Genomic DNA, 40967 nt, shown 5'->3' on the forward strand with positions numbered 1-40967 from the left:
GCTCGTCGGCGTGTCCCGGAATGTTGCGCACCACCTCGCGCAGCGGTGTGCGGCTCAGGATGGCGACGCCGTTGAAGGACTACTGGCCGAACGCGGCGGCGTGGTAGCCCGCTTCGCGAAGCGCATCGAAGGGAAACTTTTCGTCCACCAGTTTGAGCTCCTGCAACCCCAGGGCATCGACCGGGTTGGCGGCCAGCCAGTCCAGCACCTGGGGCAGGCGCACCGAGAGCGAGTTGATGTTCCAGGTGGCCAGTTGCATGGTTCAGATCTTCCGGGTGTAGGTGACGAAGGCAAACGGCAGGCCGTTGGCGGCGATGTGGGCCTCGCGCGCGGTTTCCTGCCACTCGGAGCCCAGTTCAGGCGCGAATGCATCGCCCTCGAAACGCTGGTCGATTTCTGTGACCTGCGCACGCTGCGCCAGCGGCAGGGCGGCCGCGTAGATCTGCGCGCCACCGATCACCCAGACAGCCGAGTCCGGCGGGCACAGCGCCACGGCCTGCAACACCGAGCCGGCACGCTGCGCGCCAGTGGCTTGCCAGGCGGTGTTGCGCGTGACCACGATGTTCTGCCGCCCCGGCAGCGGGCGAAATTTTGCTGGCAGGGAATCCCAGGTCTTTCGACCCATGATGACCGGGCAGCCCATCGTGAGGCGCTTGAAGTGCGCCATGTCTTCCGGCAGGTGCCAGGGCAGGGCGTTGTCCTTGCCGATCACGCCGTTGGCGGCGCGCGCGTAGATCAGATGAATGCGGGGTGAGGAGGCTGGCATGCGCCTATTGTGCCGCTGGCCCGGTGGGCAGGGCCGACGCGGGCGGGGCAGACGGCCGCGCGGGCCACAGCACGCTGGCGATGGCCAGCATCACGAACACGATGGCCAGCCAGTCCTGCCAGTGCGGGATCTCGCCGACGATCAAGGTCGCGCTGAGCGTGCCCACCAGCGGGATGGCCATGATGCTCATGGCGCTGGTGGCCGGCGGCAGGTGGCGCGCCAGGCCGAACCAGATCAGTTGGGCCACGCCGTAGTTGATGACCACGCCGTAGGCCAGGGCCAGCCACATCACAAGGCTGAAGCGCGCTGGGGCCGGCACCGGCTCGATTGCGATCGCCAGTACCCAGACCACCGCGCTGCCCAGCAGCAGCATCCACACCGTGACCACCATGGGCGAGAGCGTGAAGTGAGAGCGCTTGAAGGTCAGTGTGCCCAAGCCCCAGCAGGCCGCGGCGCCCAGCATCCAGGCAATGCCCGTGGGCCGGCCACTGAGGCTTTGCAATTCATGCCACAGCAGCAGGCCGATGGCGATGGCCGCGGCCACCACGGCCAGGCGCACGCGCGGCGTGACGCGCTCGCCGAAGAAGGCCGCGCCCAGCAGCACGGTGAAGATGGGCATGGTGAAGCCGATGATGGCCGCCCGGCCCGAGGCCAGTTCCTGCACCCCGAAGATCGACAGGGTGTGCCAGCCCAGCACATTCGGCAGCGCCAGCCAGGCGATGGTGAGCCACTCGCGCCCCTGCGGCCACATGCGCTCGCCGCGGCGCTGCACGTAGACGAAGAGCCAGGCCGCGCCCAGCAGCATGGTGCTGGCTCGGAAATACAGCGGTGTGAGCTCCTGCAGCGAGAGCTTCATCATGGGCCAGTTCACGCCCCACATCAGCGTGAGCGCGAGCAGCGCCCAGAGTTGGCGGCGGCTGATCACGCGCAATGCACCGGTGCGGCAAGCCTCATACGGCGACCGGGGCCTTGATGGCGGGATGGTGCTGGTAGTCGAGGATCTCGAAGTCGTCGAGCTCGTAGTCGAAGATCGACGCCGGCCGGCGCTTGATGCGCAGCGTCGGGAAGGGGTGCGGCGTGCGCGCCAGTTGTGTCTGCACCTGCTCGTGGTGGTTGCTGTAGATGTGGCAGTCGCCACCGGTCCAGATGAATTCGCCCACGGCCAGTTCGCACTGCTGGGCCAGCATGTGGGTCAGCAGCGCGTAGCTGGCGATGTTGAAGGGCACACCCAGAAAGATGTCGGCGCTGCGCTGGTAGAGCTGGCAGCTGAGTTTGCCTTCGGCCACATAGAACTGGAAGAAGGCGTGGCAGGGCATGAGCGCCATCTTCCCCAGGTCGGCCACGTTCCAGGCACTCACGATGATGCGGCGCGAGTCCGGGTTGGTCTTGAGTTGTTTGACCACCTCGGCGATCTGGTCGATGTGGCCACCATCGGGTGTGGGCCAGCTGCGCCATTGCACACCGTACACGGGACCCAGGTCGCCGTCCTCGCGCGCCCATTCGTCCCAGATGGTGCAGCCGCGCTCCTGCAGCCATTTCACGTTGCTGTCGCCGCGCAGGAACCACAGCAGCTCCACGATGATGGCCTTGGTGAACACCTTCTTGGTCGTCACCAGCGGAAAACCTTCGTTGAGGTCGAAGCGCATCTGATGGCCGAACACGCTGGTGGTGCCCGTGCCGGTGCGGTCGGTTTTCTGCACGCCCGTGGTGAACACGTGACGCATGAAGTCTTCGTACTGGGAGCGGATGGGGCGGTCGGTCATGGAAGGCGGGCGGAAACGATGGCAGGCAGGACGGGCGACGGCGGCGTGATGCGCTTGTCGAAAGGGTGGTGCTGCAGGGCAAAGACCTGCTGGATGCGCTTGATGTAGCCCTGGGTCTCGGGATAGGGAGGCACGCCCTTGAAACGTTCCACAGCCCCTTCACCGGCGTTGTAGGCCGCCAGCACCAGCGGCACGTTGCCCTGGAAGTAGGCCAGCAGCCACTGCAGGTAGGACAGGCCGCCGCGGATGTTCTGCTCGGGGTCGAAGGGCTTGCGCACGCGAAAGCGCGCGGCGGTTTCGGGAATGAGCTGCATCAGCCCCTGCGCGTTCCTGTCTGAAACGGCGTTCGCATTGAAGTTCGACTCGGCCTTGATCACCGCGTACGCCAGACCGGGTTCGATGCCGAACTGCGGCGCCAGCCTGTAGACGATCTTCATGATGCGCTGCTGTTCGGGCGTGTTCACCCAGTCGCGGTAGCGTGTGAGCAGCGCCAGGTCCTCGGTGGCCCGTTTTTCCTGTTCGGCGAGTGCCTCGGCGCGCTGTTGCTTGGCGCGTTCGGCGTTGCGCACGCAGTCGGGTGTGTCGGCCGGCGTGCCCAGGCGCTGGAACATGATCTCGGCATGCGCGTCACCCAGCAGCGCTGCGCGCGCGAACCAGTGGGCCGCGTAGCCGTCATGGCGCGGGGTGCCACGGCCATGGGCATACAGCCAGCCCAGCTTGTAGGCCGAATACACGTCACCGGCCAGCGCGGCGCGGCAGTACAGCGCTATGGCGGCATCGGTGTCGCGCGCCACGCCTTCTCCCAGCTCTAGTACCCGTGCCTGCTCGCGCCAAGCACGGGGCTCGTCAGCCTCTGCCGCGTGCACCGGCATCGTGGCGCAGAGCACCCAGGCGAGCAGCAAGGAAGCGAGGGGGTGGACTTTCATGGGCTGACGAGAACGCGGCCGGGGTTCATGATCTGCTGGGGGTCGAGCGCCTGTTTGACGGACCGCATCAGACCCAGCGCCACAGCGTCCTTGAAATGGGGCAAGTGGGCCGCCTTCAGGCTGCCCACGCCATGCTCGGCGCTGATCGATCCATCGTAGCGCGCCACCGCATCGAAAACCAGCGCGTTCACGCGCGCTTCCTGCTCGTTCAGGAATTTTTTGGCATCGGCGCCAGCGGGTGCCTGCACGTTGTAGTGGAGGTTGCCGTCGCCCAGATGGCCAAAATTCACCAGCCGCACACCAGGCATCTCACGCTGCAGCAAGGCGTCGGTATCGTTGCAGAAGGCCGGGATGCGCGAGACCGGGATGCTGATGTCGTGCTTGATGTTCAGGCCTTCCTCGGCCTGCGCCAGCGGAATGCTTTCGCGGATGTGCCACAGGCCGCGCGCTTGCGCGAGGCTCTCGGCCACCACGGCGTCGCTCACCAGGCCATCTTCCAGCGCGGTTTCGAGCAGGCGCTCGAAGCGGGCCCGCGCGTGTTCCTCGGATTCGCTGTCGCTGTTCTCCAGCAGCACGCAGTACGGGCTGTCCTGCCAGAGCGGCACGCGCAGCGCGGAGAAATGCCGGTCGACCAGCCCCAGCGCAAACTGCCCCATGACTTCGAACCCGGTCAGGCCGGCGCCCAGGTGCCGGTGCGCCAGGCCGAGCAGGGCCACGGCGGCTTCCAGCGTGGGCACGGCGGCCCAGGCGGTGAGCTGCGCGGCCGGCAAGGGGTAGAGCTTGAGCGTGGCCGCCGTGATCACGCCCAGCGTGCCCTCGCTGCCGATGAACAGATCGCGCAGGTCGTAGCCGGTGTTGTCCTTGCGCAGGCCGCTGAGGCCGTGCCACACCTCGCCTTGCGCCGTCACCACCTCCAGGCCCAGACAGAGCTCGCGCGCGTTGCCATAGCGCAGCACCTGCGTGCCGCCGGCGTTGGTGGCCAGGTTGCCACCGATGGTGCAACTGCCTTGCGCCGCCAGGCTCAGGGGAAACAGGAAGCCGGCCTTTTCGGCGGCTTCCTGCACGTTCTGCAGCACGCAGCCGGCCTCGACCGTGAGGGTGAGGTTGGCCGCGTCGATGGCGCGCACGGCGTTCATGCGCGTGAGGCTGAGCACGACCTGCGTGCCGGTTACGTCCGGCACCGACCCCACCACAAGCCCCGTGTTGCCGCCCTGCGGCACGATGGAAGTACCCGCTGCGGCGCAGGCTCGCACCACGGCGGCCACTTCGGCGGCGCTGCCGGGGCGCACCACGGCCAGCGCGCGGCCACGGGCGCGTTGGCGCCAGTCCTGTTCCCAGGCGCTGAGGTCGGCGGCCGGATCGTCGTGCGTGAGCACCTGGGCCGGCCCGACGGCCTCCCGCAAAGCGGCCAGCAGTAGCGTGCTCATGGGCGTGCGGTGCGGGCCACGTCCGCCGCCACGGCCTCCTTGCCGGCGGCGCGCAGGCGGATGCGCACGTGCAGCGCGCAGGCCACGAACAGCGCCACGCACAGCAGCACCTGCAGCATCGCAAGCCACATGGACGGGCCGGACTCGCTGGTCGCGCGCACCATGCCTTCGGTGAAATACAGCCACACCAGCAGGCTGACCCAGCGGTAGGTGTACATGCGGTTTTTCAGCAGCCCAGCCAGCGGCAGGGTCAGCGGCAGCACCTTGATGGCCCACCAGGAGCCGCCTTCGCGCAGCGGCGCGAGCCAGAGTTCCCAGGCCAGGCCGAGCACGATCAGTCCGAGCAGGCTGGCCACCGCGAGCCAGCGCGTGCCGCGCACCGCCTGGTCGGAGCCGGATGGACCAACGGCGTCGGCGGGAGAGGCGAAGGGGGAAGAGGAAGAGGGCATGGGGGCGTGTGAAAGGCAGGTGGCATGATACCGGGATGACCCTGAACGAGCGCCTGCGGGCCCTTGAAACCCTGGTGCGCGCGCTGTGGCACGACGCGCTCAAATTTCCGTGGCGCAACACCGCGATCACGTTGCGCGAGCGTTTTCGCGAAGACCGGCTGGGCATCACCGCCAGCAGCCTGACCTTCACCACCACCATCTCTCTGGTGCCGCTGTTCACCGTGGCGCTGGCCATCTTCAGCGCCTTTCCCATGTTCGACCGCCTGCAGCGCACCCTGCAGCGCTCGCTGGTCGAGAGTCTGGTGCCCGAGGACATCGCGCGCCAGGTGCTGACCTACCTCAACCAGTTCGCGGCCAAGGCCGGCCAGATGGGCTGGGCCGGCGCGCTGGTGTTGCTGTTTACCGCGCTGGCGCTGATCCTCACGATCGACCGCAAGCTCAACGACATCTGGCGTGTGCGCCAGTCGCGACCCTTCACCCAGCGCGTGCTGGTCTACTGGGCCGTGCTCACGCTTGGGCCGCTGCTGCTGGCGGGCAGCGTGGCGGTGACCTCGTACGCCCTGGGTGCCTCGGGCGGCTCGATGAACCGGCTGCCCGCGCCATTGCGCCTGCTGTTCGACTCGTTGCAGATCGTGCTGGTCACGGGCGGCCTGGCGGCCCTGTACCGCTACGTGCCCAACACGCGGGTGCGCTGGGGCCATGCGCTGCTGGGCGGCCTGTTCGTGGCGGTGGGCCTGGAACTGGCCAAGAACGCGCTGGGCTGGTACCTCAAGCAGGTGCCCACCTTCTCGCTGGTCTACGGCACCTTCGCCACCGTGCCCATCCTGCTGGTGTGGATCTACCTGGCCTGGGTGATCGTGCTGCTGGGCGCGGTGGTAACCGCTTACCTGCCCAGCTTGCTGTCGGGCGTCGCGCGGCGCGGTGACACACCGGGCTGGAGCTTCCAGCTGGCCCTGGAACTGCTCGCCGAGCTGCAGGCGGCGCAGCACACCGAGCACAGGGGCCGGAGCCTGGAGTCGCTGGCGAACACGCTGCGCGTGGACCCTTTGCAGCTGGAGGAACCGGTGGCCGCGCTGGTCGCGCTGGACTGGCTCGGGCGGCTCGACGAGGACGGCGAGCGCTATGTGCTGCTGATCGACCCGACCGTCACGCTCATGGCGCCGCTGCTGGAACGACTGTTGTTGGTGCAGCAGCCGCACACGGCTGAGTTCTGGTTCGGCAGCCACTGGGCGCGCATGACGGTGACCGAGGCGCTGCCCGCGCTCAATCCACGCTGAACGGCGCCGCCAGAAAGCCCCGGAAGCGGGCACGCCCGCCGCGCGTGGGCGCGGCCGTGAGCTGGTAGGCCGGAAAGCGCTGCAGGAAGCGGCCGATGGCGATGCGGCCTTCCAGCCGCGCCAGACTCAGGCCCGCGCACTGGTGGATGCCGAAGCCGAAGGCCAGGTGCTTGTTGCCCTCGCGCTCCAGGTTCAGCACCTCGGGGTCGGTGAACTGCGCCGGATCGCGGTTGGCCGCGCCGATGCACAGCGTCACCAGCGTGCCCGCCGGCAGTGCCACACCGCCCACCTGGGTGTCCTGCACCGCGCGCCGGTTGCCCAGCTGGTTGGACGACTCGAAGCGCAGGAACTCGTCGACCGCGCGGCCGAGCACGGCTTCTTCCGCTGCCGGGTCGCCTGCGCAGGCCTGCAGGGTGTGTTGCAGGCGCACGCGCGCTTCGGGGAACTCCTGCAGCGCGATCAGGCCGTTGCCGATCAGGTTGGTGGTGGTCTCGTGGCCGGCGTTGAGCAGAAAGATGCAGTTCTGTAGCAGCTCGACCTCGCTGAGCTGCTCGCCGTTCGCCTCGCCCTGGATCAGGCGCGTGAGCACGTCGCGCTCGGGGTCACCCGGGCGCTGCCGGCGCGCCACCACCAGCGTGCGCAGGTAGGCCAGCATCTCGGTGACGGCCTGGTTGCCCGCCGCCTGCTGCTGCGGCGTGATCGTGGGTTCCAGCGCGCCCAGGATGGCCAGCGACCACGCGCGCAGCGGCCCGCGGTCGCCGTGCGGCACGTCCAGCAGGTTGCCGATGATCTCCACCGGAATCGCCGAGGCGAAATCCTCGATCAGGTCGCCGCCGCCGCGCGCGGCCATCTCGTCGAGCAACTGGTCCACCAGCGCGATCAGGCCGGGCTCCATCTCCGCGATGGCGCGGCGCGTGAGCGCGCCCATGATGAGGCGGCGCACGCGGGTGTGCAGCGGCGGGTCGTTGAACACCAGGCTGGTTGTGTGGTGCTCGAAGAGCGGCGAGCCGGCGCCGTACTTGGGCGCGAACTCCACGTGCTTGTCTGAGCTGAACGCCTGGGCGTCGCGGTACACGGCCATCAGGTCGGCGCAGCGGGTGAGGAACACCGAGCCGTCGGGCATGCGGCGCACGGGTTCGGTTTCGCGCAGCGCCGCGTACACCGGGTACGGATTGGCCAGGAAATCGGCGGGCAGGGCGCGCAGGTCGAACGCCGCCGCGATGGCTTGCGCGCGGGCCGCCGTCATGGGCGGGGTGATCGGGATCGTCACGGTGTAGTCGCTCTCAGCGCGCGAGGAACTCGCGGATGGCGAACAGCGTGGCGTCCGGTGCCTCGGTCATCTGGTGGTGCCCCACCGGCAGCGCCACCGTGCTCACCGCCTTGCCGGCGGCGCGCGCGGCGGCGATCAGGCCCTGCGCCGCGCGCGGCTGCGTCATCTGGTCCTGCGCGCCGAGCACGAAGAACACCGGGCAGGTGATCCGCGCCATGGCCGCCTCGCCGCCGGCGTAGCTGTCGCAGGCCACGAAACCGCGGTGGAACACGTTGACCTTCGGGTTGCTGCGCAGCACGCGCCGGCCCAGTGCCAGACTCGCCCCATAGACCCAGGTGCCCGGGCCGAGCGCCGAGGGCGGTGCGGCCAGGGTGCTGCGCGAGAACACGTTGATCATCTTCAAACCCTTCTCGGGTTCGTTGAGCGAGGCTTCGATCAGCGCGGGCGAGACCTTCATCGGGTAGGCCGTGCCCACCAGCACCAGGTGGCTCACGCGGTCCTGCAGCCGCGCCGCCGCCTCCAGCGCGATCAGCGAGCCCCAGCTGTGGCCCACCAGCGCGGCCTTCTGGACACCCGCCGCGTCGAGCAGCGCGGCCACGAAGTCGGCCGCGGCTTCCACCGAGGCGGGCGCCTCGCCTTCGCTCTTGCAGTGGCCGGGCAGGTCCACCGCGAGCACGTTCCAGCCGTGGTGGGCGAGGTAGCGGCTCTGCAGGATCCAGACGCTGTGGTCGTTGAGCACGCCGTGGATGAACACCACGGTGGGTTTGGCGGCGTCGAATGGTTTGCCGCCGGTGTAGCAGTAGGTGGAGGCCCCGTTGACTTGCTGGTACATCTCAGGCCCCCGCTTTCTCAGCGGCTTTCAGCGCGCGTTTCAGGTCGTCGATCAGGTCGTCCGGATCTTCCAGCCCGATGGACAGGCGGATCGTGCCCGGGCCGATGCCGCCGGCGGCCAGCGCCTCGTCGCTCATGCGGAAGTGCGTGGTGCTGGCCGGGTGGATCACCAGCGAGCGGCAGTCGCCCACGTTGGCCAGGTGGCTGAAAATCTTCAGCGCCTCGATGAAGGCCTTGCCCTGCGCGCGGCTGCCCTGGATGTCGAAGCTGAACACCGAGCCCGCGCCCTTCGCCCCGAAGCGCAGCAGTTTTTCGGCCAGCGCGTGGCTCGGGTGGTTCTCCAGCAGCGGGTGGCCCACGCGCCCCACCAGCGGGTGGCTGGCGAGAAACTGCACCAACTTCTCGGTGTTGCCCATGTGGCGGTCCATGCGCAGCGAGAGTGTTTCGATGCCCTGCAGGATCAGCCAGGCGCTGTGCGGGCTCATGCAGGCGCCGAAGTCGCGCAGTCCTTCGCGCCGGGCACGCAGCAGGAAGGCGCCCACCGTGCTTTCCTCGCTGAACACCATGTTATGGAAGCCGTCGTAGGCCTCGGTGAGCTCGGGAAACCGGCCCGAGCGTTCCCAGTCAAAACTGCCGGCGTCGACCACCACGCCGCCGATGACGGTGCCGTGGCCGCTGAGGAACTTGGTGGCCGAGTGGTAGACCAGATCGGCACCGTGCTCGAAGGGCTTGATGAGGTAGGGCGTGGTGAGCGTGGAGTCCACCAGCAGGGGGACGCCCGCCTCGTGCGCGATCTGCGCCACGGTGGGCATGTCCAGCACGTCCAGACCCGGGTTGCCCACGGTTTCACCAAACAGCAGTTTCGTGTTCGGCCGCACGGCCGCGCGCCAGCCGTCGATGTCACCCGGTTTGACAAAGGTGGTCTCGATGCCGAAACGGCGCATGGTGTAGTGCAGCAGGTTCTGGCTGCCGCCGTAGAGCGCGGTGCTGGCGACGATGTGCGAGCCCGCGCCCATCAGCGTGGCCACGCTCAGGTGCAGCGCGGCCTGGCCGCTGGCGGTGGCAATCGCGCCGATGCCGCCCTCCAGCGCGGCCATGCGCTGCTCGAACACCGCGTTGGTCGGGTTGCTGATGCGGCTGTAGACGTGGCCGGCGCGCTCCAGGTTGAACAGCGCGGCGGCGTGGTCGCTGGACTCGAAAACGAACGACGTGGTGAGGTGGATCGGCACGGCGCGCGCGCCGGTGCTGGGGTCGGGGGCGGCGCCCGCGTGCAGCGCGAGCGTGTCGAAGCCGGGGTCGGAATAACCGGGCATGGGGGGTGTCTCCTGTGCGATGGATGCGGTAACGACCCGCCGCCGGGGCGTGGGTGTTTGCGTGATTGTGGGCTATATTGCACGAACGCCAGCCCCGCTGGAGACACACAGACACCGAGGAGAACGGCCATGAAAGTCAGCGACATCATGCGTGTCAAGGGCGGCACGCTCTACACCATCCAGCCGCAGGAATCGCTCGAACGCGCGATCGAAACCATGTCGCAGTTCGACATCGGCTCCCTGGCGGTGATGGAGCACGGCGACCTCGTCGGCATGCTCACCTTCCGCGAAGTCATCCACACCCTGGCGAAAAACGGCGGCACGCTGGGCGGCAAGACCGTGCGCACGGTGATGGACGACCACCCCATGACCTGCACGCCGGAAACCGAGCTGGAGCAGGTGCGCCCGATGATGCTGGAGCGGCACACGCGCTACATGCCGGTCATGGACAACAAGATGCTCATGGGTGTGATCAGCTTCTACGACGTGGCCAAGGCCGTGGTCGACAGCCAGAACTTCGAGAACAAGATGCTCAAGGCCTACATCCGAGACTGGCCCGAAGAGGAAACCGGCAAGAGCGAGCCGAACTTCCCCTGAACGCCCCCCCGGCCAAAAGAAAGCGCCCCGCATGCCGGGGCGTTTCTCATGAGCGCTGCAAGGGGTCACTCCGATTCGTGGATGACCTGCCGCAGGCGCGGGTAGATCTGCTCGTTCCAGCGCCGGCCGCTGAACACGCCGTAGTGGCCCACGCCGGTCTGCACGTGGTGGGTCTTGCGGTAGGGGCGCACGCTGCTGCACAGGTCCTGCGCAGCCACCGTCTGGCCCACCGAACAGATGTCATCGCGCTCGCCCTCGACCGTCATCAGCGCGGTGCGCCGGATGGCCGCCGGGTTCACCGTGCGGCCCTTCCAGGTGAGCACGCCGCGCGGCAGGTCGTAGGTCTGGAACACCTTCTCCACCGTCTCCAGGTAGAACTCGGCCGGCAGGTCGTTCACCGCGAGGTATTCCTCGTAAAAGGCCTGGATCACGCCGGCCTCCTCGGTGCGGCCGGCGGCCAGGTGGTCGTAGATGTTGCGGAAGGACTGCTTGTGGCGGTCCGGGTTCATGCTCATGAAGGCGGTGAGCTGCACGAACCCGGGGTAGACGCGGCGCATCATGCCGGCGTGCGGGAACGGCACGTGGCTGATCAGGTTCTTCTCGAACCAGTCGATGGGCTTGCTGGTGGCCAGCTTGTTGACCTCGGTGGGGTTGACACGGCAGTCCACCGGGCCGGCCATGAGCGTCAGGCTGCGCGGCTGGGCCGGGTTGTCATCCTCCGCCATCAGGGCCGTGGCGGCCAGCGCGGCCACGCAGGGCTGGCAGACGGCCACCATGTGCGCGCCCGGGCCGACGGCTTCCGTGAATCGGATCATGTAGCTGATGTAGTCGTCGAGCGAAAAGGCGCCGTGGCGCAGCGAAACGTCGCGCGCGTTGTGCCAGTCGGTGATGTAGACGTCGTGGTCCTGCAGCAGCGTGCGCGCGGTTTCACGCAGCAGCGTGGCGAAGTGACCCGAGAGCGGCGCCACCAGCAGCACTTTCGGTTGCGGCTCGGCGCCTTCCTTGCGAAAGCGCAGCAGCGCGCCGAAGGGCAGGGTGAGCACGGTTTCCTCGGTCACGGCGTATTCGCGCCCGCCAGCCGCCACCGAATGGATGCCGTAGGGCGGGCGCGTGTGGGTCAACCGCAGGCGCGAGATCACGTCGCACGCGGCAGCGACCTTGCGCACCAGGCTGCCTTCGGTCTCGCGCAGCCACAGCGCGGCGCTCAGGTGCTGGGCGGCCAGCCGCAGCGGCGAGATCAGGTCGGACTGGAGCTGGTAGGCCTGATACATCATGGTTTCTTTCCTGGGACAACGTGTCGCACTGCAGGCAAGTAACGGGCCAGCACCCTCGGTGCACCGAGCCGGTGCGCAGGTGGCGCACAGCGATGGCACAGCCCTTGCTGTGCCCCTGCCTTCCAAAGGAGCATGCCCACCATGGCCAAAGCGGTACTCACGATCAGCAGCAAGAACTACGGCGCGTGGGCCTTGCGCGGCTGGCTCATGGCCCGCCTGGCGAAGCTGGACTTCACCGAAAAGGTGATCCCCCCGGACGACCCGGCCATGAAGGCCGAGATCCTGTTGCTGTCGGCCTCGATGCGCGTGCCCGCGCTCGAGCACGACGGCGTGCACGTGTGGGACACGCTGGCCATTGGCGAATACCTCAATGAAATCAAGCCCAAGGCCGGGCTGCTGCCGGCTGACCGCGCGGCGCGCGCGCACTGCCGTTCCATCTGCGGCGAAATGCACTCCGGCTTCTCGGCGCTGCGTTCGTCGCTGCCCATGAACATCAAGGCCTCGTTCCCGGGCTTCAAGCTCTGGTCGCGCGCGCAGACCGACGTCGACCGCATCGAGGCGATCTGGCTCGAATGCCTGGAGCGCTACGGCGGCCCCTACCTGTTCGGTGAGAAGCCCTGCATCGCCGACGCCATGTTCGCGCCCGTGGTCACGCGCTTCATCACCTACGAGGTGCTGATCAGCGAGGCCTGCGTGGCGTATTGCGACACCATCATGGCCTTGCCGGCGATGAAGGAATGGGTTTCTGCTGCGGAGGCGGAGCCTGACGACATCGACGAGTTGGACGCGGAGTTCTGAGTCATTCATTCGGTGGTGGGTTGGCGGGCCGCGGGCCTGGGCCATGGGCCAGGGGGCTTTGGTGCGCTGCCCCTTGCTGCGCAAGGGGTTCGCTGCGGTGCTCGGGTGAGCGGCCCGCGGCAGAACTCGCTGCCTGGGCTGCGCCCACTCCGCTCAGACAGCTGCCGCAAGTCAGTCAACGAAGCGCGCTGCGCGCGCAGCCGCACACCCTGCGCGCCTCGCCAGCGCACAGGCGCCCCCCAGCCCATGGCCCAGGCCCTCGGCAGAGGCGCTGGTTGGCTACCCGGTGAGGTGCCGTTGGGTGTCGGCTACGATGTCGCAGATCGGCCACAACCGGTCCTTCGGGAAGTGCCGGAGAATCCTCTCTCCGAAACAGGTAATTTGGGCTTTCACTTAAAGAGGCGCGCTCAATCTTCAGCGTGACTTAGCCACAAGCAGACGTTCGTGAAGGAACCCGAGATGAAGGAGCTCACCCAGGGGGTGGTCGAGGGGGCGGGCCGACAAGCGCGGCTCGACCGACCGACCTTTGATCCTGAACTGCGCGCAGGCTTGGCGATCGTGGGCGGAATGTTCCCGCCGACTGTGACCAGCGACCTGATCGACTTCATGCGGGTGTCGTACGCAGGGCCGCCTCTCGAAACGCTGATCGGCGGGCGAAACATCCGCTGCGAGGAACGCGTCTTCGAGGGTTACGAGGGTCACCCTCTCAAGGCGTCTGTCTTCCGTCACCAGCGCGCCTCCGGGCAGCGTCCCGGTGTGCTTTTCGTGCATTCCGGGGGTCTGATGTTCGGCGATCGGTTCAGTGGGTTGGACCGGATGATCGATTTCGTCGAACAGCTCGGCGTCGTGCTCGTGTCGATCGAGTACCGCCTGGCGCCAGAGTATCGCGACCCTTATCCGCGGGAAGATGTGTACGCGGCGCTGGAATGGATGGCATTGCATGCGGAGTCGCTCGGCGTGCGCCTCGATCGCCTGCTGATCGCGGGCGCCAGCGCAGGGGGAGGTTTGGCGGCCGGTGCAGCCCTCGCGGCGCGCGATAGGGGCGGTCCCCGCCTGTGCGGTCAGCTGCTCGACTATCCCATGCTGGACGACCGCGGCATCACGAAGTCCACGCTTCAGTTCGATGGCATCGGCGTCTGGGATCGCGTGAGCAACGAGACTGGCTGGGGCGCGCTGCTTGGCGAAGCGCGCGGTGGTCCGGATGTGTCGCCGTATGCCGCTCCGGCTCGTGCAACTGAGCTTTGCGACCTGCCGCCCGCGTTTCTCGACGTCGGTAGCGCCGAGATATTTCGCGACGAAACCGTGGCCTATGCGGACGCCCTGTGGAATGCCGGCGGGCAGGCCGAGCTTCACGTGTGGCCGGGTGGGTTCCATGCGTTCGACATCTTCGCGCCGCATACCGCACTGTCACGTGGAATGATCGCCACGCGCAGTGCATGGATGTCGCGCGTGTTGGCCGATTGAGGAATGTATGCAGGAACTGCTGGCTCGACTGAAGGCCCTTGACCCCAACGCCAGCCTGGCGTTGAGGATCATCGCGTGCTTCGACGAATTGGTTCGAGGTGGCGTCAACATCCAGGGGCTGCTCGGGGCAGCAGCCTCGCTTTCGGGCTGTGTAGCGGGGTTCGCCGGGCATCAATCAGAGCGCACGCTCCGCGTCGCGCCGGACGGGCAGACCCTGAAGGGAAGCGCCTCAGCGCCGCGAGAAGGCTCCCTGGCAGCAAACGGCATGACAGTGTGGCTGGAGCGGGAGGGGCCAGCCCATGTAAACGATGCGATGATCCTCGAGCGCCTCGCACTTGCGCTGGCCATCCGCAGCGGGCACCAGGCGGACGATCCACTGCGTCGGCTCGGCGATCTGCTCGACGCCAACGTTGCCGTGGAGCATCGCCACGCGACGGCTGCCAAACTCGGATTGGCGCCGCACTTGAAGTACCGCGTTGCCACCTTGCCGCTCTTCGCGACATGGAAGCAACACCGCGACCTGCTGGAAGACGTTGTCCACACCCGCTACGGTCCGCTGCACGTGTGCGTACTGCGCGCCGAGGTGAAACACATCGAAGCCAGCCCCTGCGGGATCGGGGTGGCGGCGGAGATCGACGACCTCCACCGATCGCTGGCGACAGCACTCGTGAGCTTGCGCCTGTGCGCTGTGCCAGAAGTACCAGTCGTCGTCGCAGACGACTATGGCGGTCTGATCGATCTGCTCGCCCAGTGCTCTGTCGATCGACCGTTGCTCGATGTCGAGGAACTCGAAGGCGTCATGCAGCATCCGTGGGCCGTCCGAACTCTGGATGCGCTGCTTCGCTCCGCGTCTATCCGTGACGCATCTCGCATTGCCGGTGTCCACCACAACACAATGCAGGCGAGACTGGAGACCATTCGCGACTTGCTGTCGTTCGACCCACTCGACGGAATCGGCCGAACCCGCGTCGGCCTCGCCTTCCTCGCCTGGCGCGTTCGGCATTCGTCGGCGCTGGACATGCCACCGCCCACCAGTCGCTAGTCTCAACCGCCAAATGGCGGGATTCGGTCCCTCCAGGCGCGCCGGTCGGCGGTTACTGGCCACCCGGTGTGTTGCTATCTTCTCGTTGCCACACTTCGCCGCCGGAGACGCGTTGGGCGGGGTCATCGCACCGACCTCACGCCGACGTTCCGCGCTCCGGCACTTGGCCTGTGGCGGTGGTTCAACAACACGGAGACAAGAATGACCGAACTGACGAAAGCAATCGACGCCGTTCTCGATGGCGTGACGACAGGCACACCCCGCGTGCCCGGGGTATCGGCGGCGGTGACCGACCGCCGCGGCACGATCTACGAAGGCGCGCGCGGTGTCCGCAACACCGGAACCGGCGAGTCGTTTGAACCCGACACCGTGTGCGCGATATTTTCGACCACCAAGGCCATCGCAGGAACGGCTTGCTTGCAACTGGTGGAAGAGGGGCTTCTCGACCTCGACGCGCCTGCGAAGGAGTACGCGACCCAACTTGCCGACATCATGGTCATCGAGGGCTTCGGTAACGACGGGCAACCCAGGCTGCGCCCACCGAAGCGCGACATCACGACGCGTCACCTGCTCACACACACAGCCGGCTTCAGCTACGACTTCTTCAACGAGACGTACACCCGCCTCGCCAACGAACAGGGCCAGCCCTGGGTGGTCGACGCATCTTGGAAGTCGATCAAGACGCCACTTCTGTTTGATCCGGGCGAGCAGTGGTCCTATGGGAGCAACATCGATTGGGCCGGCATGGTGCTCGAGGGCATTACGGGCAAGCGGCTCGGCGAGGTCATGCAATCGAGGGTTCTCGGTCCGCTCGGGATGACTGACACCGCCTTCACGATGACCCCTTCCATGCAGTCCCGGCAAGCAACGATTCACGCGCGCGAGGATCGCGATGGTTCGCTCGTTCCGCTCAACGGGGTGACCTTGCCGCAGGATCCGGAGGTCCACATGGGCGGGCACGGCCTCTACGGGACCGCGTCGGACTATGTGAAGTTCATCCGCATGTGGCTCAACGACGGACGCAGCGACAGCGGAGAGCAGATCCTGCGACCGGAAACCGTCGAGATGGCATCCCGCAATCATTTGCCTAAGGGCATGCACGTGAAGATGCTGCCCGGGGTCGATGCGACCAAGACGGCTGCGTCCATCCTGCCCGTGTCGAGGCCACGGCTGTCCAATGACGCCGAGTTCTTCCCCGGCATGCCCAAGACCTGGGCACTCACGTTCATGATCAACGAGGAAGAAGCACCCACGGGTCGGCCGGCTGGTGCCCTCTCATGGGCGGGCCTCGCTAACCTGTACTACTGGATCGATCGCGCGAACGGCATCGGCGGGTATTGGGCGACCCAGATCTTCCCGTTCGCCGATTCGACCTCGGTAGCGGGCTTCCTTGAGATGGAAAAGGCAACCTATCAACACGCAAAGCCTCGCGCCCGATGAGAGGCACAAGGCCGCACCGCTTGAGGCAGCAACCGGGATCATCGCGGTCTCGTTGCTGATCGGCTGTGAAGTCGGGCCGTTCGACATCCGGCGCGCGGGTGAGTGTCGGCTTTCGACCGAACGGACCGTCCGGCGGGGTAGATTGCACGGGAGTTGATCGGAAGCCGTCCGCGAGTTGGGTCCATCCACCAGCGAAGGTCTTCTTCGGGCCCAAAGTACGCATTCCCAAAACCCTGCTCTGCCAATACCGTACTCGTCAGGCGATGGGCTGTGGGTGGGGTGGCGCCTGTGCCGTGCCGGCCATTCGAGCATCGCAGGGGACCCCGAAGGGGCACGGCATCGAAGCCACCCCACCCACAGCCCCTCGCCTGACAACCGCCACAAACGCGGGCGTGAAGAACCTCAAGACGTCCAAGGCGTCGGCTTGGGAATCTCGCAGACCGGCTCCACATCGATCGACTTGAAGTCTGCTGGAGACACGATCTCCAAGTACTCCATGTCGGGCGAGTAGTCGAACAGGTAGTGGCGGATGCCCGGGCGCTGGTGCACGCAGTCGCCGGCTTCCACCAGGGTTTCCTTGTCTTCGTACATGAAGCGCGCCCAGCCCTTGAGCATGATCACGATCTGGAAATCCGCCTCGTGGCGGTGCCAGCCCGTGCCTTCTTCCGGCGGCATGTTGGCCTTGACCAGGTGGGCGATCACCTTGCCGTGCGTGGCGGCGGCGATGCCCAGGTCGCGGTACAGGAAAAAATCGCGCAGGCCACCGCTGACGTAGTCGCCTTCGCCGCCCTTGACGTGCGAGAACAGGGTGGAGGTTCGGTCGAGCATGAGACGCTCCTTTCTGGGGATTCGCAGCCACCATCTGCTGCGCTGCAGCACAAAGCACGAAATGTTCCCGTCGTGCCGCGGCCTGCGCGGCGCCAGGCGAACGGGTTTTTCGCACCAGACTGGCCCGGCCGCGCACCAGAGTGCTTCAAAGCTTGCCCGGGGGCACTCGGGGATAATCGCGCTTCTATGAGCGGCAACACCTTCGGCACCCTGTTTTGCGTCACCAACTTCGGTGAATCCCACGGCCCGGCCATCGGCTGCGTGATCGACGGCTGCCCGCCGGGCATGGCGCTGAGTGAGGCCGACATCCAGGTCGACCTGGACCGCCGCCGCCCCGGCACGTCGAAGTTCGTGACCCAGCGCAACGAGCCCGACGCGGTGGAGATCCTCAGCGGCGTGTACGAAGGCAAGACCACCGGAACCCCCATCGCCCTGCTGATCCGCAACACCGACCAGCGCAGCAAGGACTACGGCAACATCCTGCAGACCTTCCGCCCCGGCCACGCCGACTACACCTACTGGCAGAAATACGGCATTCGCGATCCGCGCGGCGGCGGTCGCAGCTCGGCACGACTGACCGCGCCCACCGTGGCCGCCGGCGCGGTGGCGAAGAAGTGGCTCAAGGAACGCTACGGCACCACCTTCCGCGGCCACATGGCGCAGGTGGGCGAACTGGTGATTCCCTTCGAGAGCTGGGACCACGTGCCCAACAACCCCTTCTTCGCGCCCGTGGCCGACGTCTCCGCCATCGAGACCTACATGAACGAGCTGCGCAAGAGCGGCGATTCGTGTGGCGCGCGCCTGCGCGTCACCGCGCAGGGCATGCCGGTGGGCCTGGGCCAGCCGCTGTACGACCGGCTCGACGCCGACATCGCCTACGCCATGCTGGGGCTCAACGCCGTCAAGGGCGTGGAGATCGGCGCCGGTTTCGCCAGCGTGGCGCACAAGGGCAGCACGCACGGCGACAGCCTCACGCCCGAAGGCTTCCATGGCAACAACGCCGGTGGCGTGCTCGGCGGCATCAGCACCGGGCAGGACCTGGAGGTGCAGATCGCGATCAAGCCCACCAGCTCGATCCTGATCCCGCGCGAGACCATCGACACCACCGGCCAGCCCACCGAGGTCATCACCAAGGGCCGCCACGACCCCTGCGTGGGCATCCGCGCCACGCCGATTGCCGAGGCCCTGCTGGCCCTGGTGGTAATGGACCACGCGCTGCGCCACCGCGCGCAGTGCGGCGACGTGCAACTGCCCACGCCCGACATCGCGGCCCGGGCGCGCGGCTGAGCCTGCGCCCCGCGCCCCGCCTCTGGCCCGCGCCATGGCCGAGCGCCGCCCGCTCATTCCGTTTGCGCTGCTCTCCGCGAGCTACTTCGCGCACATCGGCTTCTTCAACCCCTACCTGCCGCTGTGGCTCAAGGAACTGGGCTTCGGGCTGATTGCCATTGCCGTGCTGACCTCGGTGCAGTCGGCCACGCGCCTGTTCGCACCCTACCTCTGGGGCTCGCTGAGCGACCGCACCGGCGAGCGCGTGCGCCTGCTGCGCTACGGTGCCACGGCCGCGCTGCTGCTCTCGCTGGGCCTGTGGTTCGACGCGGGCGGCGTGGCGCTGTTCGTGGTGCTGCTGCTCATGTTCAGCCACACCAGCGGCATGATGCCCATGAGCGAAGCCGCGCTGGCGCACCTGGTGAGCCGGGAGGGCGCATTCGACGCGAAACGCTACGGCCGCGTGCGCCTGTGGGGGTCGCTGGGTTTCCTGGCCACCGTGGTGGCCGCCGGGTTCTGGTTCGAGCGCTTCGGCATGGCGCACTTTCCGGCCTGGACGTTGGGCACGCTGGCGGCCGTGGCGCTCAGCGCCTGGCTGTTGCCCGACGTGCGCGAACCCGCGCACGCCAGCGAGCACCCTCAGCCGGTGGGCCCGGTGCTGCGCCAGCCGCCGGTGCGCTGGTTCTTTGCCGCCGTGTTCTTTCACGTGCTCGCGCACATCTTCATCTACATCTTTTTCTCGCTCTACCTGGACGCGCTGGGCTACAGCAAGACGGTGATCGGGTTGCTCTGGGCGCTGTCGGTGGTGATCGAGATCGGCTGGTTCTTCACCCAGGGCCGCTGGCTGCCGCTGCTGTCGCTGCCGGGCTGGCTGGTGCTCGCGGCCGCGCTGATGGCGCTGCGCATGGGCCTCACGGCGGGCCTGCCGCTGGTGCTGCCGGTGCTGCTGCTGGCGCAGGCGCTGCACGCCATCACCTTCGCCGCGCACCACACGGTGTGCATCGCGCTGCTGTCGCAGCATTTCCCGGGCCGCTTGCGCGGGCGTGGGCAGGCGCTCTACGCCGTGGTGGGCTACGGCCTGCCCGGGGTGGTGGGCGGGCTCACCGGCGGGCTGCTGAGTTCGGCGCTGGGGCTGGCCAGCGTGTTCTGGCTGTCGTCGGCCTGCGCCGTGGTGGCCTGCCTGTGCGCGCTCAGGGCAAGGGCGTGGCAGAAAGCCAGCGCCGCAGCGGGTTGAACCCCGTCACCAGCGCGGTGGCCAGCAGCACCAGCGCGCCGCCGGCGAAGATGCCGGGCGAGAGTTCCTCGCCCAGGAACAGGTGGCCCCAGGTCACGCCGAACACCGGGATCAGGAACGCAGGGCTCATGGCCGCGACCGGTGTGACGTGGCGGATGATGCGCAGGTGCGCCCAGTAGGCCAGGCCCGAGGTGACCACGCCCATCACCAGCACGGCGCCCAGCGCCTCCGGCGTGAACCGGGCCTGCGGCCAGGCCCAGAAGGCACCCGGCAGCACCAGCACCATGGCGGCCATGTGGATGCCGGCGGCGATCGCCAGTGGCTGCATGCGCGTGGTGGCACGCTTCATCAAGGGCGTGGCGCAGCCGTAGCAGGCCGCGGCCGTGACGCAGGCCAGCGCGGCGGCGAGGGTGGTGGCGTCGGGGCGCACCGGGCCGAGCTGGACGATCAGGGCCACGCCCGCAAAGCCGCAGAGACAGCCCAGCAGCTTGCGCGTGGTGAGTGTGTCTTCCTTGAACCAGGCCGAGGCCAGGGTGCCGAACAGCACAGCCGTGGTGTTGAGCAGTGCGCTGTAGCCGGCCGGCAGGCGCAGAGCGGCAAAGGCGTACAGCAGGAAGGGCGCGGCCACCGACAGGCCGCCGAGCACGAGCAGTTCGCGCCAGTGCGTCCAGGGCCAGTCCTGCCGCAGGCCGCGCATGATGAACGCCAGCGTGAGTCCGGCCAGCGCGACGCGGCAGCCCGCGAGCACCAGCGGCCCCATGACCGGGCTGGCCACGCGGATGAACATGAAGGACGCGCCCCACAGGGCCGACAGGCCCACGAGCTGGGCGAAATGGCGCGTCTGCACCGTGGGGGCTCAGCGGGCTGCGGCGGCGATCTTGCGGACCAGGCCTTCGATGGCCAGCGCGTAGCCCTCGGTGCCGAAGCCGATCACGATGCCGGCGGCGGCGGGCGACACATAGGAGTGGTGGCGGAAGGCCTCGCGCGCGTGCACGTTGGAGATGTGGATTTCGATCACCGGCAGGGGCTTGACGCCGCTGATGGCGTCGAAGATCGCAACCGAGGTGTGGGTGAAGGCGCCCGGGTTGAACACCACGCCGCCGACTTCCCCGGCTTTGTGGCGCCGGCCGGCGTCGTGGATCTTGTCGATCAGCGCGCCCTCGTGGTTGCTCTGGAAGGCTTCAAGTTCATAGCCCAGGCGCTTTGCATGGGCGTGGCACTGGTTTTCCACGTCGGCCAGCGTGGTGGAACCGTACAGACCAGGCTCGCGCGTGCCCAGCAGGTTGAGGTTGGGGCCGTTGAGCAGCAGCAGGGTGGGCATGGTTGTCTCGCGTGAGAAGGTGAACGGACTCGGGACGCAGCTTAAACCAGCGGCACGGTGAGCTGCTCCAGCACCGCGCGGGTGTCGGGCCGCACGCCACGCCACCACAGAAAGGCCTCGGCCGCCTGTTCCACCAGCATGCCCACGCCGTCGGCCACGCGGCTCACGCCCGCGGCCTGCGCCTGGCGCAGGAAGGGGGTGAGGCCCTTGCCGTAGACCATCTCATAGGCCAGCGCACCGGGGGCGAACAGGCCGTCGGGCAGGGGCAGGGCGTCCTGTGTGAGGCCGGTGGAGGTGGCATTGATGACCACGTCGAAGGCCTGGCCCACCAGCGTGTCGTAACCGCCGGTCTGCAGCGGGGTGTGGGCCGCGAAGTCGTGCCGCAGCGCGTGCGCCTTGTCGGGCGTGCGGTTCGCCACGGCCAGCAGCGCGGGCCGCTCGGCCGCGATGGGCAGCAGCGCGCCGCGCGTGGCGCCGCCCGCGCCCAGCAGCAGCACCCGCTTGCCCGCCAGCGGACAGGCCAGGTTGCGCTGCAGGTCGTTGACCAGGCCCACGCCGTCGAAGTTGTCGGCCTGGATGCGCTCGTTGCCGTCGAATTTCAGGCAGTTGGCCGCGCCCGCCAGGCGCGCGCGTTCGCTGGGTTCGGTGGCCATCTGGAAGGCCTGCAGCTTGAACGGCAGGCTCACATTGACGCCGCGCCCGCCTTCGGCACGGAAACGCTGCACGGTATCGACAAAGCCGTCGAGCGGCGCCTCGATGGCGGTGTAGCCGATGTCCTGGCCGGTGGCGCGGGCAAACAGGGAGTGGATCAGCGGCGATTTGCTGTGGCCAATGGGGTGGCCGAGGACGGCATAGCGGTCGGTCATGGGAAACACGGCGTGGGAAAGCCGCCATTGTCGCGCAAGCCCCTTGCTTCGCCACGGGCTTGGCGCGCGGCCTACCATGGCGGGCATGAACACCTCCGCCTCAACCTCCTTGAAGATCGATTTCGTCTCCGACGTGTCCTGCCCCTGGTGCGCTGTCGGCCTGGGCGCGCTGGAAGAGGCGCTGCAGACCCTGAAAGGCCAGGTGCAGGCCGATCTGCACTTCCAGCCCTTCGAGCTCAACCCCCAGATGGGGCCCGAGGGCCAGGACATTGGCGAACACCTGGCCGAGAAATACGGATCCACCCCCGAGCAGCAGGCGCAGATTCGCAACACGATCCGCGCGCGCGGCGCCGAGGTCGGCTTTGAATTCAACCCCGCAGGCCGTGGCCGCATCTGGAACACGTTCGACGCGCACCGCCTGCTGCGCTGGGCCGAGCTGGAGGGTGCACCCGGGCAGCAGCACGCGCTGAAAAGGGCTTTCCTCGCCGCGTGCCACACGCGTTCCGAGGCCATGGGCCACCACGATGTGCTGCTGGCCTGCGTGCGCGAGGTCGGTCTGGACGAGACGCGGGCCCAGGCCATCCTGGCCAGCGACGAGTTCACGAAGGATGTGCGCGAGCGCCAGCAGTTCTACCTGCAACACGGCATCCACTCGGTGCCGGCGGTGATCATCAACGACCGCCACCTGATCTCGGGCGGTCAGCCGGCCGCGGTGTTCGAGCAGGCGCTGCGGCAGATTGCGGCCGAGACGGCCTGAGGACGCGGCTGACCGGTCAGACCGGCCGCGCCAGCGCCTTCGCGATGTGGTGCCGGCGCACCGTGGTCTTGGGCACCTTGTCGGTCAGGTGGCTGAACCATGCCCGCACATCCTCGTCCAGCCCGATGCCGTGCATGTAGTTGTAGATCGCCTTGCGCAGGCCAATGCCGAGCGCATCGTGGTCCACGCCGGTGGGGTCGATGAAGCCGATGTCGTTCTTCGCGAAGGTGACCTCGGGCAGCGGGATCAGTTCGATGCCGTAGGCCGCCGGGTCCAGGCCCACGGGCGAATGCACGGTGCACGAGAAGCGGTGGAAGAAGCCGCTCTGGATGCAGCCGTTCTCGAACAGCTGGCGCACGTACTCCAGCGCGTCCACCGTGTCCTGCACGGTCTGCGTGGGAAAGCCGTACATGAGGTAGGCGTGCACCAGGATGCCGGCGTCGGAGAAGCCCTTGGTGACGCGCGCGACCTGCTCGACCGAGACGCCTTTTTTCATCAGCGTGAGCAGGCGGTCGCTGGCCACTTCGAGTCCGCCGCTGATGGCGATGCAGCCGCTGTCGGCGAGCCGCTGGCAGAGTTCGGGCGAGAACGTTTTTTCGAAGCGGATGTTGCCCCACCATGACACCGGCAGCTGGCGGCGCAGCAGTTCGTCGGCCAGCGCCTTGAGGGCTTTGGGCGGCGCGGCTTCGTCAACGAAGTGGAAGCCGGTCTGACCGGTCTCGGCCACGATGGCTTCCATGCGGTCGGCCAGCGTGGCTGCGGAGGCGGTCTCGTAGCGGCCGATGTAGTCCAGGCTCACGTCGCAGAAGCTGCACTTCTTCCAGTAACAGCCGTGCGCCACGGTGAGTTTGTTCCAGCGCCCGTCGCTCCAGAGGCGGTGCATGGGGTTGAGCATGTCGAGCAGGCTCAGGTAGCGCTCCAGCGGCAGGCCGTCCCAGGTGGGCGTGCCGACCTCCTCGAAGGGCACGTCGGGCTCGACGAAGTTGATGTAGCGCACGGCGTCGTTCTCGCGCAGGAAGGTGCGCACCAGGCGTTGCTTCGAGCGCTTGCGCTGCAGGTAGTCGATCAGCGCCAGCAGCGGGCGCTCGCCCGCGTCCAGCGTCACGTAGTCGACGAAGTCGAACAGGCGGGGTTCGGCCAGCTCGCGCAGCTCGGTGTTGACGAAGCCGCCGCCGAGCGCGATGGCAATGTGCGGGTTCTGCGCCTTGATGGTCTGGGCGATGCGCAGGGCCGCATAGAGCGCACCGGGGAAAGGCACCGAGAGCAGCACCAGGTCGGGCCGGTGCCGCACCAGCGTGGACAGCGTGAGCGTGTGCAGCAGCTCATCCACCAGGGTGGGCGGCGCGGCCAGCGCGTCGGCCATGGGGTCGAAGCTGGGCTGGCTGCTGGCGAGCGATTCGGCGTAGCGCACAAAACCGAAGCGATCGTCGACCGCGTCGCGCAGCACGTCGGCCAGGTCGTTCAGGTACAGGGTGGCGATGTGGCGCGCCTTGTCCTGCACACCCAGTGCGCCGAAGGCCCAGGCCAGCGGGTCAGCGCCTTCTTCGCTCAGCGCCGCGTCCACGTACACCTCCAGCGCGGCGAAGCGCGGACCTTCGGGCAGCAGCTCGCGCGCGGCGATGCGGTGCGCGAGCGTGGAATCGCGGCCCTGCAGAAAGGCGATGACGGGGCCGATGGTGCCGCGGTAGCGCTCGAACTGGTCGAGGAAGGCGTGCACGCTGGACGTGCGCCGCGCTTCGGGTTGCGCAAGGGCGCGGCCGCGCACGGCTTCGAGCCCTGCAGGGGTGAAGATCTGCAGCACCAGCGCCAGCGCCAGGTCGGCCTGCGCGGCATCGATGCCGCGCGAGCGCAGGAAGCCGGTGAGGTAGGCGGTGGAGGGGTAGGGCGTGTTGAGCTGTGTCATCGGCGGGATGAGGCTCAGCACGCGCAGGGCGGATGTGGTCATGGGGTGTTCGCGGGGGCCAGGAGCGATCTTACGGCGTGGCCGCTGCCCGGGCGTGACCGGCGCCTCCCCCGCGCCGGTGGACGCAGCGCGCGCTCGGGCCTAGCATGCGCGAGACGCAACAAGCGTCAAGGAGAACACCATGAACCACGGGATGCGACGCACGGCATGGGGGTGTCTGGCCATGTGCTGGCTGGTGGGTGGCGCGGCGTGGGCGCAGGGGCGGCTCGATGCCGAGATGCTCAAGCTGTATGGCGGTCGTTATGCCGTGGACTGCGCGAACGCCCGCTCGCCGCTGGTGCGGGTGGATGCGGCGCAGATCGTGGTCGAGCAGGGCAACCGCCGGCTGAGTGCGCAGTCCCTGCAGGCGGCGCATTCGTATTTCGGCCAGTCGCCGCCGCCGGGTTTCGTCGTCGCGTTGCTGGGCCAGGTGCAGCAGCGCCATGGCATTGTCTTTCTGGTGCAGGCCGACGGACAGGGTCAGTACATCGAGCTCGATGGCGACAAGACCGTCATGGCCAACCTGGGTGCGCTGGGCAAGGCGCGGTTCCACCGTTGCGACGCGGCCGCCAACCAGCGCGCCGCGGACCAGGTGCGCGAGGCGCAGCAGGCCCGCGCGGCGGCGAATGCACCCGTGGCCAGTGGCAGCGCGAAGCACCCGTCGGAGCTGATCCGCGACGCGCGCTTCAAGGCGGTGTACCGCCGCGCGCTGGGGCCGCTGGTCTCGCAGGCCTGGCTGGCGCAGATGAACGGCCCGGCGGTGGAACTGAAGACGGAGCAGGTGGCGGGCACCGCCTACCAGCTGGTGGCCTTCTGCAAGGCGCACGACTGCGGCGACAACAATGCGGTGCTGCTGTACGACGCACCGCAGGACCGGGTGTACGGCTTCGTGCACATGAAGGGGCGCAACACGGTGCTGGGCTCACCGCCCGGGCCGGTGATGGCCGAGCTCAACCGCCTCTGGCGCCGCGAATGGCGCCAGGGCAAGTGAGGACTGCCCGGCGCGTTCAGGCCGCCTCGTACGCGCTCAGCGGCACGCAGCTGCAGAACAGGTTGCGGTCGCCATACACGTTGTCCACGCGGCCCACGGGAGACCAGTACTTGGCGTGCCCCCGGGCCGCCGAGCTGGCCGCGCCGACGTCGCGCGCGTAGGGATGCGACCAGTCGGCCACCATGAGGCTGGCGGCGGTGTGGGGCGCGTTCTTCAGCGGGTTGTCGTCCTGCGGCCAGCTGCCGGCTTCCACCCGACGGATCTCTTCGCGGATCGCGATCATCGCGTCGATGAAGCGATCCAGTTCCTCCAGCGTTTCGCTCTCGGTGGGCTCGACCATCAGCGTGTTGGCCACCGGGAAGGACAGCGTGGGCGCGTGGAAGCCGTAGTCGATCAGCCGCTTGGCCACATCCTCGGCCATCACGCCGCTGCTGTCCTTGAAGTGGCGCAGGTCCAGGATGCACTCGTGCGCCACGTGGCCGTTGTCGCTCGCGTACAGCGTGGGGTAGTGCGGCGCCAGGCGCTTGCTGATGTAGTTGGCCGACAAGATGGCGGCCTCCGTGGCACGCTGCAGGCCTTCGGCGCCCATCATGCGGATGTACATCCACGAGATCGGCAGCACGGCCGCGTTGCCCAGTGGCGCGGCCGAGATGGCACCCACGCCATTGACCGGCAGGCCGCCGGCTGAGTGGCCGGGCAGGAAGGGCACGAGGTCCTCGACCACGCAGACCGGGCCCACACCCGGGCCACCACCGCCATGCGGGATGCAGAAGGTCTTGTGCAGGTTGAGGTGGCTCACGTCACCACCGAACTCGCCCGGCGCGGCCACGCCCACCAGCGCGTTCATGTTGGCACCGTCCACGTAGACACGGCCGCCGTGCTGATGCACCAGCGCGCACAGCTCCTTCACCTGCGTCTCGAACACGCCGTGCGTGCTGGGGTAGGTGATCATCACCGCCGCCAGGTTCGCGCTGTGCTGCTCGCACTTGGCCTTGAGGTCGGCCATGTCCACGTTGCCGTTCTCGTCGCACCGGGTGACCACCACCTGCATGCCCACCATCTGCGCGCTGGCCGGGTTGGTGCCGTGCGCGCTGCTGGGGATGAGGCAGACCTTGCGGTGACCCTCGCCGCGCGAACGGTGCCAGGCCTGGATCACCAGCAGCCCCGCGTATTCGCCCTGCGACCCGGCGTTGGGCTGCAGGCTGATGCCGGCGTAGCCGGTGGCCTCGCACAGCCAGCGGCGCAACTGCTCGTCCAGCAGCACGTAGCCCTGGCGCTGGTCGGCCGGTGCGAAGGGGTGGATGTGCGCGAACTCGGGCCAGGTGATGGGAATCATCTCGCTGGTCGCGTTGAGCTTCATGGTGCACGAGCCCAGCGGGATCATGCTGCGGTCCAGCGCGAGGTCCTTGTCCGACAGCGCGCGGATGTAGCGCAGCATGCCGGTTTCGCTGTGGTGGCTGTTGAATACCGGGTGGGTGAGGAAGTCGCTGCTGCGGCGCAGTTCGGCGGGGATCAGCGGCTCCACGCCTTTCTCGAACGCCTCGAAGCCGGGCAGCGCCTGGCCGTAGTGCGCGAACACCTGCCACAGCTGCACCACGTCCTCGCGCGTGGTGGTTTCGTCGAGCGAGATGATCAGGTACTCGCCCCAGGCCTTGCGCAGGTTGATGCCCATGCCCAGCGCGCGCGCCAGCAGCGCGTCGGTCTGGTCGCCGGTGTGCAGGGCGATGGTGTCGAACACGCCGCGCTCCCCGTGGTGGGTGCCACGGTGGCCCAGTTGTTCAAGCCCATGGGCCAGGATGGCGGTGTAGGCGGCCACGCGCTGCGCGATGCGGCGCAGGCCCTGCGGGCCGTGGTAGACGGCATACATGCTCGCCACCACCGCCGGCAGCACCTGCGCGGTGCAGATGTTGCTGGTGGCCTTTTCGCGGCGGATGTGCTGTTCGCGCGTCTGCAGTGCCAGCCGGTAGGCCGGATTGCCATGTGTGTCCACGCTCACGCCCACCAGCCGCCCGGGCAGGCTGCGCTTGAATTCGTCGCGGCAGGCCATGAAGGCGGCGTGCGGACCACCGTTGCCCATGGGCATGCCAAAGCGCTGCGTGTTGCCGACGACGATGTCGGCGCCCATCTCGGCTGGTGTCTTGAGCAGCGTGAGCGCGAGCAGGTCGGCCGCCAGGATGAAGGCCGCCTGCTTGCCGTGCACGGTGGCGGCGTCCTGCGTCCAGTCGTGCAGCCAGCCGCTGGAGGCGGGGTACTGCGCGAACGCGGCGAAGTAGTCGTCGGCCGCGAGCATCGTGGCCCATTCGTCGCCTGACATGGCAATGCGCAGCTCCAGCCCCAGCGGCTGCGCGCGCGTCTGCATCACCTCGATGATCTGCGGATGGGTGTCGCCCGAGACGACCATCGCGTTGCCGCGCGCCTTCACCGAACGGCGCGCCAGCGTCATGGCCTCGGCGGCGGCGGTCGCCTCGTCGAGCATGGACGCGTTGGCGATGGCCATGCCGGTGAGGTCGGTCACCATGGTCTGGAAGTTCACCAGGGCTTCCATGCGGCCTTGCGAGATCTCGGCCTGGTAAGGCGTGTACGCGGTGTACCAGGCGGGGTTTTCCAGCACGTTGCGCAGGATGACGCCCGGCGTGTGCGTGCCGTGGTAGCCCTGGCCGATGAAGTTCTTGAGCACGCGGTTGTGCTGCGCGATGGCCTTGAGCTCGGCCAGTGCGGCCGCCTCGGTGACGGGCGCGGGCAGGTCCATGCCCTGGCGGCGCGCGATGGCGCGCGGCACGATGCCGTCGATCAGCGCGCGGCGCGAAGCCTCGCCGACGACCGAGAGCATGTGGGCTTCGTCGGCCTCGCTCAGGCCGATGTGGCGCGCCACGAATTCGGAGGGGTTTTCGAGATCACCCAGGGGTTTGACGGCGGGCATGAGCATGGAGGGCCTCAGGAAGGGGGGTCACTGCCCGGCGGCAAAACTGTTGTAGGTGGTTTCGTCCAGCAGCGCGTCCACTTGCGCCGGATCGGACAGCTTCACTTTGAAGAACCAGCCGGCCTTGAGCGGGTCGCTGTTGGCCAGCGAGGGATCGGCGCGCAGGGCTTCATTCACTTCCGTGACCTCACCGCTGACAGGCATGTACACGTCGGCCGCGGCCTTCACCGACTCGACCACGCCGGCCACGTCCTTCTGTGCGAAGGTCTTTCCGACCTCGGGCAGGTCGACAAACACCACGTCGCCCAGCGCGTCCTGCGCGTGCACGGTGATGCCGACGGTGGCGATGCCGCCGTCAACGGTGATCCATTCGTGGTCTTCGGTGTACTTGGTGGTCATGGGAAGGCTCCTGAACAAAGAAAGAGAAAGAGATTCAGCCGCGGAAATAGCGGTTGGGCACAAAGGGCATGGCACGCACCTCCATGGGCACGGGCTTGCCGCGCACGATGGCGACCACGAGCGTGCCGACGGCCGCGTGGGCGGGGTGCACATAGCCCATGGCCACCGGCTTGTCGGCGCTGGGACCGAGCAGGCCGCTGGTGACTTCACCGATGGTCGTGCCATCCAGGCTTTGCAGCTCCGTGTGCTCGCGCACCGGAATGCGTTCCAGCGCCACCAGGCCGACGCGCTTGCGCGGCAGCGGCTCGGTGCCGTCGAGCTGCGCCAGCACGCGCGACGCGCCGGGAAAGCCACCCGCGCGCGCGCCGCCCGTGCGGCGCACCTTCTGCATGGCCCAGTTGAGCGCGGCTTCCACAGGGGTGGTGGTGGTGTCGATGTCGTTGCCGTAGAGGCACAGGCCGGCTTCGAGGCGCAACGAATTGCGCGCGCCCAGTCCCACGGGCTTCACCTCGGGTTCGGCCAGCAGGGCGCGCGCGAAAGCCTCGGCGCGCTCGCCCGGTACCGAGATCTCGAAGCCGTCTTCGCCGGTGTAGCCGCTGCGCGTGATGTACAGGTCGGCGCCTTGCCAGGTGAAGGCACCACCGGTCATGAACACCAGCTTTTCGACCCCCGGCACCAGGCGCTGCAGCGCGATCACGGCCTGCGGCCCCTGTAGCGCGAGCAGGCCACGGTCGGGCAGGGGGATGACCTGGCATCGCGTGCCAATGCGCGCCTGCATGTGCGCGATGTCGCCGACCTTGCAGGCGCCGTTGACGATGACGAAGAGGTCGTCACCCCGGTTGACGAACATCAGATCGTCGATGATGCCGCCGTCGTCGTTGAGCAGCAGCCCGTAGCGCTGCTTGCCCACGGCCAGGTCGATCACGTCCACCGGCATGAGCGACTCGAAGGCGGCGGCGGCGTCGGGGCCGACCAGGCGCAGCTGGCCCATGTGCGACACGTCGAACAAGCCGGCGGCGCTGCGCGTGTGGTGGTGTTCGGCCATCAGGCCGGCGGGGTACTGCACGGGCATGGAATAGCCGGCAAAGGGCACCATGCGGGCGCCGAGTTCGACGTGCAGGGCGTGCAGCGGGGTCTGAAGAAGAGGTGCGTCGGACACGGAGAGCTCGCAGGAAAGGGCAGGCCCGGTGGGGCGGAACACGGTTCATCCGTGCGCTGCCCCGCTGTCCGCTCTACCTGAGAGATTCACGCGGGCGATGCCGCATTTGCTCCTTCGGTGGGCCGCTTCAGGGAGCGGCCTCTCTCCAGGGGGGTACACCGGCCTCGCGGCCCGTGTTTGCCAGTCCTTTTGCCTGAGCGTTCAGGACACCCGGTGTGCGGTGCCGCCTGCGCCTTCGGCGAGCCGTTTCGCTGCGCGAGTCGGCTTCTCTCCTGACCGGCCGAGTGTATCGCACGGTGCGGGCTCGGCTTGCGCATCAGGGTGTTTCCAGCGCCGATTCCGGCAACAGGCGGGCCAGCCGTTCGCTGATGCCATCGGCGCGCTCACTGCCGGCCAGGCGTTCCACGTCGGCCATCATGGCGCGGCTGACCACCAGCATGCCCTGCAGGTCGCGCGCCTCGCGCAAGGCGTCGCGGTAGTGCTGCGCCAGCAGTTTGTCGCGTGGCGCGAACATGCGTTCGCTCAGGTCGAACAGGAACATGCGCGCGCTGGCCATTGATCGTGGGCCTGCAAAGGCATCGGCCGACACCGCAGGCGCCTGCCGCGCAGGCGAGGGCGATGCCGCGGGCGGCGTGGGGGATTCGTCCACCAGGTAACCACGCGCCAGCAAGCTGGCCACCAGTTCGCGTCCCTGGCCCCCGAACAGGGCGAAGAGTTGGGCATCGTCCTTGCGGCCATCGGCCATGAGCAGCAGGGCGCGTTCGCGCTGCGCCAGCTGGCGCTGCCCGGGCTGCAGCTCCGCCCGGGCTTTCTCGGTCTTGTTCAGCATGGGTTTACGACGTCGTTCACGGAGTCTGCACTGTGGCCAGCGCGTGTGACGACCCGGTGAACAACGGGCATGAAAAAGCCGCCCGAAGGCGGCCTGGACGCGGGTGCGTGACTTCGCTCACATGCCCGCGTAGTTCGGCCCGCCACCACCTTCGGGCGTGACCCAGACGATGTTCTGTGTCGGGTCCTTGATGTCGCAGGTCTTGCAGTGCACGCAGTTCTGCGCATTGATCTGCAGGCGGTCAGAACCGTCCTCGTTCTTCACGAACTCGTACACGCCGGCCGGACAATAGCGGGCCTCCGGGCCAGCGTACTTGGCCAGGTTGATCTTCACCGGCACGCTGGCGTCCTTCAACGTGAGGTGGGCCGGCTGGTGTTCCTCGTGGTTGGTGTTGCTCACGAACACGCTGCCCAGCTTGTCGAAGGTGAGCTTGCCATCCGGCTTGGGGTAGACGATCTTCTCGCACTCGGCAGCGGGCTTGAGGTAGAGGTGGTCGGCCTTTTCGCAGTGCAGCGACCACGGTGGTGCCTTGAACCCCAGGCGCGGCAGCAGCCAGTGTTCGATGCCGACCATGAGGCCACCGACGATGTTGCCGTACTTGAACCACGACTTGAAGTTGCGCGACGATTCCAGTTCCTCGCGCAGCCAGCTCTTGTCGAATGCGGTCGGGTAGGCCTTGAGTTCGTCGTGCTGGCGGCCCGCCTGCACCGCCTCGAAAGCAGCCTCGGCGCAGAGCATGCCGCTCTTGATCGCTGCGTGGCTGCCCTTGATGCGCGCGCCGTTGAGGTAGCCGGCGTCGCAGCCGACCAGCGCGCCACCGGGGAAGACCGTCTGCGGCAGGCTCATGATGCCGCCGGTGGTGATGGCGCGTGCGCCGTAGCTGATGCGCTTGCCGCCTTCCAGGAAAGCCCTGATGCGCGGGTGCGTCTTCCAGCGCTGCATCTCCTCGAACGGGCTGAGCCAGGGGTTGCTGTAGTTCAGGCCGGTGACCAGGCCCAGCGTGACCTTGTTGTCCTCCAGGTGGTACATGAAGCCGCCACCGTAGGTGTCGTCCTTCATCGGCCAGCCGGCGGTGTGGATCACCAGGCCGGGCTTGTGCTTTGCCGGGTCGATCTCCCAGAGTTCCTTCACGCCGATGGCGTAGGCCTGAGGGTCCTTGCCTTCGTCGAGGTGGAACTTCGCGATCAGGCGCTTGCCCAGGTGGCCGCGCGAGCCTTCGGCAAAGACCGTGTACTTCGCGTGCAGTTCCATGCCGAGCTGAAAGCTGTCCGACGGCTCGCCGTCCTTGCCCACGCCCAGGTTGCCGGTGGCCACGCCCTTGACCGAGCCGTCGTCGTTGTACAGCACCTCGGCGGCCGAGAAGCCGGGGAAGATCTCCACGCCCAGCGCCTCGGCCTGCTGGCCCAGCCACTTGACCACGTTGCCCAGACCGACGACATAGTTGCCCTCGTTGTGGAAGTTGTTCGGGATCAGGAATTTCGGCGTGTCCAGCGCACCGGTTTCGGTGAGCCACAGCAGCTTGTCGTCGGTCACCGGCTGGTTCAGCGGCGCGCCGTCTTCTTTCCACTTCGGCAGCAGTTCGTTGAGGGCCTTCGGGTCCATCACCGCGCCGCTGAGGATGTGCGCGCCGGGTTCCGAACCCTTTTCCAGCACGCACACGCCGATCTCGACGCCCTTGTCCGCCGCCAGTTGCTTGAGTCGGATGGCGGTGGCCAGGCCGGACGGACCGCCACCGACCACGACCACGTCGTACTCCATGGCTTCGCGGGGTCCGTAGGTGCTGAGGATGTCTTCGGGGGTCATGTGCTGGGTCTCGCTCTCTGTCGGGCGGGGTGCCCGGGGATTTTCGTGACGGCAGTGCACGTGGGCCTGCCGGTGTCGTGGTCGTGACCGATTTTAGTGGTCCATGGCGCACAATCTGTCGCATAGGCCTGCGGCGCCCAAACGGCCCGCGACACCCATCACTTCAGAGGAGGCTCTCTCATGGCATACAGCCTGGACCTGTCGGGTCGCGTGGCCCTCATCACCGGGGCATCCGGTGGCCTGGGCGAACAGTTCGCCAAGACGCTCGCGGGCGCGGGCGCGGCCGTGGTGCTGGCCAGCCGGCGCACCGACCGGCTGATGGCGCTGCGCGCGCACATCGAGGCCGCTGGCGGCGACGCGCACGTGGTCGCCATGGATGTGACCGACTGTGCCTCGATCAAGGCAGCGGTGGCGCATGCGGAGACCGAGGTCGGCGCGATCGACATCCTGGTCAACAACTCGGGCGTGAGCACCACGCAGCGACTGCAGGACGTGACCGAGGAAGACTACGACTACATCTTCGACACCAACACCAAGGGCGCCTTCTTCGTGGCGCAGGAGGTGGGCCGGCGCATGCTGGCGCGCGCCAAGGGCGCCGCACCGGGCACCTATGTGGGCGGGCGCATCGTCAACATCGCCTCCATGGCCGGGCTCAAGGTGCTGCCCCAGATCGGCGTGTACTGCATGAGCAAGGCCGCCGTGGTGCAGATGACCAAGGCCATGGCGGTGGAGTGGGGGCGCTTCGGCATCAACGTCAACGCGATCTGCCCGGGCTACATCGACACCGAGATCAACCACCACCACTGGCAGACCGAGCAGGGGCAGAAACTCATCCACATGCTGCCGCGCAAGCGCGTGGGCGTGCCCACCGATCTGGACGCGGTGCTGGTGATGCTGTGTTCGAGCGAGAGCCACTTCATCAACGGTGCCGTCATCGCGGCCGACGACGGATTCGGAGCGTAGATGACTGCAGTGGTGCTGGGTCGCCCTTCGGGCTGGCCGCCGGGAATGGTCCCCGGCATTCTGGCGGGCCTGGGGGCTGGCGCGTTCTGGGGCACGACCTTCGTCGCACCCCTGATCGCGCCGGGTTTCGGTTCGGTCGATCTCACGGTGGGGCGTTACCTGGCCTGCGGTCTGCTGTCCGTGCTGTTGCTGGCATGGGCCGCGCTGCGAGACGAGGCGCGCCGCCCCACGCTGGCGCAGATGGGGGCTGCGCTGTGGCTCAGCCTGCTGGGCTACACCGGCTACTACCTGCTGCTGGTGCTGGCCATCCAGGCGGCCGGCGCCGAGCTGCCGGTGCTCATCATCGGCACCATTCCGTTGTGGATCATGTTGCTTGGAAAGCCGCACGGCCTGCGCTGGCTTGCGCTGGTGCCGGGACTGCTGCTCACCGCCAGCGGCATGGCGTTGATGATGCGCGTCACGGCCCACGGTGCCGACGCCGGTGCCGGGTCGAACCTGTGGCTGGGCGTGCTCTACGCCACGCTGGCCATGGCTTCGTGGACCGCGTTCGGCCTGCTCAACGCGCGCTGGCTGGCCCGGCACCCGGAGGTGAATTCCACCGTGTGGGCCAACTGGCTGGGCGTGGCCGCCGGCGTGGGCGCCCTGGCGATCTGGGCCGTGGCCGGCAGCGACCTGTCCACGCTGGTGCAGCGCCCCGGTTTCGGTGGCTTCGTGCTGGTCTGCGTGGTCACCGGCATTGGCGCGGCCTGGATCGCCTCGGTGCTCTGGAACATGGCCAGCCGCCGGCTGAGCGCCAGCCTGGCCGGCCAGCTCATCGTGAGCGAGACCGTGTTCGGCCTTGTCTACGCCTTCGCCTGGAACGCACAGTGGCCCGCCGCCCTGCAGTGGGGCGCCTGTGTGCTGTTCGTCCTGGGCATTCTCGCGTCGATCAAGGCGCACCGCTGATCCCCTTCGCCAACGCATGAAACTCGAACTGCCCGATCAGAAAAAACAGGTCTACCGCATGAGCATTCCCATCCGCTGGGGTGACATGGATGCGATGGGCCATGTGAACAACACGACGTACTTCCGTTATCTGGAAACCATCCGCATCGACTGGATGCATTCCATCGGCGGAGCGCCCGACCCGCAGGGTGAAGGGCCGGTGATCGTCAACGCCTTCTGCAACTTCTACCAACAGCTTGAATACCCGGGCGATGTGATCGCCACCATGTACGTCAGCGACATCGGCCGCAGCAGCTTCGAGAGCTGGTGCACGCTGAGCCGCGTTGACGACCCGGAGACGGTGTATGCCGCCGGTGGCGCCACCACGGTGTGGGTGGACTTTCCCCTGAAGAAGTCGAAGCCCATTCCGGACTGGTTGCGCGCGCACCTGCTCTGAGTGCCCTGTGTGCGCCATCGCACACACAAATGCTTTCACATGAGCGCCGCTGGCATGCCTAGCATGACCGCATGCGCTGCTCTCCCGTCGCCTGCCTGGCCTGCATCGGTGTGTCCTTCGGCTTGTTGTCCGCGTGCGGCGGCGGTGGTGATTCCGATGGCACGCCACTGCCGAACGACCCCGATTTCGTTCCCACCACCGGCCCGGTCAACGTGACCGAACTGGCCACGGGGCTGCCGTATCCATGGAGCCTGGCCTTTCTGCCCGACGGGCGCATGCTGGTGACCGGGCGCCTGGGCAGCTTGCGCCTGCATGCGGCGGGTGGTGCGTTCCAGGGCAACATCAGCGGTCTCCCGACGGTCGATTCGGGCGGGCAGGGTGGCTTGCTCGATGTCGCGGTCGACCCGTCCTTTGCCACGAACCGCCGCATCTACTTCAGTTTTTCGGAGCGAGACCCCGGCAACGCCTCGCTCAACGGCACGGCCGTGGCGCGCGCCGAACTCGATACCGGTGCGCTCGCGCTGGTGAACGTGCAGGTGATCTACCAGCAGTTGCCCAAGGTGGCGAGCAGCGGCCACTTTGGTTCGCGCCTGGTGTTCGACCGCGACGGTCACCTGTTCGTGACGCTGGGCGACCGCCAGAGCAACGACCAGCGCGTGTTCGCGCAAGACCTCAACCGCGGCAACGGCAAGGTGGTGCGCATCACCACCTCGGGCGCCCCCGCACCGGGTAACCCGATCTTCTCCAGCGCACAGCCCGGCATCTGGAGTTATGGCCACCGCAACCCGCAGGGTGCCGCGCTGCACCCGCTGACCGGCGAACTCTGGACCCACGAGCATGGCCCGCAAGGTGGTGACGAGGTCAACCTCACGCGGGCGGGCCGCAACTACGGTTGGCCGGTCATCAGCCATGGCCAGGAGTACGGCACCACGACGCAGGTGGGTGAAGGCATGGCCAAGGCCGGCATGGAGCAACCCGTGGCCTATTGGGAAACCATCGACGGCACGGTGTGGACCGGAGGACAGAAGTCTTCCATTGCGCCCAGCGGCATGGCTTTTTTCACGGGACCTCAACCCTCGCACTGGTATGGCAGCCTGTTCGTGGGCGCGCTGGCCGGGCAGGCGCTGTGGCGGCTGCAGCTCGACGGCACGCGCGTGGTGGGGCGCGAGCGCCTGCTCGCCGCGCGCAACGAACGCATCCGCGACGTGCGACAGGGCCCCGAAGGGCGCCTGTACCTGCTCACCGATGGCGCCAGCGGCAAGCTGTTGCGCATCGGTGGCTGAGCGGGCCGCTACTTACTGCTTGTTCTCCCTGGCGCTGGCCTTGTACTCGATGTCGTCGGCGTACAGCCGGCCGTCCTTGCGGTCGATGTCGACCTCCACGTAGTGGCCCTGGCGCAGATCCTCGAAGCGCTTGTAGTCGTTCTCGTAGTCGGTTTTGTCGGTCACGTAGACGGTTTCGCTGTTGACGACAAAGGCCTTGGCAGAGAGGTCGATCGACTGGATGCGCCCCTTGAGGTCGTCGGCCTGCGCAGCGCCCACACCGAGTGCGAGTGACGCGGCCAGAAGGAAGTTGCGCGTGACGGAGGGGTGGATGTGCTTCGACATGGAGACTCCTGTTGTTGTGATGTCTCCATTGGATCGTCGAACGGCGCGCACAGCTGTCATCCATTGTTGCCGTGCGGTATCGCTCCGTAAAGGCGCGCCTGTCCTACAGACGCGCCGGCGCAGGCCGTTCAGGCTGCAGGCTTTGCCCGCGGTACGCGGCCCATCAGGTAGAACTCCGGATTGGGCTGCATGTTGCTGAAACTGGCCATGCGGTTGGACAGTCCGAAGAAAGCGGTGATGGCCGCGATGTCCCAGATGTCCTCGTCCGAGAAACCGTGCGCGTGCAGCGGCGGGAAGTCGTCGTCGTTGATTTCGTGCGAGCGCTGGCAGACCTTCATCGCGAAATCGAGCATGGCCTTCTGGCGCGGCGTGATGTCGGCCTTGCGGTGGTTCACCGCGACCTGGTCGGCCACCAGCGGCTTCTTCTCGTGGATGCGCAGGATCGCGCCATGCGCCACCACGCAGTAGAGGCACTGGTTGGCCGCGCTGGTGGTGGTGACGATCATCTCCCGATCGCCCTTGGTCAGCGAGCCTTCCTCCTTGAGCATCAGCGCGTCGTGGTAGGCGAAGAACGCGCGCCACTCGGCGGGCCGGCGCGCCAGCGCGAGGAACACGTTGGGCACGAAGCCGGCCTTCTCCTGCACTTCGAGCACCTTGGCCTTGATGTCCTCGGGCAGGTCGTTGATGTCGGGGGCGGGGTAGCGGCTCATGGGGTCTCCTTCGGGGGAATGTCTCGGGCGGGTCCATGGAATGTAGCGGCTATGCTGACAGCCTTTGCAAGGAGCCGTCGCATGAACCCCCCGCCCGCCGACAAGGATTTCGACAAAGGCCTCGCCACCCGCAAACGGGTGATGGGCGAGGATTTCGTGGCGCAGGCCTTCGGCAGCGCCACGCCGTTCACCGAACCCATGCAGCAGTACATCACGCGCAATGCATGGGGCGACGTGTGGCAGCGCCCCGGGCTCGACCTCAAGACGCGCAGCCTCATCACCGTGGCCATGCTCACCGCGCTGGGCAAGCAGCACGAGCTCAAGGGCCACGTGCGTGGTGCGCTCAACAACGGGGCCACCCCAGAAGAAATCCAGGAGGTGCTGTTGCACGCCAGCATCTACTGCGGCGTGCCGAGCGCCGTGGAGGCCTTCCGAACCGCCGCCACGGTGGTGGACGCGCCCGGCGGTTGATCAGCCCGCCAGCAGGCGGTGCACCAGGTCCGGCGTGCTGTGGGCCTGGTACTTGCGCATGAGCCTCGCGCGGTAGATCTCCACTGTGCGGTGGCTGATGGCCAGCGCCTTGCCGATCTGCTTGCTGGTCAGGCCGTCCATGAGGAAGGCCGCCACCTCTCGCTCGCGCGGCGTGAGCTCGGCCTTCACCGTGCGGCGCGAGCTCAGGTCTTCGAAGCTCCAGATGCCGGCTGCGTGGGGGGCTTCGCGGCTGAGCGCGCGGCCGGTCACGTGGCACCAGAAGGTCTCGCCCCGCGACGGCCCACCGACGCGCTTCATGATGCGGTCGTCGGCGTAGGTGCCGCCCCGGCCCAGCAGCGGCGCCATGCGCGCGCCAATGCGCTCGTACTCGTCCGCGCTCGGGTACAGGATCTGGAAGCTCTGACCCACCAGTTGCTCGCGCGTGGCGCCGAACATGTCACACAGCACCTGGTTGCAGTCGACCATGGTGCGTTCCCGCGAGAGGGCGAGCCCCACCGGAGCGAGATCGAAGGCGAGTCGGTAGTCGATGTCCATGCGGGCAGGGTTAGGCTTTACGAAATACTACGTATCTCTTTACGTAGTATCGTAGCGGCTTGCACGGTTCAACCCAGGAGACACCGACGTGAACAAGATTTATCCGGACGCGGCCGCCGCGCTCAAAGGCATCGTGGCCGATGGCCAGTTGCTCGCCGTGGGCGGCTTCGGCCTCTGCGGCATTCCCGAGGCCCTGATCGACGCGCTGCGCGACAGCGGTGCGAAGAACCTCACCGTGATTTCCAACAACGCAGGCGTCGACGGCTTCGGCCTGGGCAAGCTGCTGGAGACGCGGCAAATCAGCAAGATGATCTCCAGCTATGTGGGCGAGAACAAGGAGTTCGAGCGCCAGTACCTGGCTGGCGAACTGCAACTGGAATTCACGCCGCAGGGCACGCTGGCCGAGAAGCTACGCGCCGGAGGTGCGGGCATCCCGGCCTTCTTCACCAAGACCGGGGTGGGCACGCTGGTGGCCGAGGGCAAGGAACTGCGCGAGTTCGACGGCGAGACCTACGTGATGGAGCGCGGCCTGGTGCCCGACGTGTCGCTGGTCAAGGCGCACCGCGCCGACAAGTCAGGCAACCTGCAGTTCCGCCTGACCGCGCGCAACTTCAACCCGGCCGCGGCCATGGCCGGCAAGATCTGCGTGGTCGAGGTCGAGGAAATCGTGGAGACCGGCGAGATGGTGCCCGACGAGGTGCACCTGCCCGGCATTTACGTGCACCGCATCGTGCACAACCCGAATCCCGAGAAGCGCATTGAGAAGCGCACCATCACCGAATCCAAATAACCTTGCGGGACAGACCTTCAGCTCTGTCCCCAACTGAACGGAGAGATTGACATGCCCTGGACCCAAGACCAGATGGCCGCGCGCGCGGCCCAGGAACTCGAAGACGGCTTCTACGTCAACCTCGGCATCGGCATCCCGACGCTGGTGGCCAACCACACCGGGACCAAGGAAGTCTGGCTGCAGAGCGAGAACGGCATGCTCGGCATCGGCCCGTTCCCGACCGAAGACCAGGTCGACGCCGACCTGATCAACGCCGGCAAGCAGACCGTGACCACGCTGCCGGGCTCCAGCATCTTTGGCAGCCACGACAGCTTCGCGATGATCCGCGGCGGCAAGATCAACCTGTCCATCCTCGGCGCCATGCAGGTGAGCGAAAAAGGCGACCTGGCCAACTGGATGATCCCGGGCAAGATGGTCAAGGGCATGGGCGGCGCGATGGACCTCGTGGCCGGCGTCAAGCGCGTGATCATCCTCATGGAACACGTGGCGAAGAAGAAGGACGGCACCGAGGACCTGAAGATCCTCCCGGCCTGCACCCTGCCGCTGACCGGCGTGGGCGTGGTCGACCGCATCATCACGGACCTCGGCGTGATGGACGTGACGCCGCAAGGCCTCAAGCTGGTGGAAATGGCTCCGGGCGTGACGCGCGAGTTCATCCAGTCCAAGACCGGTGTCACGCTGGTCTGAGGCGCTAAAATCCCGACCGCGCAACGCCCGCTTCTGCGGGCGTTTTCATTTTCTCCGCCGAGATTCCCTTGGAAGCCTTCCTCCTGTCCACCGGTATCGTTGCCCTCGCCGAAATGGGCGACAAGACGCAACTGCTGTCGCTTGTGCTGGCCGCCCGGTTCAAGCGCCCCTGGCCCATCGTATGGGGCATCCTGGTCGCCACCTTGCTCAACCACGCGCTGGCGGGCGCCGCCGGCGCCTGGATCATGGCGGCGGTGGGTCCGGATGTGATGCGCTGGGTGCTCGGCGTGTCGTTCATCGCCATGGCCGTGTGGATGCTGATTCCCGACAAACTCGATGACGACGATGCGGTGCCGCGGCGGCAGATGGGCGTGTTCATCGCCACCACCTGGGCTTTCTTTCTGGCCGAAATGGGCGACAAGACGCAGATCGCCACCGTGGCGCTGGGTGCGCAGTACGAGCCGCTGGTGGCGGTGGTGCTCGGCACCACCTTCGGCATGATGCTGGCCAACGCGCCGGTGGTGTTCTTCGGCGAAGCGATCACGCGCCGCGTGCCGATCAAGGTCGTGCACCTCATTGCCGCCCTGATCTTTGCGGTGCTGGGTGTGCTGGCCCTGCTGGGCGTCGGTTCGTCGTCGGGCGCCTGATCAGGCGGGCGTGCCCACCACGCCCTCGTCGATCAGGGTGTCGATCTCCGCGTCCGTCAACCCGAAGCCACCCAGCACCTCCCGGGTGTGCTGGCCCAGCAGCGGCGCCGGCGCATCGGTCTGCGAGGGCGTGGCCGTAAAATGTATGGGGCAGCCGAAGGCGTGCGTGGTGCCCGCCTGGGGGTGCTGCAGTTCCACCACCAT

At 67.6% G+C, this 40967-nt stretch carries 42 protein-coding genes, 1 pseudogene and 2 riboswitches; of the genes and pseudogenes, 18 read left to right on the plus strand and 25 right to left on the minus strand.

Annotated features, from left to right (window positions below; all coding sequences use genetic code 11):
* The 7 genes and pseudogenes from AB7P10_RS18995 to AB7P10_RS19025 all read right to left on the minus strand — a co-directional run.
* A pseudogene (locus tag AB7P10_RS18995) lies at window positions 1-259 on the minus strand (endonuclease/exonuclease/phosphatase family protein); the annotation flags it as partial.
* 3 nt (window positions 260-262) lie between these two features.
* The gene (locus AB7P10_RS19000; RefSeq protein WP_428295408.1) at window positions 263-766 is read right to left on the minus strand and encodes a dihydrofolate reductase; all 504 of its coding nucleotides are present in this window, start codon (window positions 764-766) and stop codon (window positions 263-265) included.
* Between the two features lie 4 nt (window positions 767-770).
* On the minus strand, window positions 771-1691 hold the full coding sequence (locus AB7P10_RS19005) for a DMT family transporter (RefSeq protein WP_428295409.1): 921 nt from the start codon (window positions 1689-1691) through the stop codon (window positions 771-773).
* 25 nt (window positions 1692-1716) lie between these two features.
* Window positions 1717-2529 carry a thymidylate synthase gene (locus AB7P10_RS19010; RefSeq protein WP_428295410.1) on the minus strand — a complete coding sequence of 271 codons (813 nt, stop codon included), beginning with the start codon at window positions 2527-2529 and terminating at the stop codon, window positions 1717-1719.
* The gene (locus AB7P10_RS19015; protein ID WP_428295411.1) at window positions 2526-3455 is read right to left on the minus strand and encodes a transglycosylase SLT domain-containing protein; all 930 of its coding nucleotides are present in this window, start codon (window positions 3453-3455) and stop codon (window positions 2526-2528) included. The genes AB7P10_RS19010 and AB7P10_RS19015 overlap by 4 nt, the downstream gene beginning before the upstream one ends.
* Complete coding sequence (locus AB7P10_RS19020) at window positions 3452-4882, minus strand: FAD-binding oxidoreductase (protein ID WP_428295412.1); 1431 nt, start codon at window positions 4880-4882, stop codon at window positions 3452-3454. Before AB7P10_RS19020 ends, AB7P10_RS19015 begins: the two co-directional genes overlap by 4 nt.
* Window positions 4879-5331: a DUF2069 domain-containing protein gene (locus AB7P10_RS19025; protein WP_428295413.1), complete on the minus strand. Its 453-nt coding sequence runs from the start codon at window positions 5329-5331 to the stop codon at window positions 4879-4881. The genes AB7P10_RS19020 and AB7P10_RS19025 overlap by 4 nt, the downstream gene beginning before the upstream one ends.
* 35 nt (window positions 5332-5366) lie before the next feature.
* On the opposite strand from AB7P10_RS19025, the gene AB7P10_RS19030 reads away from it, so the two are divergent.
* Entirely contained in the window at window positions 5367-6608 is a 1242-nt protein-coding gene (locus AB7P10_RS19030) for a YihY family inner membrane protein (RefSeq protein ID WP_428295414.1), read from the plus strand.
* Here AB7P10_RS19030 and AB7P10_RS19035 read toward each other — a convergent pair.
* The 3 genes from AB7P10_RS19035 to AB7P10_RS19045 are packed head-to-tail and all read right to left on the minus strand — an operon-like array spanning window position 6595 to window position 10022.
* Window positions 6595-7854 carry a cytochrome P450 gene (locus AB7P10_RS19035; RefSeq protein WP_428295448.1) on the minus strand — a complete coding sequence of 420 codons (1260 nt, stop codon included), beginning with the start codon at window positions 7852-7854 and terminating at the stop codon, window positions 6595-6597. The two genes, AB7P10_RS19030 and AB7P10_RS19035, sit on opposite strands and share 14 nt — an antisense overlap.
* 37 nt (window positions 7855-7891) lie before the next feature.
* Window positions 7892-8710: an alpha/beta fold hydrolase gene (locus tag AB7P10_RS19040; protein ID WP_428295415.1), complete on the minus strand. Its 819-nt coding sequence runs from the start codon at window positions 8708-8710 to the stop codon at window positions 7892-7894.
* Window position 8711: 1 nt separating this feature from the next.
* Window positions 8712-10022, minus strand: a complete 1311-nt coding sequence (locus AB7P10_RS19045) for an O-acetylhomoserine aminocarboxypropyltransferase (RefSeq protein ID WP_428295416.1) — start codon at window positions 10020-10022, stop codon at window positions 8712-8714.
* Between the two features lie 129 nt (window positions 10023-10151).
* On the opposite strand from AB7P10_RS19045, the gene AB7P10_RS19050 reads away from it, so the two are divergent.
* Window positions 10152-10619, plus strand: coding sequence for a CBS domain-containing protein (locus tag AB7P10_RS19050; protein WP_428295417.1), 468 nt, complete (start codon window positions 10152-10154; stop codon window positions 10617-10619).
* A gap of 65 nt (window positions 10620-10684) precedes the next feature.
* On the opposite strand, the gene AB7P10_RS19055 is transcribed toward AB7P10_RS19050, so the two are convergent.
* On the minus strand, window positions 10685-11893 hold the full coding sequence (locus tag AB7P10_RS19055; RefSeq protein ID WP_428295418.1) for a polyhydroxyalkanoate depolymerase: 1209 nt from the start codon (window positions 11891-11893) through the stop codon (window positions 10685-10687).
* Window positions 11894-12034: 141 nt separating this feature from the next.
* On the opposite strand from AB7P10_RS19055, the gene AB7P10_RS19060 reads away from it, so the two are divergent.
* The 4 genes from AB7P10_RS19060 (at window position 12035) to AB7P10_RS19075 (ending at window position 16637) form a co-directional block, all read left to right on the plus strand.
* The gene (locus tag AB7P10_RS19060; RefSeq protein WP_428295419.1) at window positions 12035-12691 is read left to right on the plus strand and encodes a glutathione S-transferase; all 657 of its coding nucleotides are present in this window, start codon (window positions 12035-12037) and stop codon (window positions 12689-12691) included.
* Between the two features lie 459 nt (window positions 12692-13150).
* Window positions 13151-14155, plus strand: a complete 1005-nt coding sequence (locus AB7P10_RS19065; RefSeq protein WP_428295420.1) for an alpha/beta hydrolase — start codon at window positions 13151-13153, stop codon at window positions 14153-14155.
* Between the two features lie 7 nt (window positions 14156-14162).
* Window positions 14163-15197, plus strand: coding sequence for a helix-turn-helix domain-containing protein (locus tag AB7P10_RS19070; RefSeq protein WP_428295421.1), 1035 nt, complete (start codon window positions 14163-14165; stop codon window positions 15195-15197).
* A 201-nt stretch (window positions 15198-15398) separates the two neighbouring features.
* Window positions 15399-16637 carry a serine hydrolase domain-containing protein gene (locus AB7P10_RS19075; RefSeq protein ID WP_428295422.1) on the plus strand — a complete coding sequence of 413 codons (1239 nt, stop codon included), beginning with the start codon at window positions 15399-15401 and terminating at the stop codon, window positions 16635-16637.
* 402 nt (window positions 16638-17039) lie between these two features.
* Here the strand turns inward: AB7P10_RS19075 and AB7P10_RS19080 are convergent, their stop codons facing one another.
* On the minus strand, window positions 17040-17465 hold the full coding sequence (locus tag AB7P10_RS19080; RefSeq protein ID WP_428295423.1) for a cupin domain-containing protein: 426 nt from the start codon (window positions 17463-17465) through the stop codon (window positions 17040-17042).
* 186 nt (window positions 17466-17651) lie between these two features.
* Here AB7P10_RS19080 and aroC point away from each other — a divergent pair, with 186 nt between their 5' ends.
* A complete protein-coding gene (aroC, locus tag AB7P10_RS19085) occupies window positions 17652-18752 on the plus strand; it encodes a chorismate synthase (RefSeq protein WP_428295424.1) in 1101 nt (366 codons plus the stop codon).
* Between the two features lie 34 nt (window positions 18753-18786).
* On the plus strand, window positions 18787-19965 hold the full coding sequence (locus AB7P10_RS19090; RefSeq protein WP_428295425.1) for an MFS transporter: 1179 nt from the start codon (window positions 18787-18789) through the stop codon (window positions 19963-19965).
* Here AB7P10_RS19090 and AB7P10_RS19095 read toward each other — a convergent pair.
* From AB7P10_RS19095 to aroE, 3 genes are read right to left on the minus strand one after another with little or no spacing between them, the layout of a single operon-like run.
* The gene (locus AB7P10_RS19095) at window positions 19922-20812 is read right to left on the minus strand and encodes a DMT family transporter (RefSeq protein WP_428295426.1); all 891 of its coding nucleotides are present in this window, start codon (window positions 20810-20812) and stop codon (window positions 19922-19924) included. The genes AB7P10_RS19090 and AB7P10_RS19095 overlap by 44 nt on opposite strands.
* A gap of 9 nt (window positions 20813-20821) precedes the next feature.
* Window positions 20822-21286, minus strand: coding sequence for a type II 3-dehydroquinate dehydratase (gene aroQ, locus AB7P10_RS19100; RefSeq protein ID WP_428295427.1), 465 nt, complete (start codon window positions 21284-21286; stop codon window positions 20822-20824).
* Window positions 21287-21327: 41 nt separating this feature from the next.
* Window positions 21328-22152 (minus strand): shikimate dehydrogenase, encoded by an 825-nt coding sequence (gene aroE, locus AB7P10_RS19105; protein ID WP_428295428.1) that lies wholly within the window; start codon window positions 22150-22152, stop codon window positions 21328-21330.
* A gap of 76 nt (window positions 22153-22228) precedes the next feature.
* Between aroE and AB7P10_RS19110 the strand changes: the two genes are divergently transcribed.
* A complete protein-coding gene (locus tag AB7P10_RS19110; protein ID WP_428295429.1) occupies window positions 22229-22909 on the plus strand; it encodes a DsbA family oxidoreductase in 681 nt (226 codons plus the stop codon).
* A 16-nt stretch (window positions 22910-22925) separates the two neighbouring features.
* Here the strand turns inward: AB7P10_RS19110 and AB7P10_RS19115 are convergent, their stop codons facing one another.
* Window positions 22926-24854, minus strand: a complete 1929-nt coding sequence (locus AB7P10_RS19115; RefSeq protein WP_428295430.1) for a radical SAM protein — start codon at window positions 24852-24854, stop codon at window positions 22926-22928.
* A gap of 139 nt (window positions 24855-24993) precedes the next feature.
* Here AB7P10_RS19115 and AB7P10_RS19120 point away from each other — a divergent pair, with 139 nt between their 5' ends.
* Window positions 24994-25842 carry an Ivy family c-type lysozyme inhibitor gene (locus tag AB7P10_RS19120; protein WP_428295431.1) on the plus strand — a complete coding sequence of 283 codons (849 nt, stop codon included), beginning with the start codon at window positions 24994-24996 and terminating at the stop codon, window positions 25840-25842.
* Between the two features lie 16 nt (window positions 25843-25858).
* Here the strand turns inward: AB7P10_RS19120 and gcvP are convergent, their stop codons facing one another.
* The 5 genes from gcvP to AB7P10_RS19145 all read right to left on the minus strand — a co-directional run bounded on the left by gcvP (window position 25859) and on the right by AB7P10_RS19145 (window position 32952).
* Window positions 25859-28768 carry an aminomethyl-transferring glycine dehydrogenase gene (gene gcvP / locus AB7P10_RS19125; RefSeq protein ID WP_428295432.1) on the minus strand — a complete coding sequence of 970 codons (2910 nt, stop codon included), beginning with the start codon at window positions 28766-28768 and terminating at the stop codon, window positions 25859-25861.
* A 21-nt stretch (window positions 28769-28789) separates the two neighbouring features.
* Window positions 28790-29161: a glycine cleavage system protein GcvH gene (gcvH, locus tag AB7P10_RS19130; RefSeq protein WP_428295433.1), complete on the minus strand. Its 372-nt coding sequence runs from the start codon at window positions 29159-29161 to the stop codon at window positions 28790-28792.
* Between the two features lie 34 nt (window positions 29162-29195).
* Window positions 29196-30320: a glycine cleavage system aminomethyltransferase GcvT gene (gcvT, locus tag AB7P10_RS19135; protein WP_428295434.1), complete on the minus strand. Its 1125-nt coding sequence runs from the start codon at window positions 30318-30320 to the stop codon at window positions 29196-29198.
* A 54-nt stretch (window positions 30321-30374) separates the two neighbouring features.
* A riboswitch (glycine riboswitch) is annotated at window positions 30375-30479 on the minus strand.
* A 12-nt stretch (window positions 30480-30491) separates the two neighbouring features.
* Window positions 30492-30605, minus strand: a riboswitch (glycine riboswitch).
* A 31-nt stretch (window positions 30606-30636) separates the two neighbouring features.
* Complete coding sequence (locus AB7P10_RS19140) at window positions 30637-31149, minus strand: hypothetical protein (RefSeq protein WP_428295435.1); 513 nt, start codon at window positions 31147-31149, stop codon at window positions 30637-30639.
* A gap of 117 nt (window positions 31150-31266) precedes the next feature.
* Window positions 31267-32952, minus strand: a complete 1686-nt coding sequence (locus AB7P10_RS19145; protein WP_428295436.1) for an electron transfer flavoprotein-ubiquinone oxidoreductase — start codon at window positions 32950-32952, stop codon at window positions 31267-31269.
* A gap of 180 nt (window positions 32953-33132) precedes the next feature.
* On the opposite strand from AB7P10_RS19145, the gene AB7P10_RS19150 reads away from it, so the two are divergent.
* From AB7P10_RS19150 to AB7P10_RS19165, 4 genes are all read left to right on the plus strand, one after another.
* The gene (locus AB7P10_RS19150; protein ID WP_428295437.1) at window positions 33133-33915 is read left to right on the plus strand and encodes an SDR family oxidoreductase; all 783 of its coding nucleotides are present in this window, start codon (window positions 33133-33135) and stop codon (window positions 33913-33915) included.
* Window positions 33916-34860 carry a DMT family transporter gene (locus tag AB7P10_RS19155; RefSeq protein WP_428295438.1) on the plus strand — a complete coding sequence of 315 codons (945 nt, stop codon included), beginning with the start codon at window positions 33916-33918 and terminating at the stop codon, window positions 34858-34860.
* Window positions 34861-34876: 16 nt separating this feature from the next.
* Window positions 34877-35296: an acyl-CoA thioesterase gene (locus tag AB7P10_RS19160; RefSeq protein ID WP_428295439.1), complete on the plus strand. Its 420-nt coding sequence runs from the start codon at window positions 34877-34879 to the stop codon at window positions 35294-35296.
* A 71-nt stretch (window positions 35297-35367) separates the two neighbouring features.
* On the plus strand, window positions 35368-36579 hold the full coding sequence (locus AB7P10_RS19165) for a PQQ-dependent sugar dehydrogenase (protein WP_428295440.1): 1212 nt from the start codon (window positions 35368-35370) through the stop codon (window positions 36577-36579).
* Window positions 36580-36591: 12 nt separating this feature from the next.
* Here AB7P10_RS19165 and AB7P10_RS19170 read toward each other — a convergent pair whose 3' ends face one another.
* Together AB7P10_RS19170 and AB7P10_RS19175 are read right to left on the minus strand one after the other, a co-directional pair.
* On the minus strand, window positions 36592-36903 hold the full coding sequence (locus tag AB7P10_RS19170; protein WP_428295441.1) for a DUF5666 domain-containing protein: 312 nt from the start codon (window positions 36901-36903) through the stop codon (window positions 36592-36594).
* A gap of 128 nt (window positions 36904-37031) precedes the next feature.
* Window positions 37032-37613, minus strand: a complete 582-nt coding sequence (locus tag AB7P10_RS19175; protein WP_428295442.1) for a peroxidase-related enzyme — start codon at window positions 37611-37613, stop codon at window positions 37032-37034.
* Between the two features lie 81 nt (window positions 37614-37694).
* Here AB7P10_RS19175 and AB7P10_RS19180 point away from each other — a divergent pair, with 81 nt between their 5' ends.
* Entirely contained in the window at window positions 37695-38084 is a 390-nt protein-coding gene (locus AB7P10_RS19180) for a carboxymuconolactone decarboxylase family protein (RefSeq protein WP_428295443.1), read from the plus strand.
* Here AB7P10_RS19180 and AB7P10_RS19185 read toward each other — a convergent pair whose 3' ends face one another.
* Entirely contained in the window at window positions 38085-38639 is a 555-nt protein-coding gene (locus AB7P10_RS19185) for a LuxR C-terminal-related transcriptional regulator (protein WP_428295444.1), read from the minus strand.
* 88 nt (window positions 38640-38727) lie between these two features.
* Here AB7P10_RS19185 and AB7P10_RS19190 point away from each other — a divergent pair, with 88 nt between their 5' ends.
* The 3 genes from AB7P10_RS19190 (at window position 38728) to AB7P10_RS19200 (ending at window position 40763) form a co-directional block, all read left to right on the plus strand.
* Window positions 38728-39429 (plus strand): CoA transferase subunit A, encoded by a 702-nt coding sequence (locus AB7P10_RS19190; RefSeq protein WP_297649755.1) that lies wholly within the window; start codon window positions 38728-38730, stop codon window positions 39427-39429.
* A 51-nt stretch (window positions 39430-39480) separates the two neighbouring features.
* Window positions 39481-40116 carry a 3-oxoacid CoA-transferase subunit B gene (locus AB7P10_RS19195; protein ID WP_428295445.1) on the plus strand — a complete coding sequence of 212 codons (636 nt, stop codon included), beginning with the start codon at window positions 39481-39483 and terminating at the stop codon, window positions 40114-40116.
* A gap of 68 nt (window positions 40117-40184) precedes the next feature.
* Window positions 40185-40763, plus strand: coding sequence for a TMEM165/GDT1 family protein (locus AB7P10_RS19200; protein ID WP_428295446.1), 579 nt, complete (start codon window positions 40185-40187; stop codon window positions 40761-40763).
* On the opposite strand, the gene AB7P10_RS19205 is transcribed toward AB7P10_RS19200, so the two are convergent.
* A partial coding sequence (locus AB7P10_RS19205; protein WP_428295447.1) for a CoA transferase occupies window positions 40764-40967 on the minus strand: 204 nt, incomplete at its 5' end. It lies immediately after the preceding gene.

It is taken from the genome of Hydrogenophaga sp. (assembly GCF_050182545.1).
Taxonomy (GTDB): Bacteria; Pseudomonadota; Gammaproteobacteria; order Burkholderiales; family Burkholderiaceae_C; genus Hydrogenophaga.

Bases quoted from the DNA above. Each gene is read 5' to 3' on its own strand.
- AB7P10_RS19000 (WP_428295408.1), bottom strand. From the start codon at position 766: ATGCCAGCCTCCTCACCCCGCATTCATCTGATCTACGCGCGCGCCGCC.
- AB7P10_RS19010 (WP_428295410.1), bottom strand. From the start codon at position 2,529: ATGACCGACCGCCCCATCCGCTCCCAGTACGAAGACTTCATGCGTCAC.
- AB7P10_RS19015 (WP_428295411.1), bottom strand. From the start codon at position 3,455: ATGAAAGTCCACCCCCTCGCTTCCTTGCTGCTCGCCTGGGTGCTCTGC.
- AB7P10_RS19020 (WP_428295412.1), bottom strand. From the start codon at position 4,882: ATGAGCACGCTACTGCTGGCCGCTTTGCGGGAGGCCGTCGGGCCGGCC.
- AB7P10_RS19025 (WP_428295413.1), bottom strand. From the start codon at position 5,331: ATGCCCTCTTCCTCTTCCCCCTTCGCCTCTCCCGCCGACGCCGTTGGT.
- AB7P10_RS19030 (WP_428295414.1), top strand. From the start codon at position 5,367: ATGACCCTGAACGAGCGCCTGCGGGCCCTTGAAACCCTGGTGCGCGCG.
- AB7P10_RS19035 (WP_428295448.1), bottom strand. From the start codon at position 7,854: ATGACGGCGGCCCGCGCGCAAGCCATCGCGGCGGCGTTCGACCTGCGC.
- AB7P10_RS19040 (WP_428295415.1), bottom strand. From the start codon at position 8,710: ATGTACCAGCAAGTCAACGGGGCCTCCACCTACTGCTACACCGGCGGC.
- AB7P10_RS19045 (WP_428295416.1), bottom strand. From the start codon at position 10,022: ATGCCCGGTTATTCCGACCCCGGCTTCGACACGCTCGCGCTGCACGCG.
- AB7P10_RS19050 (WP_428295417.1), top strand. From the start codon at position 10,152: ATGAAAGTCAGCGACATCATGCGTGTCAAGGGCGGCACGCTCTACACC.
- AB7P10_RS19055 (WP_428295418.1), bottom strand. From the start codon at position 11,893: ATGATGTATCAGGCCTACCAGCTCCAGTCCGACCTGATCTCGCCGCTG.
- AB7P10_RS19060 (WP_428295419.1), top strand. From the start codon at position 12,035: ATGGCCAAAGCGGTACTCACGATCAGCAGCAAGAACTACGGCGCGTGG.
- AB7P10_RS19065 (WP_428295420.1), top strand. From the start codon at position 13,151: ATGAAGGAGCTCACCCAGGGGGTGGTCGAGGGGGCGGGCCGACAAGCG.
- AB7P10_RS19070 (WP_428295421.1), top strand. From the start codon at position 14,163: ATGCAGGAACTGCTGGCTCGACTGAAGGCCCTTGACCCCAACGCCAGC.
- AB7P10_RS19075 (WP_428295422.1), top strand. From the start codon at position 15,399: ATGACCGAACTGACGAAAGCAATCGACGCCGTTCTCGATGGCGTGACG.
- AB7P10_RS19080 (WP_428295423.1), bottom strand. From the start codon at position 17,465: ATGCTCGACCGAACCTCCACCCTGTTCTCGCACGTCAAGGGCGGCGAA.
- aroC (WP_428295424.1), top strand. From the start codon at position 17,652: ATGAGCGGCAACACCTTCGGCACCCTGTTTTGCGTCACCAACTTCGGT.
- AB7P10_RS19090 (WP_428295425.1), top strand. From the start codon at position 18,787: ATGGCCGAGCGCCGCCCGCTCATTCCGTTTGCGCTGCTCTCCGCGAGC.
- aroQ (WP_428295427.1), bottom strand. From the start codon at position 21,286: ATGCCCACCCTGCTGCTGCTCAACGGCCCCAACCTCAACCTGCTGGGC.
- aroE (WP_428295428.1), bottom strand. From the start codon at position 22,152: ATGACCGACCGCTATGCCGTCCTCGGCCACCCCATTGGCCACAGCAAA.
- AB7P10_RS19110 (WP_428295429.1), top strand. From the start codon at position 22,229: ATGGCGGGCATGAACACCTCCGCCTCAACCTCCTTGAAGATCGATTTC.
- AB7P10_RS19115 (WP_428295430.1), bottom strand. From the start codon at position 24,854: ATGACCACATCCGCCCTGCGCGTGCTGAGCCTCATCCCGCCGATGACA.
- AB7P10_RS19120 (WP_428295431.1), top strand. From the start codon at position 24,994: ATGAACCACGGGATGCGACGCACGGCATGGGGGTGTCTGGCCATGTGC.
- gcvP (WP_428295432.1), bottom strand. From the start codon at position 28,768: ATGCTCATGCCCGCCGTCAAACCCCTGGGTGATCTCGAAAACCCCTCC.
- gcvH (WP_428295433.1), bottom strand. From the start codon at position 29,161: ATGACCACCAAGTACACCGAAGACCACGAATGGATCACCGTTGACGGC.
- AB7P10_RS19140 (WP_428295435.1), bottom strand. From the start codon at position 31,149: ATGCTGAACAAGACCGAGAAAGCCCGGGCGGAGCTGCAGCCCGGGCAG.
- AB7P10_RS19145 (WP_428295436.1), bottom strand. From the start codon at position 32,952: ATGACCCCCGAAGACATCCTCAGCACCTACGGACCCCGCGAAGCCATG.
- AB7P10_RS19150 (WP_428295437.1), top strand. From the start codon at position 33,133: ATGGCATACAGCCTGGACCTGTCGGGTCGCGTGGCCCTCATCACCGGG.
- AB7P10_RS19155 (WP_428295438.1), top strand. From the start codon at position 33,916: ATGACTGCAGTGGTGCTGGGTCGCCCTTCGGGCTGGCCGCCGGGAATG.
- AB7P10_RS19160 (WP_428295439.1), top strand. From the start codon at position 34,877: ATGAAACTCGAACTGCCCGATCAGAAAAAACAGGTCTACCGCATGAGC.
- AB7P10_RS19165 (WP_428295440.1), top strand. From the start codon at position 35,368: ATGCGCTGCTCTCCCGTCGCCTGCCTGGCCTGCATCGGTGTGTCCTTC.
- AB7P10_RS19170 (WP_428295441.1), bottom strand. From the start codon at position 36,903: ATGTCGAAGCACATCCACCCCTCCGTCACGCGCAACTTCCTTCTGGCC.
- AB7P10_RS19175 (WP_428295442.1), bottom strand. From the start codon at position 37,613: ATGAGCCGCTACCCCGCCCCCGACATCAACGACCTGCCCGAGGACATC.
- AB7P10_RS19180 (WP_428295443.1), top strand. From the start codon at position 37,695: ATGAACCCCCCGCCCGCCGACAAGGATTTCGACAAAGGCCTCGCCACC.
- AB7P10_RS19185 (WP_428295444.1), bottom strand. From the start codon at position 38,639: ATGGACATCGACTACCGACTCGCCTTCGATCTCGCTCCGGTGGGGCTC.
- AB7P10_RS19195 (WP_428295445.1), top strand. From the start codon at position 39,481: ATGCCCTGGACCCAAGACCAGATGGCCGCGCGCGCGGCCCAGGAACTC.